39 protein-coding genes and 1 pseudogene are annotated in these 42,560 nt (G+C 66.3%); 20 read left to right on the forward strand and 20 right to left on the reverse strand.

Annotation, left to right across the window (positions count from 1 at the left end):
• Positions 1–828: 828 nt before the first annotated feature.
• From ABZO33_RS25825 to ABZO33_RS25840, 4 genes are read right to left on the reverse strand one after another with little or no spacing between them, the layout of a single operon-like run.
• Positions 829–2,274 (reverse strand): curlin, encoded by a 1,446-nt coding sequence (locus ABZO33_RS25825; protein WP_414538356.1) that lies wholly within the window; start codon positions 2,272–2,274, stop codon positions 829–831.
• A gap of 30 nt (positions 2,275–2,304) precedes the next feature.
• Complete coding sequence (locus tag ABZO33_RS25830; protein ID WP_414538357.1) at positions 2,305–2,775, reverse strand: curlin; 471 nt, start codon at positions 2,773–2,775, stop codon at positions 2,305–2,307.
• Positions 2,776–2,790: 15 nt separating this feature from the next.
• The gene (locus ABZO33_RS25835) at positions 2,791–5,025 is read right to left on the reverse strand and encodes an Ig-like domain-containing protein (protein WP_414538358.1); all 2,235 of its coding nucleotides are present in this window, start codon (positions 5,023–5,025) and stop codon (positions 2,791–2,793) included.
• A 26-nt stretch (positions 5,026–5,051) separates the two neighbouring features.
• Positions 5,052–6,398: a hypothetical protein gene (locus tag ABZO33_RS25840; RefSeq protein WP_414538359.1), complete on the reverse strand. Its 1,347-nt coding sequence runs from the start codon at positions 6,396–6,398 to the stop codon at positions 5,052–5,054.
• A 221-nt stretch (positions 6,399–6,619) separates the two neighbouring features.
• Between ABZO33_RS25840 and ABZO33_RS25845 the strand changes: the two genes are divergently transcribed.
• Positions 6,620–6,742 carry a hypothetical protein gene (locus ABZO33_RS25845; RefSeq protein WP_414538360.1) on the forward strand — a complete coding sequence of 41 codons (123 nt, stop codon included), beginning with the start codon at positions 6,620–6,622 and terminating at the stop codon, positions 6,740–6,742.
• A 12-nt stretch (positions 6,743–6,754) separates the two neighbouring features.
• On the opposite strand, the gene ABZO33_RS25850 is transcribed toward ABZO33_RS25845, so the two are convergent.
• From ABZO33_RS25850 to ABZO33_RS25860, 3 genes are all read right to left on the reverse strand, one after another.
• The gene (locus ABZO33_RS25850; protein WP_414538361.1) at positions 6,755–7,312 is read right to left on the reverse strand and encodes a TetR/AcrR family transcriptional regulator; all 558 of its coding nucleotides are present in this window, start codon (positions 7,310–7,312) and stop codon (positions 6,755–6,757) included.
• A 156-nt stretch (positions 7,313–7,468) separates the two neighbouring features.
• The gene (locus ABZO33_RS25855; protein WP_414538362.1) at positions 7,469–8,620 is read right to left on the reverse strand and encodes an acyl-CoA dehydrogenase family protein; all 1,152 of its coding nucleotides are present in this window, start codon (positions 8,618–8,620) and stop codon (positions 7,469–7,471) included.
• A gap of 16 nt (positions 8,621–8,636) precedes the next feature.
• Entirely contained in the window at positions 8,637–9,707 is a 1,071-nt protein-coding gene (locus tag ABZO33_RS25860; protein WP_414538363.1) for an enoyl-CoA hydratase/isomerase family protein, read from the reverse strand.
• A 318-nt stretch (positions 9,708–10,025) separates the two neighbouring features.
• Between ABZO33_RS25860 and ABZO33_RS25865 the strand changes: the two genes are divergently transcribed.
• The 3 genes from ABZO33_RS25865 (at position 10,026) to ABZO33_RS25875 (ending at position 13,846) form a co-directional block, all read left to right on the forward strand.
• The gene (locus ABZO33_RS25865) at positions 10,026–10,874 is read left to right on the forward strand and encodes a helix-turn-helix transcriptional regulator (RefSeq protein ID WP_414538364.1); all 849 of its coding nucleotides are present in this window, start codon (positions 10,026–10,028) and stop codon (positions 10,872–10,874) included.
• 67 nt (positions 10,875–10,941) lie between these two features.
• Complete coding sequence (locus tag ABZO33_RS25870) at positions 10,942–12,432, forward strand: aldehyde dehydrogenase (RefSeq protein WP_414538365.1); 1,491 nt, start codon at positions 10,942–10,944, stop codon at positions 12,430–12,432.
• Between the two features lie 22 nt (positions 12,433–12,454).
• Positions 12,455–13,846, forward strand: a complete 1,392-nt coding sequence (locus ABZO33_RS25875; protein WP_414538366.1) for an aspartate aminotransferase family protein — start codon at positions 12,455–12,457, stop codon at positions 13,844–13,846.
• Between the two features lie 38 nt (positions 13,847–13,884).
• Here ABZO33_RS25875 and ABZO33_RS25880 read toward each other — a convergent pair whose 3' ends face one another.
• Both ABZO33_RS25880 and ABZO33_RS25885 read right to left on the reverse strand, forming a co-directional pair.
• Entirely contained in the window at positions 13,885–14,091 is a 207-nt protein-coding gene (locus tag ABZO33_RS25880) for a tautomerase family protein (protein ID WP_046855364.1), read from the reverse strand.
• 16 nt (positions 14,092–14,107) lie between these two features.
• Entirely contained in the window at positions 14,108–14,842 is a 735-nt protein-coding gene (locus ABZO33_RS25885) for an SDR family NAD(P)-dependent oxidoreductase (protein ID WP_414538367.1), read from the reverse strand.
• A gap of 125 nt (positions 14,843–14,967) precedes the next feature.
• On the opposite strand from ABZO33_RS25885, the gene ABZO33_RS25890 reads away from it, so the two are divergent.
• From ABZO33_RS25890 to ABZO33_RS25905, 4 genes are all read left to right on the forward strand, one after another.
• A complete protein-coding gene (locus ABZO33_RS25890) occupies positions 14,968–15,888 on the forward strand; it encodes a LysR family transcriptional regulator (protein ID WP_414538368.1) in 921 nt (306 codons plus the stop codon).
• 101 nt (positions 15,889–15,989) lie between these two features.
• Entirely contained in the window at positions 15,990–16,259 is a 270-nt protein-coding gene (locus ABZO33_RS25895) for a hypothetical protein (protein ID WP_414538369.1), read from the forward strand.
• A 135-nt stretch (positions 16,260–16,394) separates the two neighbouring features.
• Complete coding sequence (locus ABZO33_RS25900; RefSeq protein WP_414538370.1) at positions 16,395–17,093, forward strand: MOSC domain-containing protein; 699 nt, start codon at positions 16,395–16,397, stop codon at positions 17,091–17,093.
• Between the two features lie 41 nt (positions 17,094–17,134).
• On the forward strand, positions 17,135–18,070 hold the full coding sequence (locus ABZO33_RS25905; protein WP_414538371.1) for a 5'-nucleotidase: 936 nt from the start codon (positions 17,135–17,137) through the stop codon (positions 18,068–18,070).
• Positions 18,071–18,111: 41 nt separating this feature from the next.
• Here ABZO33_RS25905 and ABZO33_RS25910 read toward each other — a convergent pair whose 3' ends face one another.
• Positions 18,112–18,429 (reverse strand): DUF2388 domain-containing protein, encoded by a 318-nt coding sequence (locus ABZO33_RS25910; RefSeq protein ID WP_111533246.1) that lies wholly within the window; start codon positions 18,427–18,429, stop codon positions 18,112–18,114.
• Between the two features lie 211 nt (positions 18,430–18,640).
• On the opposite strand from ABZO33_RS25910, the gene ABZO33_RS25915 reads away from it, so the two are divergent.
• Together ABZO33_RS25915 and ABZO33_RS25920 are read left to right on the forward strand one after the other, a co-directional pair.
• Positions 18,641–19,093: a hypothetical protein gene (locus ABZO33_RS25915; RefSeq protein WP_414538372.1), complete on the forward strand. Its 453-nt coding sequence runs from the start codon at positions 18,641–18,643 to the stop codon at positions 19,091–19,093.
• Between the two features lie 96 nt (positions 19,094–19,189).
• Positions 19,190–19,354: pseudogene (locus ABZO33_RS25920) on the forward strand (glutathione S-transferase); the annotation flags it as partial.
• A gap of 32 nt (positions 19,355–19,386) precedes the next feature.
• Here the strand turns inward: ABZO33_RS25920 and mrdA are convergent.
• Both mrdA and ABZO33_RS25930 read right to left on the reverse strand, forming a co-directional pair.
• The gene (mrdA, locus tag ABZO33_RS25925) at positions 19,387–21,273 is read right to left on the reverse strand and encodes a penicillin-binding protein 2 (RefSeq protein WP_414538373.1); all 1,887 of its coding nucleotides are present in this window, start codon (positions 21,271–21,273) and stop codon (positions 19,387–19,389) included.
• A gap of 143 nt (positions 21,274–21,416) precedes the next feature.
• The gene (locus tag ABZO33_RS25930) at positions 21,417–21,587 is read right to left on the reverse strand and encodes a hypothetical protein (RefSeq protein ID WP_414538374.1); all 171 of its coding nucleotides are present in this window, start codon (positions 21,585–21,587) and stop codon (positions 21,417–21,419) included.
• A 217-nt stretch (positions 21,588–21,804) separates the two neighbouring features.
• Between ABZO33_RS25930 and ABZO33_RS25935 the strand changes: the two genes are divergently transcribed.
• The 8 genes from ABZO33_RS25935 to ABZO33_RS25970 all read left to right on the forward strand — a co-directional run bounded on the left by ABZO33_RS25935 (position 21,805) and on the right by ABZO33_RS25970 (position 31,005).
• A complete protein-coding gene (locus ABZO33_RS25935) occupies positions 21,805–22,812 on the forward strand; it encodes a LacI family DNA-binding transcriptional regulator (protein WP_414538375.1) in 1,008 nt (335 codons plus the stop codon).
• A gap of 72 nt (positions 22,813–22,884) precedes the next feature.
• A complete protein-coding gene (locus ABZO33_RS25940; protein WP_414538376.1) occupies positions 22,885–23,655 on the forward strand; it encodes a sugar phosphate isomerase/epimerase family protein in 771 nt (256 codons plus the stop codon).
• A complete protein-coding gene (locus ABZO33_RS25945; protein WP_414538377.1) occupies positions 23,648–24,607 on the forward strand; it encodes a sugar kinase in 960 nt (319 codons plus the stop codon). The genes ABZO33_RS25940 and ABZO33_RS25945 overlap by 8 nt, the downstream gene beginning before the upstream one ends.
• 57 nt (positions 24,608–24,664) lie before the next feature.
• A complete protein-coding gene (locus ABZO33_RS25950; RefSeq protein WP_414538378.1) occupies positions 24,665–25,942 on the forward strand; it encodes an MFS transporter in 1,278 nt (425 codons plus the stop codon).
• A gap of 10 nt (positions 25,943–25,952) precedes the next feature.
• Positions 25,953–26,939, forward strand: coding sequence for a 2-hydroxyacid dehydrogenase (locus ABZO33_RS25955; protein ID WP_414538379.1), 987 nt, complete (start codon positions 25,953–25,955; stop codon positions 26,937–26,939).
• Positions 26,940–27,139: 200 nt separating this feature from the next.
• Positions 27,140–27,886, forward strand: coding sequence for a gluconate 2-dehydrogenase subunit 3 family protein (locus tag ABZO33_RS25960; RefSeq protein WP_414538380.1), 747 nt, complete (start codon positions 27,140–27,142; stop codon positions 27,884–27,886).
• A gap of 12 nt (positions 27,887–27,898) precedes the next feature.
• Positions 27,899–29,674 (forward strand): GMC family oxidoreductase, encoded by a 1,776-nt coding sequence (locus tag ABZO33_RS25965; RefSeq protein ID WP_414538381.1) that lies wholly within the window; start codon positions 27,899–27,901, stop codon positions 29,672–29,674.
• Between the two features lie 11 nt (positions 29,675–29,685).
• A complete protein-coding gene (locus ABZO33_RS25970) occupies positions 29,686–31,005 on the forward strand; it encodes a c-type cytochrome (protein WP_414538382.1) in 1,320 nt (439 codons plus the stop codon).
• A gap of 187 nt (positions 31,006–31,192) precedes the next feature.
• Here ABZO33_RS25970 and ABZO33_RS25975 read toward each other — a convergent pair whose 3' ends face one another.
• The 3 genes from ABZO33_RS25975 to ABZO33_RS25985 form a co-directional block, all read right to left on the reverse strand.
• Positions 31,193–31,522, reverse strand: a complete 330-nt coding sequence (locus ABZO33_RS25975) for a hypothetical protein (protein WP_414538383.1) — start codon at positions 31,520–31,522, stop codon at positions 31,193–31,195.
• A 74-nt stretch (positions 31,523–31,596) separates the two neighbouring features.
• On the reverse strand, positions 31,597–32,247 hold the full coding sequence (locus ABZO33_RS25980) for a DUF998 domain-containing protein (protein ID WP_414538384.1): 651 nt from the start codon (positions 32,245–32,247) through the stop codon (positions 31,597–31,599).
• Positions 32,248–32,311: 64 nt separating this feature from the next.
• Entirely contained in the window at positions 32,312–33,127 is an 816-nt protein-coding gene (locus ABZO33_RS25985) for a sulfite exporter TauE/SafE family protein (protein ID WP_414538385.1), read from the reverse strand.
• A gap of 109 nt (positions 33,128–33,236) precedes the next feature.
• Here ABZO33_RS25985 and ABZO33_RS25990 point away from each other — a divergent pair, with 109 nt between their 5' ends.
• Positions 33,237–34,004 (forward strand): AraC family transcriptional regulator, encoded by a 768-nt coding sequence (locus ABZO33_RS25990; RefSeq protein WP_414538386.1) that lies wholly within the window; start codon positions 33,237–33,239, stop codon positions 34,002–34,004.
• A gap of 79 nt (positions 34,005–34,083) precedes the next feature.
• Complete coding sequence (locus ABZO33_RS25995) at positions 34,084–34,833, forward strand: FadR/GntR family transcriptional regulator (RefSeq protein WP_414538387.1); 750 nt, start codon at positions 34,084–34,086, stop codon at positions 34,831–34,833.
• A 50-nt stretch (positions 34,834–34,883) separates the two neighbouring features.
• On the opposite strand, the gene ABZO33_RS26000 is transcribed toward ABZO33_RS25995, so the two are convergent.
• The 5 genes from ABZO33_RS26000 to ABZO33_RS26020 all read right to left on the reverse strand — a co-directional run bounded on the left by ABZO33_RS26000 (position 34,884) and on the right by ABZO33_RS26020 (position 41,685).
• The gene (locus tag ABZO33_RS26000) at positions 34,884–36,464 is read right to left on the reverse strand and encodes an aldehyde dehydrogenase (NADP(+)) (protein WP_414538388.1); all 1,581 of its coding nucleotides are present in this window, start codon (positions 36,462–36,464) and stop codon (positions 34,884–34,886) included.
• Positions 36,465–36,563: 99 nt separating this feature from the next.
• Positions 36,564–38,117: a galactarate dehydratase gene (garD, locus tag ABZO33_RS26005; protein ID WP_414538389.1), complete on the reverse strand. Its 1,554-nt coding sequence runs from the start codon at positions 38,115–38,117 to the stop codon at positions 36,564–36,566.
• Positions 38,118–38,190: 73 nt separating this feature from the next.
• Entirely contained in the window at positions 38,191–39,540 is a 1,350-nt protein-coding gene (locus ABZO33_RS26010) for an MFS transporter (protein ID WP_414538390.1), read from the reverse strand.
• 102 nt (positions 39,541–39,642) lie between these two features.
• Complete coding sequence (kdgD, locus tag ABZO33_RS26015) at positions 39,643–40,554, reverse strand: 5-dehydro-4-deoxyglucarate dehydratase (protein ID WP_414538391.1); 912 nt, start codon at positions 40,552–40,554, stop codon at positions 39,643–39,645.
• Between the two features lie 321 nt (positions 40,555–40,875).
• Positions 40,876–41,685, reverse strand: coding sequence for a gamma-glutamyl-gamma-aminobutyrate hydrolase family protein (locus ABZO33_RS26020; protein ID WP_414538392.1), 810 nt, complete (start codon positions 41,683–41,685; stop codon positions 40,876–40,878).
• Positions 41,686–42,560: the final 875 nt, after the last annotated feature.

Here is a 42,560-nt window from a genome sequence, read left to right on the forward strand (position 1 = left end):
CGCTTCGCTCCGGGTCCCCTCACTCCGGCCTTGCTCCCGGGAGGACCGCGCTGAACGCCCCATCCTGGGGCGCAGCGCTTGACGGGCATCCATGCCCGTCACCTCCCTCCGCAAGACCTGCGTTCGGCCTCCTGAAGTCGCGAAGTTACGGGCGGTGCCTGCACTAACGCAGCTAGTCGCTAGTTGCCATCGTGGGAACTCTAGACCAACATCGCGGGGCAAGCCCGCTCCCACGATAGTTTGACTATGTGATTCAACGTGGGAGCGGGCTTGCCCCGCGATGACGTAATGAAGAACAACATAACATCCACTAACAAAACCAACATATCTGCTCTTGATCTGTTCTTGATCTGTTCTTGATCTGTTCTTGATCTGTTCTTGATCTTGCTTCTAAGTGCGCGGTAGTTCAGGCGACACAAATTGCGACTTCAGGAGGCCGAGTGGAGTTCTTGCGTAGTGGGGCGACGGCCATGGATGGCCGTCGAGCGCTGCGCCCCAGGATGGGGCGTACAGCGCGGTACCCACGGGAGCAAGAACGGAGCGAGGGAACCCCGTAGCGAAGCGTAGGGGCCGTATGAACGGAGCCGAACGGTTTTGCCTACTTTTGTCAAGACAAAAGTAGGTCGCCGTAAAGGCGAAAGGGTGACTAAATGTCGACATCTTCTACGAATGCGCTCACAAAAAACAAAACTATCGCCCCGAACCCGAACCCGAACCCGAACCCGAACCCGAACCCGAACCCGAACCCGAACCAAACCCCAACCCAAAGAAAAAAAGGAACCGCAGCGCCAGGGGAGAACCAACGCCACGGTCCAAGGGGAAACCCCGTCACTGCTGGGTAACAGTCGCCATATTGGCATTCCCGAACTGCGTAATGGTGGCCGTCTGACTAGCCCCACTCTGGTCGACAAACGCCTGGTTCCCATTCCCCCCCTGGGTCACGTAGGCGAGGTTGACCCCATCGGTCTGCTTGATGGTCGCCTCGTTGCCACTGCCATACAGCTGATAGGTGTAGCTCTGGTTGCCACTGCCCGACTGCTCGAGGGTGATGCTGCCGCCATTGCCGGCGGCCAGGCCCTCGGCGTAGTTGGCGGTGCCGCGCTGGTCGGCGATGAGCAGGTTGTCGCTGCCGTTCTGCTCGAAGTACAGCTCGTTGTTGCTGTCGGCCTGGCGGGTCTCCATCTGGTTGCGGTTGCCATCCTGGTTCAGCCGGGCGATCTGGCTGTTGCCTTCCTGGGTGAGGTTGACCCCGTTGCCATTACCGGCCTGGTTGATCTGCGCCTGCTGGCCGACACCGAACTGCCCGCCGGACTTCTCGCCCTTCCAGTTGCTGGCCATGATCTTGTTGGCGTTGCCCACCGTGCTGATGGTCAGGCTGTGGTTGTCACCGGTCTGGTAGGTGAAGTGCAGGTTGTTGTTGCCCACCTGGGAAATACTGGTCACCGCCTGGTTGGTCTCGTACTGGTCCGACCAGCTGGCGTTGCCACGGCCGGTCTGGCTCAGGCCTGCGCTGTTGGCCTGGCCGAAACTCTGGTCGATGTAGCCTTCGTTGCTCTGGCCGTTCTGGTAGACACTGGCCTGGCTCGCGGCCTGGTTGTCCTGCCACACCTCCACCGAGTTGCCGGTGCCGTACTGGTTGATGCCGATGGTGCCGCCCAGGCCGTCGCGCTGGTCGCCGTAGGCCCAGTTCTGCCGGCCCTCCTGGTAGATGGCGATATCGCCGTCCTGGTGGGTCATGTGTTCGGCGGCGGCCTGGTTGTCGCTGCCACCCTGCATGATCACGCTCTTGTTGTTGCTGCCGCCGAACAGTTGCTCGACCGTGGCGTCGTTGCCATGACCGGACTGCAAGGTGGTGGCCTGGCTGCCGTACTGGGTGTCCTGCCAGATGACCGAACGGTTGCCGCTGCCTTGCTGGACCTGCAGGGCTTCGTTGTTCTCGCCCACCGACTGGCTGGCGAAGGCGTCGTTGAGGCTGCCGCCGGCCTGCTGGGTGATCTGGCTGCCGTTCTCGAACAACTGCTCGGCGTAGCCGGCGTTGAACGAGCCGGTGGCGCTCTGCTGGATATGGCTGGTGCTGCTGTCCTGCAGGGCCATGTGGTTGTGGTCGTGGCCAGCCTGGTTCTGCGTGGCCGAGGCGAACGGCGCCTGGGTCTGCTTGACCTCGGCGATGTTCTGGTTGCCCTGTTGGGACTGGGTCGAAGTGCTGTCGTCGGCCATGGCCTGGCCGGCAAGGGCCAGGACGATGGCAGCACTCAGGGGGGCGAGCTTGTGCATGGTATTGCCTCCAGATCTGACGATGAGGGCCTAGCGGTACTGGGTGATGTGGACCTGCTGGCCGTTGCCGGCCTGGGTCACGGCGCTGTTGAGCCCCGTGCCGCGCTGGTCGATGGTGGCGCTGTTGTGGTTGCCGATCTGCTCGATGGCGGCGCTGTTGCCGCTGCCGCTCTGGCGGATCGTCGCGTCGTTGCCCTGGCCCTGCTGGCTGATCGCGGCCGTCAGGTCGCTGCCTTCCTGCAGGATGTAAGCCTCCTGCGCGCCCCCGGCCTGGACGATCCGGCCCAGCAGGGCCTGGCCGTTCTGGTCGAGGGCGGCGCGGTTGCCGGTGCCCAGTTGCTCGATCACCACGACCTGGCCGGCGCCGCTTGGCAGCAGGCGCAGCACCAGGGGCTCGCCCAGGTCGCTGCCGGCGGCGAGGTCGGCGTTGTCCATCAGGTCGTCGGCCCAGGCCTGGCCCCCGAGGGCCAGGCACAGCAGCAATGCAAACAGGGCGTTCATGGCATCCTCCCGGCGCTACTGCACGACCACGTTGGTGGTGCGCGTGGTGCCCTGGCTGCTGGTCACGGTCGCGGTTGGGGCGGCGGTCGGGATCAGCGTGGTGCTGTTGCTCACCGTCAGGCGCCAGCGGCCGGTGACCGGCACGGTGGTGGTGCCCAGGGTCTGCACGCCGCTGGTGGTGGTCACCCGTACCGTGATGGTGTTGCCGGTGGTCACTGACGACGTGCCGCTGATGTCCCAGTTGAAGCGGTTGTTGGAGCGCGCCGTGACCGTCGCCGCGGTGACCGCGAAGGTCTCCTGGGCCGGTCGTGGCGATACCTGCACCGTGACCGTGCCGGGCGTCGAGGTGGCGCCAATCGCGTCACGGGCGACATAGGTGAAGCTGGTGGTGAACGCTGCGGTGACCGTGGCCGGTGGCGTGTAGGTGATCACGTTGCCGTCGGTGCTCACCGTGCCGCGCCCGGCCGGGGTCGGCTGGGTGACGCTGGCGATGGTCAGTGGCAGGTTGCCTTCCGGGTCGGTGTCGTTGGCCAGGGCGTTGATGGTCAGTGGCACGCCGAGGGTGGCACCGCTATCGGCCACTGCGGTCGGTGCACGGTTCGGCGCGACGTTGACGGTCACGGTGGTGACTGGCGACTTCAGGCCCTTGGCGTCTTGCGCGCGGTAGCTGAAGGTCGCCACCAGCGGCGAGGTGGCCCCGGCCGGTGGGGTGTAGGTCACTGCCGTGGTGCCGTTCATCACCACGCCGCCCAGGCCGGTGCCCGGTTGGGTGAGGTCGCTGATGCTCAGCGGCACGTTGCCGTCAGGGTCGCTGTCGTTGGCCAACAGGTTGAGGGTAATCGGTATGCCGACGCTGGTATTGCCGTTGTCAGCCTGGGCCACGGGCGGCTGGTTCTCGGCCTGCACCGGAGCGCTGCCGACCACCACCACCGGTTCCACGTCGACACCGCCATGTGCCGACTTGACCGTGATGCTGGCAGGCGGCTGGGCCAGGTCGTTGACCGTGAGGCTTTGCTGGACACCGGACTTGGACATCCGTCCGAAGCCCTGGACCAGCAAGTCCGGCACCACGACTTCGTCGCTGGAACGGGCCTCGATCAGCAACCGCTTGGCGCTCCAGTCATAGCGTGCCGTGCCCACCTTGACCACATCGCTGAGCTTGCTCGACAGCGATGTCGGGCGCGTGGTGCCGGCCGGGCTGCTGGCGGTGACCACCACCACCGACGGTGGCACTGCCTGGCTCAGTTGCTGGTTGAAGAACAACCCGTTGTTGTCGGCGAGCATGCTGAACTGGCATGGAGAAGGCGGCGAGCCGACCAGCGCCAGGCCGTTGCGCAGGCACAGGCTGGCGCTGTTCGGCGCCTTGGCGAAGACTTCGACGCGGGTGCCCGCGGCGTTGCGCTGGTAGGTGGCGCGTTCCAGCGTCGCCGGGGTTTGCTGGCGTTGGTCGAGGACCTTGCCGGAGACGGTGAAAACGTTGGTCTGGATGGTGCCCGCCGGGCCCTGGATGCGCACGAAGTTGGTGTTGTTCGGGCTGCCGGTCACCGCCTCGGTGATGTTAGGGTCGCCGACGAAGGTCTCGGTGGCGCCGGTGTCCGGGTTGACTTCGCTGTAGGGGCCGCCGACACCGCGCAGGAACGGGCCGAGGTTGCCGTTCAGCGCACCGCTGAAGTTGCCGGGGGCGCCGATGCCGATGTCGCGGGTGATGTTGATCGCCCGCCGGCCCGCCGTGGTCACGTTGACCGTCTCGACCCCATACGGGTGGGTGATGGTGTAGGTGCCGGTGCGCGGCACCGAGGCGCGGATGCGGATGCGGGCGAAGCTCTGCTGGTCGCCATTGACCGGATTCTCGGCGGCGAAGGCTGCCTCAAGGCCCGCGACGTAGACTTCCAGCTCGTAACCACTGTTGCCTACCTGGGGGATCTCGGTCTCGGCCAGGAACCAGAACATCTCTGGTGGCCAGTTGTCCGGGAACACCAGCGGCAGGGCATCGTCATAGACCCCGGGCTCGGGCAGCAGGGTGCACATGTAGGCCGGAGCGCCCGGGCCGCCCGGTGACCGGGTGCTGGTGGCACGCGACTGGCACAGCTCCAGGGCGAGGTTGTTGGCGTCCTTGTACCACATGGGGTAGCCCCCGGTGGCGAAGGTGTAGGGGCCGGGGTCGACCTCCGACAGCGCGGCCCAGGCCGCGCTGCTGAGGGTGAGGGTGAAACCGGCGGCGCAGAGTGCGCGACGCGACCAAGTATTCATGCTGCCTCCTTGAAGGCGTGTCCTGTTCATGGCACCAGCACCACGTCTTCGCTGTCGCTGCCGCCATGGGCGCTGGTGACCTGCACCGTCGCTGGCGGGATCGGCGAGAGCCCGGTGGTCAGGGTCTTGACCGCGCCGTTGCCGCTCAGGCCGCCGATCAACGCACCATTGCCGGTGCGGGCGGTGAGGGCCGGCGGGTTGGTCTCGTCGCTGCTGCTGGCCACCAGGGTCAGCTGGCCGCTGCCCAGGCTGTATTCGGCGCGGCTGATGGTCACCAGGTCGGTCAGCGGCATCGGTGCGCTGGTCGGGGTGCTGGTGGCGATGGCCAGGCTGTTGTCGGCGGTCACCTGCAAGGTCAGCGGCAGGGTCGGGTTGAGTGGCGACTGGGCGTACCAGGCACCGGTGCCGTTGGCCTCGCCGAGGGGCAGGGTGGGTGTCTGGCTGGTCAGGGTGACCGTGGCGGGCGCCGGCGGGGCCATCACGAACACATCCTGCTGGGCGCGCAGGTCGCCATTCACGGTGTGCCGCGAATAGGTGCTGCGCAGCGGGATCAGCGGTGTCGGGCGGTTGACCGTGGACAGCTTGCCGGAGATGGCGAACAGCTCGGTACGCAGGTCGATGCCGTTGGGCCCTTCGATGCGCACGAAGTTGGTGTTGAACGGGCTGCCGGTGACCGGCTCTTCCAGGTTCGGGTCGCCGATGAAGCGTTCGCTGGCGCCGGTGCCCGGGTTGGTCTCGGTGTAGGGGCCGTTGACGCTGCGCAGGAACGGCCCGACATCGCCCCTGAGCGCGCCGCTGTAGTCGCCTGGCGAGCCTATGCCGATGTCGCGGGTCATGTTGATCGCCCGGCGTCCGCCGGCCGCCACCTCGAACACATCGACACCATAAGGGTGGGTGATGGTGTAGGTACCGGCCACCGGCACATCGACGCGGATGCGCACCCGGGCGAAGCTGACCTGGTCGCCATCCACCGGTTCCTCGGCACTGAACGCGGCTTCGATGGCCGAACCGTAGCTCAGGTCGATACCGCGGGCGGCATCGACGATGGCGGCGTCGGCGGTGAACCAGAACGCTTCGTCAGGGAAGTTGCTGGGGAAGACGACTGGCTGGGTGTCGTCGAACACGCCGGGCGTCGGCAGCAGCGTGCACATGTACGAGGGCGCGCCGGGAGCACCGGCGACCCGCGAACTCACCGCCTTGGACAGGCACAGGTCGAGCACGCGGCCGTGGCTGTCCTGGTACCAGGCAGGGAACTTGCCGGTGGGCAGGGTATAGGGGCCGGTGTCGACCGCATACAGCGCAGCCTGGGCCGGGAGCTGGAGCAGGCCGGCGAAGATCGCCACGGCCAGCGGGTGGGGTGTCGGTCGGTGCATGAGTTGCTTCCTCCTGCAAACGGGCCCATGGGTTGGGGCGTCTGGGGAGGGATCGGCAACTGTTGTGCCAGGTTTCGCAGGGGCAGGTGAAATGGCTCTGGGGTAGGGGTTTCAGCGCCTCTGGCAACTGTCCGGCGAGGTCATGCGGGTGGGCAGGTGGACCCAGCATTGGGGAATGGGGGCAGGGCTGTGAAGTGTTTGTCGCGAAGGTTTCTGCTGCCATGCACCCGATGACCCCACGCCATTTCCGCCTGGTCGATGCGTTCCCGGTGACCGGCAAGGTACAGACGTTCAGGCGGGGTGAGATCAGTATCGAGGAACTGGCAGGCGCGGCCGATCGATAGCCACCCTGTTCGTCAGGCTTGTGGTCGGGCGCCGTTGAGGAACAGCTGTTCGACCGTCTGCGCAGTGTTGGCACTGGCGGCGCGGCCACGGTGCTCGGCATCGACCATGCCGTAGATCATGGTCATGAACATCTCGGTGAACACCGCCGCGCTGATGTCGATGCGCAGCACGCCCAACTGCTGGGCGCGCAGGAAGAACGCGTCCATGGCCTGGATATACGCCTGCCAGCGCAGATCCTCGGTGTCGTTGAGCAAGGTGTCGGGGCGGTACTGGAACATCAGGAACATCAGTAGTTCGCGGTGTTTGAGGTGTTCGGCGATCAGGTGACGAATGCCGGCCAGCGGCTCGGTGCGGTCCAGGTCGGCTTCGAGGATGACCTGGTTGAGCACTTGCTCGCCATGGTCTTCCAGCAGCTTCACCAGGTTGTCGCGGGTGCCGCAGAAGCGGTGCAGGGTGGCCTTGCTGACCCCGGCGGTTTCCGCCAGCTCCTTGAGGGTGGCGCGGGGGTGGACGACAATGGCCTGGGCCAACGCCTTGAGCAGGCGTTCTTCTTGGAGGGATCTACGCATTAGGACCTCAGTCGGGGTTCGGCTGTCGGGCAGGCGAAAAGAGACGAAAGATCCATAACTGTATCATATGAGACTAATAAATCTCATGGATTGAACAATTCATCGCGGGTCAAGGCTGCTCCACTGTGGGAGCGGGCTTGACCCGCGATGGCAACGTCAGATCGGATAATGCTTCAGCTCACGGGCGATCAGCATCCGCTGGATCTCGCTGGAGCCCTCGTAGATCTGGGTGATCCGCGCATCCCGGTAGTACTTCTCCACCGGGTAGTCTTCCAGGTAGCCGTAGCCGCCGTGCACCTGGATCGCCATCGAGCAGACCCGTTCGGCCATTTCGGAGGCGAACAGCTTGGCCTGGGAGGCCTCCGACAGGCAAGGCTTGCCCGCGCTGCGCAGACGCGCGGCGTGCAGGATCAGCAGGCGGCTGGCGTTGATCTGCACTTGCATGTCGGCCAGCAGGTTGGCGATGCTCTGGTGCTCGTTGATCGGCTTGCCGAACTGGATGCGCTCGCGGGAGTAGGTCAGTGCCGCCTCGAATGCCGCGCGGGCGATGCCCAGGGCCTGGGCGGCGATGCCGATGCGCCCGCCTTCGAGGTTGGACAGGGCGATGGCCAGGCCCTTGCCACGCTCGCCGAGCAGGTTGGCGGCCGGGATGCGGCAGTTGTCCAGGGTCACCGCGCAGGTGTCGGAGGCGCGGATGCCCATCTTGTGTTCGCTGCGGTCGACCTTGAACCCGGGGTTGTCGGTGGGCACCAGGAACGCCGAGAGGCCTTTCTTGCCCAGGTCCGGGTCGGTCACGGCGAAGACGATGGCCAGCTTGGCGCGGCGGGCATTGCTGACGAACTGTTTGGCGCCATTGATCACCCACTGGCCATCGACCAGTTCGGCACGCGTGCGCAGGTTGTGGGCCTCGGAGCCGGCCTGGGGCTCGGTCAGGCAGAAGCAGCCGATCACCTCGCCGCTGGCCAGTTTCGGCAGCCAGGCCTGCTGTTGTTCAGGTGTGCCGTAGGCCAGCAGCGGGCCACAGCCCACCGAGTTGTGGATGCTCATCAGCGCCCCGATGGCGCCGTCGCCGGCGGATATTTCCTCCACCGCCAGGGCATAGGCGACGTAGTCGGTGTAACTGCCGCCGAACTGTTCCGGGGCGACCATGCCGAGCAGGCCCAGTTCGCCCATCTTGCGCACCACGTCATCGTCGATCCAGCCGGCCTTTTCCCAGGCCTGGGCATGGGGGGCGATCTCGCCGCGGGCGAAGTCGCGGGCCATGTCGCGGATCATGATCTGTTCTTCGCTCAGTTCCAGGTCTTGCATCTGTGTACTCCCGGGCTCACAGGCCTTCGAAGAATTGGTCGACGCGCTGCGCGGTGAGTTCGCCCAGGGTCGGCGGGTTCCAGCGTGGCTGCTTGTCCTTGTCGATGATCAGGGCGCGCACGCCCTCGATGATGTCGCCGTGGGCGAACCACTGGCGGTCGATGTGCAGTTCCATGGCGAAACAGTCTTCCAGGCTCAGGTGGCGGCCACGGCGCAGCAGTTCCAGGGTCACGGCCATGGCCAGCGGCGAGCGGGTCTCCAGCAGGGCGGCGGTATCCAGCGCCCACGGGTGGCTGTCGCCGATGGTCACGGCGCGCAGCTGTTCGATGATGCTGGGCAGGTCGGGCAGGGCGAAGAAGTGGTCGATCACCGGGCGCAGGCGCGCCAGTGGGGCGTCTTCGAGCACCTGGGTGCCGAGCTTGGCCAGCAGGCCCTGCAGGTCCTTGAGCGGATGCTCGCCGAACACCAGGCGGTTCAGGCCTTCATCCAGCGCGGCCAGCTTGGCGCTGTCCAGGTGCCAGTCGGCGAGGCCGCAGTACAGGGCGTCGGCGGCCTTGACCTGGGTGCCGCTGACGCCCAGGTAGATGCCCAGCTCGCCGGGCACGCGGGACAGGAAGTAGCTACCGCCGACATCCGGGAAGTAGCCGATGCCCACCTCGGGCATGCCCAGGCGGCTGCGCTCGGTGACGATGCGCAGGTCGCAGCCCTGGGCCAGGCCCATGCCGCCGCCCAGGGTGAAACCGTCCATCAGCACCAGCACCGGCTTGCGGTAGCGGTGCAGGCACAGGTCCAGGGCGTACTCCTCGACGAAGAAGTCTTCGTGCAGTTTCTCGCCGGCCTTGTAGCTGTCGTGCAGCGAACGGATATCGCCGCCGGCGCAGAAGCCCTTGGGGCCCTCGCCACGCAGCATAACGGCGTGCACCTGCGGGTCCTGCGCCCATTGGTCGAGGTGGTGCTGCAGGCTGCGCACCATGTCCAGGGTCAGGGCGTTGAGGCCGGCGGGGCGATTGAGGGTGAGGTGGCCAATGTGGTTGCGGACCTCGGCCAGTACCTGATCCGTTGCCGAGGGTTGAGCGTGCGCGGTCATCGCGGTCTCCCTGCTTTGTTATTGATTTTCCAAGTGAAGTCCTGGAGTGCGCGAGCGGATCGGTCGATCCTGTCATGCAAAATTACCTTGCACAATTGGCAAATCTGCAGGGCGCCCCTGCATTTTTGTCCTCACGCGCGCTCTTGGCCGAGGCAGCCACTGTAGCAACTACCGGTTACCTGTAGCAGCGGAGCTTGCCCCGCGATAGCGTCGCTACAGGCAGAACGACGGTCGCCTCTCACCCCGAAGGGTGATAGCCGCCCCGTCCCCCCCATGAAACAATCCCGGCCAGCACTCACCCTGGCGGGGAAGACAATAATGAGCAATGCCCAGCTGAATTCGCCCGACTGGTATGCGCAGATGGCCCGCGTGGTCGACGCCATCGGCACTCCAGGCTTCGTCGAGGCACTGTTCGCCGCGCTCAACCAACTGGCGGCGTGCCAGGCCATCACTGTGTTCCTGTACCCGCGCAAGGGCCTGCCGTCGGCGCTGTTCGCCAAGGACGACGAGGGGCCTTGGCTGCCCGAGGGCAACGTGCAGAAGTACCTCGAAGGCTACTACCTGCTGTGCCCGTTCTACCGTGCCTGCATGGACGGCGTGCCCGCCGGTTGCTATCGCCTGAGCGACGTCGCTCCCGACCACTTCAAACGGAGCGAGTACTACACCTCGTTCTACCAGCACGCGCACCTGGAGGACGAACTCAACTACCTGGTGTCGCTGGACGCCCAGCTGACCATCGCCGTGGCCTTGGGCAGCACCCGGCGCCTGGGCAGCCGTCAGGTGGCCGAGCTCAAGTGTGTCGCCGCCTGGGTGGTGGCGGTGGTGCGCCGTCACTGGGGGCAGCTGGATGCGGAGGCACTGGGCGGGCGTTTCGAAAGCGCGCTGGGGCGGCAAATCAACGCCGCGCTGAACAACTTCGGCTCGTCCTTGCTCACCGAGCGTGAGTGCCACATTGCCCAGTACCTGCTGCGCGGCCATTCCACGCGTTCGCTGGCCGAGCGCCTGGGCATCAGCGAAGACACGGTCAAGACCCACCGCAAGAACCTCTACGCCAAGCTCGATATCGCCACCCAGGCCGAGCTGTTCTCGCTGTTCATCGCTTCGCTGGCCCAGGCCCAGGAAGGCTTGAGCAAGGACCCGCTGGAAAGCTACCTGCGACGGCGCTGACACACCGCTTCACCTCATCCAGACAACGACAATCACCGGCCCGCGTGTGGCCGGAGGGGAGACCTGCGTGCATACGAAAAGCGATTGGCTGCAGCGCGCCGCGCGGCAAAGCTTCATCACCACCGCGTTGATCGACGGACGCCCGGTAGCGGCCCGCGACGGCGCCACCTTCGCCGCCATCAACCCGGCGACCGAGCAGTGCCTGGCCCAGGTCGCCGCCTGCGCCGACAGCGAGATCGACCAGGCGGTGCGCGCCGCCCGCCGTGCCTTCGAGCATGGCCCCTGGGCGCGCATGGCGCCGGCCGAGCGCAAGCGCGTGCTGCTGCATCTGGCCGAGTTGATGCTGGCCCACCGCGAGGAGCTGGCGCTGCTCGATTCGCTGAACATGGGCAAACCGGTGATGGATGCCTACAGCATCGACGTACCCGGCGCGGCCCAGGTGTTCGCCTGGTATGGCGAGGCGCTGGACAAGCTCTATGACCAGGTCGCCCCGACCGCCGCCAGTGCCGTGGCGATGATCAGCCGCGAGGCGTTGGGTGTGGTCGGCGCGGTGGTGCCCTGGAACTTCCCGCTGGACATGGCCGCCTGGAAGGTCGCTCCGGCGCTGGCGGCAGGCAACAGCGTGGTGCTCAAGCCCGCCGAGCAGTCGCCGTTCTCGGCCCTGCGCCTGGCCGAACTGGCCCTGGAGGCCGGGTTGCCGGAGGGCGTGCTCAACGTGGTCCCGGGCCTGGGCGAAACCGCTGGTCGTGCCCTGGGCCTGCACCCGGACGTGGACTGCCTGGTGTTCACCGGCTCCACCCAGGTGGGCAAGTACTTCATGCAGTATTCGGCGCAGTCGAACCTCAAGCAGGTGTGGCTCGAATGCGGCGGCAAGAGCCCGAACCTGGTGTTCGACGACTGCCGCGACCTCGACCTGGCGGCGCAGAAGGCCGCGTTCGGCATCTTCTTCAACCAGGGCGAGGTGTGCTCGGCCAATTCGCGGCTGTATGTGCAGCGCTCGATCCACGACGAGTTCGTCGAGCGCCTGCTGCGCCAGGCCCGCGAATGGCTGCCGGGCGACCCGCTGGACCCGGCCAGCCGTGCCGGCGCCATCGTCGATGCCACGCAGACCGCGCGTATCGAGGCTGCCATCGGCCAGGCCCGGGAGCAGGGCGCGCGTCTGCGTTGCGGCGGTGAGCGCCTGAGCGTGAACGGCTCGCGCAACTTCATCACGCCGACGATCTTCACCGACGTCCGCCAGGACATGGCCCTGGCCCGCGACGAGATCTTCGGCCCGGTGCTGGCGGTCAGCACCTTCGACGACGAGGAGCAGGCCATCGCCCTGGCCAACGACAGCGTCTATGGCCTGGCTGCGTCGGTGTGGAGCGACGATCTCAACCGCGCCCACCGCGTGGCCAGGCGGCTCAGGGCCGGCACGGTGTCGGTCAACACCGTCGACGCCCTGGACGTGACCGTGCCGTTCGGCGGCGGGCGCCAGTCCGGATTCGGCCGCGACCTCTCGCTGCATTCGTTGGACAAGTACACCCAACTCAAGACCACCTGGATCCAGCTGCGCTGACATTCACCCGAGGAGAACAACAATGAACGCACCCATCACCCCGGCGACCGGCAAACGCGATACCCGCGACTACCAGGCTGGCGACGCCGCCCACCACATCCATGCCTTCCTCGACCAGAAGGCGCTCAACGCCGAAGGGCCGCGGGTCATCACCCGCGGCGAGGGCCTGTACCTGTGGGACAACGACGGCCGCCGCTACCTGGACGGCATGTCCGGCCTGTGGTGCACCCAGCTCGGTTATGGCCGCAAGGACCTGACCGCCGCCGCGGCCGCCCAGATGGACCAGCTGCCGTACTACAACATGTTCTTCCACACCACCCACCCGGCGGTGATCGAGCTGTCCGAGCTGCTGTTCAGCCTGCTGCCCGGCCACTACAGCCACGCCATCTACACCAACTCCGGCTCCGAGGCCAACGAGGTGCTGATCCGCACCGTGCGCCGCTACTGGCAGGTGGTCGGCCAGCCGCGCAAGAAGATCATGATCGGCCGCTGGAACGGCTACCACGGCTCGACCCTGGCGGCCACGGCGCTGGGCGGCATGCAGTTCATGCACGAGATGGGCGGGTTGATCCCGGATGTGGCGCATATCGACGAACCTTATTGGTTCGCCGCAGGTGGCGAGCTGACCCCGGCGGAGTTCGGCCGCCGTTGTGCCCTGCAACTGGAGGAGAAGATTCTCGAACTGGGCGCCGAGAACGTCGCCGGTTTCATCGCCGAGCCGTTCCAGGGCGCCGGCGGCATGATCTTCCCGCCCGAGAGCTACTGGCCCGAGATCCAGCGCATCTGCCGCCAGTACGACGTGCTGCTGTGCGCCGACGAGGTGATCGGTGGTTTCGGCCGCACCGGCGAATGGTTCGCCCACCAGCACTTCGGCTTCGAGCCGGACACCCTGTCCATCGCCAAGGGCCTGACCAGCGGTTACGTGCCCATGGGCGGCCTGGTGCTGAGCAAGCGTATCGCCGAGGCGCTGGTGGAGCGGGGCGGGGTGTTCGCCCACGGGCTGACCTATTCTGGCCACCCGGTGGCGGCGGCGGTGGCCATCGCCAACCTCAAGGCCCTGCGCGACGAGGGCATCGTGCGCCGGGTCAAGGACGACACCGGCCCGTACCTGCAGCGCATCCTGCGCGAGGTGTTCGCCGATCACCCGTTGATCGGTGAAGTGCAGGGCACCGGCCTGGTGGCAGCCTTGCAGTTCGCCGAGGACAAGGCCACACGCAAGCGCTTTGCCAACGAGAACGACCTGGCCTGGCAGTGCCGCACCTTTGGTTTCGAGGAAGGGGTGATCATCCGCTCGACCCTGGGGCGGATGATCATGGCGCCGGCCCTGGTGGCCAGCCGTGGCGAGCTGGATGAACTGGTGGAGAAGACGCGTATCGCGGTGGACCGTGTGGCGCAATCGGTGGGCCGAGGCTGAAACCCGGGGCGCGCAGGCGCCCCTTCGACGGTAAGGCGTCAGCGCCGTTCGCGCTGGCGCAGCGCCGTCACCGTCTCGCCGGCCACCCCCCAGTTGTCGGTGGGCACCTCCTCGATGACCACGAAGGTGCTCGCCGGTGGCTTGTTCAGCACCTGTTCAAGCAAACGCGTGGTGCCTTCGATCAGCTGGCGTTTGTGTTCGGCGGTGACGCCTTCTTCGGTGACGCGGATATGGACATAAGGCATGTGCGTGGCTCCCGTTTCAGTGCCAGGTGCCGGCGGTGCTGCCACCGTCGATGGGCAGGACGGCGCCGCTGACGAAGCGCGCGTCGGTCAGGTACAGCACGGCGTTCACCACGTCCTCGGGCTGGCCGGTGCGTCCGCTCGGCGACAGTGCGCCGAGGCCTTCGGTGTTGCCGTTGTGCAGCGGGGTGTCGATGATCCCCGGGGCCACGGCGTTGACCTGCACGCCGCTGGCAGCGAGTTCCAGCGCCAGGCCCTTGACCGCCTGGTTCAGCCCGCCCTTGACCAGCACCGGCAACAGTGCAGGCACACGGGTGTCCGGTTGCAGCGCCACCGAAGCGGTGATGGCCACGATATGCCCGTGCCCTTGCGCCTTCATCAGCCGGGCGGCGGCCTGGGCGGGGTAGAAAAAGCCCTTGAGGTTGGTACCGACCAGCGCGTCGACATCGGCCTCGGTGTAGTCGGTCACCGGTTTTGGGATGAAGATGCCGGCGTTGTTGACCAGGATGTCGACCCGGCCAAAAGCTTCCTGGGCGGCGGCGAACAGCCGCTCGGCGGTGGCTTTCTCGGCGATGTCGCCGGCCACGCCGACAAAGCCAGGCGGGTTGCCCAGGCGGGCGGCGGCCTGGTCCAGGCGAGCCTGGGTGCGGGCATTGCCGACCACGTTGTCGCCACGCCCGAGGAAGGCCTGCGCGAGGGCGAAGCCCAGGCCGCTGGAGGCGCCGGTGATGATGACGGTTCTTGCGGTGCTCATGGGGAAAGTCTCCGGTAGTTCGAGCCAGTGCTCGGGTGTGCAGTCACTCTAGGCTGTGAGGCTGACTTGAAAAATGAGGCGCGGGGCATTTCAATCGATACATCATGTAATCAATCGAGCCACCCATGACCCGCCACTTCGATGACCTGCAACTGGGCAGCCTGGAGCTGTTCTGCCTTGCCGCCGATGCCGGCAGCTTTACCGAGGCCGCGACCCTCGCCAGTGTCACCCCCGCAGCGGTGAGCCGCTCGGTGGCGCGCCTGGAGGAACGCCTGGGCGTGCGCCTGTTCGTGCGCACCACCCGGCAGATGCGCTTGAGCGAGGCCGGCCAGGCCTACTACCAGCATTGCCGCCAGGCATTGGGTCAGCTGGTCGAGGCCGAGCGCCAGGTCACCGGTGGCCAGCTCGAGCCCGCAGGCTGCCTGCGCATCAGCGCGCCGACGCCTTACGCCCATCACCGCCTGTTGCCGCTGCTGCCGCGCTTTCGCCAACGCTATCCGCGAGTACAGGTGGACGTGCATGTGAGCAACCGCAACGTCGATTTCGCCGAAGAGCATTTCGACCTGGCGATCCGTGGCCGCGCACCGGCCGACTCGCGGCTGGTGGCCCGGCGCCTGGAAAATGCCGAACTGGTGGTGGTCGCCACCCCGGACTACCTGGCCCGGGCGGGTGTGCCACAGGCCCTTGAGGACCTGGCCGGGCACCAGTGCATCCAGTTCGAACTGCCCAGCAATGGCCGGCGCCCCCCTTGGAGTTTTCGTCGCGAGGGGCAATGGGTCGAGCTGCAAACCCAGGGTGACTTCACCTGCCTGGGCGACTTTCTCGCCACCACCACCCTGGTGCGTCACGGCGGCGGCCTGATGCAGGCCTACCGGTTCACCGTGCAGGACGCCCTGGACAGCGGCGAGCTGGTGGAGGTGCTGGCCGGGCATGGCGGCACGTCGCGGCCGTTCATGCTGGTCTACCCCCAGGCCCGGCACATGCCGCTGAAGGTCCGCGTGTTCATCGACTTCCTGGTGGCCGAGGTGGGTGTACCGTTGGGCTGAAGCCCTGTGGCGGCGACCTTGGCGGACTATGCTCTGAGCTGCGTCGGTGAGCTGGCCGACGAATATTCCGGCAGTCAGGTTGTTTCCCAGGAGAACACTCCATGAAATCCATGACACTGCTAGTGATAACTTGCGTACTGAGCCTCGCCGCCCATGCCGAGGATGGCCCGGCGACCAACTGCGATGCCAAGATCAAGGACCTGGAGTACATCAGCAAGAGCGATGGCCAGGCCTTGCATGGCGGCATGGCCGCGGACTACCACAAGCTGCTCGAGCAGGCCAAGGCCGCCCAGGCCAAAGGCGACATGACCACCTGCCAGGCCTCGGCCGACCGTGCCAAGACGATCTACAACAAGGCGCGGGGCAAGTAGGCGCCGTTCGAAACTTCTCGGGGGACAAGTCCGCTCCAGCAGGAGCGGGCTTGGAGGCAGCCCCGGCAAACGACCGGTTGGGCCTCTCGCGGGCTCTGGTGTAAGCTCTTCCAGTCCTTCCCACGAGACCGCCGCATGACCTCGCCCAGCCCGCGCCTGGACAGCCTGCTCACCGGCAGCGCCCGGCCATTCACCCGCCCAGGTTCCCTCAGCGCCATCGACAAGCAACCCCACCAAGGCCCCTTGCAGGTGACCTTGCTCGGTATCGCCGGTGACGAACAGGGCGATCTGCGCGTGCACGGCGGCGTCGAGAAGGCCATCCACCATTATCCCCGTGATCACTACCCCGACTGGGCCGCAGAACTCGGAGAACACCCCTTGCTGACCCGGCCCGGTGCCTTCGGCGAGAACTTCAGCAGCAGCGGCTGGCGCGAGGCCGATGTGTGCCTGGGTGACCGTATCCGCGTTGGCACGGTGTTGCTGGAAATCTCCCAGGGGCGCATGCCGTGCTGGAAGCTCAACGACCGCTTCGACGTGGCGCAGATGGCCCTGCGCGTGCAGCAAAGCGGACGCACCGGCTGGTACTACCGGGTGCTGGAGGAGGGTGAGGTACAGGCGGGCGATACCCTGCAACTGGTCGAGCGGCCCTATGGCCAGTGGTCGGTGGCACGGCTTTCGGCGGTGCTGTTCGACAAGCAGCTGGAGCCCGGCCTGTTACGTGAATGCCTGGAGTTGCCGCTGGTGCCGAACTGGCGTCGCACCCTGGAAAAGCGCCTGGAGCAACGCCAGGTCGAGGACTGGACTTCGCGCCTGCAAGGTCGCAGCGAAGGCTGAGCGGCATCGCGCACAACATTTACCCACACAAGGAATGCCCCATGGCCTTCGAACTGGATGATCGCCTGGTCATCGGTGTCGCTTCCAGCGCCGTGTTCGACCTGAGCGAGTCGGACGCCGTGTTCCGCCGCGACGGCGAGGCGCAATACCGCAGGTACCAGGAGCAGCACCTGGATGTGCCGCTGGGCAAGGGCATCGCCTATCCGTTCATCAAGCGCCTGCTCGCGCTCAATGACCTGCGCGGCGATCCAGAAGACCCGCTGGTGGAGGTGGTGTTGCTGTCGCAGAACGACCCGGACACCGGCATGCGGGTGATGAAGACCATCGGTCACTACGGCCTGAACATGACCCGGGCGATCTTCACCCAAGGCCGCTCGCCGTATGAGTACATCCCGGCGTTGAACATCGCGCTGTTCCTGTCCGCCGACAAGCAGCACGTGGACGCCGCGATAAAGGCCGGTTACCCGGCGGGGCAGGTGTTGGATTCGAAGTTCGACGACGATGAAAGCGACGACAACCTGCGCATCGCCTTCGACTTCGACGGCGTGCTGGCCGGCGATGAGTCGGAAGCGGTGATGCAGTCGGGCGGCCTGGGCAGCTTCCACGCCCATGAAGTGATCAATGTCACCCAGCCGCACAACCCCGGCCCGCTCAAAGAGTTCTTCGTGCGCGTTGCCCGCATCCAGGCGGCCGAGGAACAGCACAAGCTGGCCAATCCCAGTTACGAGAACCGCCTGCGGGTGTCGATCGTCACGGCGCGCAACGCACCTTCACACGAGCGGGCGCTCAATACCCTGAAAAGCTGGGGGGTGATGGCCAACGACGCGTTCTTCCTGGGCGGTATCGAGAAGCGCAGGGTATTGCAGGTGCTCAAGCCGCATATCTTCTTCGATGACCAGTCCGGGCATCTGAAGAGCACCAGCACGGTGGTGCCGTCGGTGCATATCCCGTTTGGCGTGACCAACCGGGCAGGCTGACTGCTGGCGCCGCACCTGCGGCGCCAGGTCGCCCAGGGCCGTCAGTGATCTGCCAACCTGTCATCCTGTGACAGCAACGCCTGGGCCAGCTCTTCGTCACTGGCCTGCAGCCCCGGATTAGCCTGGCGCACCTGCGCCAGCGCCGCTTCCAGATAGGCCCCGCGAATGGCCCCGCCGCTGGCGACGAAGGCCGACAGCTCGTCGCGGGCCGGGATGATCCGTTTGTCGTCCTTGAAGGTCGAGTACAGCGAGGCGGAGACCCCCGCCGAGGTGGCGACGTCCCCGGCATCGACGCGGGCCAGGGCGGCACCGGCAGGGAGCAGGAGCAGCAGCGAGGGAACGAGCAGTAAGTGGCGCATGGCGAGTCCTCCGGAAAGGTGATGCCCAAGGGTGTTACTGCATGTTCATAAGAGCGGCGCCGGGTGTCAGGAGTTCCTTGCCACGCATTGTCCTCTGTTTGAACGTAAGGCCTCGCATGGCGCACACAGCGCCGCCCGGCGATTTGTCTTAAGATGGCATCCCCGATGCGACCGCTGGTCGTGCGTTTGACCGTTGAAAGGATTCCTCTTCGTGCTAGTTCGTACTCTTGCTGTATCCAGCCTGTTGTTTTTGGCCGGCTGTGCCCAATCACCCTCGACCCCTGACGCTGCCGCTCAACCTCACGCCAAGGCCATCGAGGCATTCGCCGCTGTCTGCCTGAAGACCGCGCCAAGCTTCGACGGCGCGGCCGAGGCCGCTACCCGCGCCGGCATCGTCGAGTTGCAGGACATGGGCTTCATGCGCATGGGCTTCAGCGCCGACAAGAGCCTGGCGGTGCAGCTGTCTGCCAAGGAATGCGTGATCACCACCCCGAATCAGCAGGACGACAGCCTCACCGGGCAGCTGCTGGCTGCGGCCAAGCCCTATTCGCAATCGCCGCTGGCCGCCAGCGTGCCGACCAAACTGCGCATTCAAGGCGAGACGTTCATCCTGCACCATGACCGCAAGGGCGGGGAGGCGTATGTGCTGATGCGGTCGAACTGAGCAGTTGCGTTCGCTCAGTTTGCCCAAATTGACCTCGGCCTTTGCCCATGATTTGCTCGCTGTCCTGCAGCCTGCCAATCAAAGGAACCGGATGCCATGGCCGAATATACGCTGCACTGCTTTGCCGAGTCGGGAAACGCCTACAAGGCCGCGCTGATGCTGGAACTCACCGGCCAGGACTGGGCGCCGGTGTTCGTCGATTTCTTCCATGGCCAAACCCGCGGGCAAGACTGGCGTGACGGGGTCAACGAGCAAGGGGAGAAGTGGGTTCCTCCGCTGATCTTGGACTAGTCCTACGTATGCGGTACAGCCTTGGCCAACCCCGCATACTGCCCCTTCAAATGCCCCTGCTCATCCAGCAGATACGCATCCATCACCTCGCGCACCACCGGCCCCGCCACGCGGCCACCGGCCTCGCCGTTCTCGATCATCACCGCCACCACCAGCGCCGGGTGATCGGCCGGGGCAAAACCGACGAACAGGGCGTTATCGCGGTGGCGCTCGAGGGTCTTGTTGCGGTTGTAGCGCTCACCCTGCTTGATCGCCACCACCTGCGCGGTGCCGCTCTTGCCGGCGATGCGGTACTGGGCGCCGGCGGCGGATGCGCGGGCGATGCCGCGCGGGTCGTGCATGACCATCTGCATGCCCTGGCTGACCTGGTCCCAGGCATGCTTGTCGTGCAGCACGATATCCGCCATCGGATGCGGGTCGACCGGCGCCTGGCCACCGATGGTCAGGGCCAGGTGCGGGCGGTGCCACACGCCCTTGCTGGCCAGCAGGCTGGTGGCCTGGGCCAACTGCAGCGGGGTCACCTGCATGTAGCCTTGGCCAATGCCGAGAATCAGCGTTTCGCCGGGGAACCAGGCCTGGCGCCGGGTGGCGCGCTTCCACGCCTGCGACGGCATCAGCCCGGGGGCCTCCTCGAACATGTCCAGCGAGACCTTCTGGCCGAGGCCGAACTCGGCCATGTAGTCGTGCAGGCGGTCGATGCCGAGCTTGTGCGCCAGGTCGTAGAAGTAGGTGTCGTTGGAGCGCATGATCGCGCTGTACATGTCCACCCAGCCATCGCCCGTACGGTTCCAGTTGCGGTACTTGTGCTCGTAGTTGGGCAGCTCGTAGTAGCCCGGGTCGAACACCCGGCTGCCGGGGGTGATCACACCGCTGTCGAGGCCGGCGATGGCCACCTCGGGCTTGACCGTGGAGCCTGGGGCGTACAGCCCGCGCAGCACGCGGTTGAACAGTGGCCGGTCGATGGAATCGCGCAGGGCGGCGTACTGTTTGAAGCTGATGCCCTTGACGAACAGGTTGGGGTCGAACGCCGGGTTGCTGACCATCGCCAGCACGTCGCCGTTGGCCGGGTCGAGCACCACCACTGCGCCGCGCCGCTCGCCCAGGGCCTTCTCGGCGGCTTGCTGCAGGTGGGCGTCGAGGCTCAGCACAATGTCCTTGCCCGGCACCGGGTCGTGATGATTGAGCACGCGCATCACCCGGCCCTGGGCGTTGGTCTCGACTTCCTCGTAGCCCACCTGGCCGTGCAACTGGTCCTCGTAGAAACGCTCGATACCGGTCTTGCCGATGGACTGGGTGCCGCGGTAGGCGGTGCTGTCGAGGCTCTTGGCTTCCTTCTCGTTGATGCGTCCGACGTAGCCGACCGAATGGGCGAAGTGTTCGGCCAAGGGGTACTCGCGAATGAACTGCGGCTCCACCTCCAGCCCCGGCAGGCGGAACTGGTTGACCGCGATCAGGGCGATCTGCTCTTCGCTCAGGCCGACCAGCAGGGTCACCGGCTCGAACGGCTTGCGGCCACGGCGCAGGTCCTTGTCGAACTGCTGGCGGTCGTCCTCGGACAGTCCCAGGACCTGCGTCAGGTTGTCGAGCACCTTCTTCGAATCGCCGGCTCGCTCGCGGGTCATGGTCAGGTTGAAGCTGGGCTTGTTGTCGGCCAGCACCACGCCATTGCGATCGTAGATCAGGCCGCGTTCGGGCGGGATCGGCAGCACGTGCACGCGGTTGTTTTCCGATACCGCCGACTGCTGGTCGTGCTGCAGCACCTGGAGCACGTAGAGCCGGCCTATCAGCACCGCCACCAAACTGAGCACCAGCAGGGCACAGACCAGCAGCCGGCGGTTGACCAGGTGCTTTTCCTTTTCGTGGTCCTTGAGCGGAATGGGTTGTGGCATGGGGGCAGGAGAGCGGCGGGTGGGGCGGCGATGCTACGCGGGCAGGCGGTGAGGCTCAAGGCGCAGCGCCCCGCGCCGCGCTGACCAGGTATTGCTCTGGCCCGCAGGCAAGGGCTCTGCGCCAATCATGAAGCTTCTTTCATCTAGGCAATGAACTCCGATTCTCCTGCCGGCTGAACAACTGCGTCCTGGCGAATGCTGAGCACCACGGCACCCGCGCACAAGCCCAGCAGCCCGACACTGGCCACCACGATATTGCCCATTCCCATGCCGGCGAGCATTAGCACCAGGCTGATACGAAACAGTGCGGTCATGGCGATCTCCAGGGCAGGGCGAACGAAGTCCGAAGTGTCACCATACCGTTCCGAACGCCGGGGTACAGGGCAAAGGGAGGGTTTGGCAGTGTATGCGCCTGCTTTGGCACAAAGCTCGCCACTTGACGGCATGGGCCATCCCTGATTTCATTGAAACCGGTTTCATCAACCCTGCACAAACATCTACAAGAAGGGCTCAGGGGTGGATAAAGACGCAATGCCCGTCCGCGGGCGGGTCACTATCAGCGAGGTCGCCAAGGCGGCCGGCGTCTCCAAGGCGACCGTCTCGCGCTATATGGGCGAGGACCGGCAACTGCTCGCCGAGGCCACCGCGCAGCGGATCGAAGCTGTCGTCGAGCGCCTGGGCTATCGCCCCAACCGCATGGCCAGTGCCCTCAAGCGCGGCCGCACCGGGCTGGTCGGCATGCTTCTGGCGGATATCCGCAACCCCTATTCCGTGGCGGTGATGCACGCTGTCGAGACGGCCTGTCGCCAGCACGGCTACAGCCTGGTGGTGTGCAACACCGGCTGTGACGACGCCCAGGAGCGCAGCCAGCTGCGGGCCCTGCAGGCGTACAACGTCGACGGCCTGATCGTGAACACCCTGGGCCACCGCGCCGGGGAACTGGCCAGCCTGGCGCGTGAGCTGCCCATGGTGCTGGTCGACCGGCAACTGGCGGGCGTGCCGGTCGATCTGGTGGGGCTGGACAACAGCGACGCCGTCGAGCAGGCGCTCGATCACCTTGAACACAACGGTTATCGCGACATCCTCGCCGTTACCGAGCCACTCGATGGCACCAGCTCACGGCAGGAGCGCGTGGAGGCCTTCCAGGCCTCCATCGCCAGGCGCCATGGATTGCGCGGGCAGGTGCTGGAGGTAGGCCCGGGCCTCGCCGAGCAGCTGGGCGCGTTCATTGCCGGGGCAGGGCACGGCCCGCAGGCGCTGTTCAGTTGCAATGGTGTCGCCACCCTGGAACTGGTGCGGGTGCTGCACGCCAGGGGCGGGCCGCTGTTTCAGGACCTGGGCCTGCTGGCGCTGGACGACCTGGACTGGTACCCGCTTGTGGGCGATGGCATCAGCGCATTGGCGCAACCCACCGGGCGCATCGGTGCGGCGGCGTTCCAGTGCCTGCTGGAGCGCCTGCAAGGCAGTCCTCTGCCGGCCCGCCGCCTGGATTTGCGCGCGCAGCTCATCGTGCGAGGCTCTACCCGCTCACAACACTGACGGCGTCCCGGACGCCGTTGTTGCCGGGGAAAAATGAAACCGGTTTCATCCACAACAACAAGGACTACCACGATGCGCACGCACACTGTCTCCATCAGCTTGTCGAGTTTTGGTGCCGATGCCGTGAGGCGGTTGGGCCAGGCCAGCTACCTGCCGTTGCTCGCTGCGGCGGGGGCGCGGCGGGTGGAGTGGCGCGAGGAGCTTTTCGACACCGCGCCAGACGCCGTAAGTCTGGCCAACCAGGCTGCCGAACATGGCCTGCAGAGTCTCTACTCCACGCCACTGGAACTGTGGCGCGAGGATGGCAGCCTGGAACCCGCGATTGCCCAGCGCCTGCAGCTGGCGAGCGAGATCGGCGCGGTGGCGCTCAAGGTGTCGCTGGGTCATTACCAGGATGGCTGCGATCTGCAGGCGCTGGCGCCCCTGTTGCAACACAAGACGGCGCTGTATGTGGAAAACGACCAGACGCCCTACGGTGGGCGGCTGCAGACCTTGCTGAAGTTTTTTCGCGAGGCCCAGGCGCAAGGCGTGGCGCCGGGCATGACCTTCGACATCGGCAACTGGTACTGGCACGACGAGTCGCCGCTGCTGGCCGCGCAGTTACTGGGGCGTTGGGTGCGCTACGTGCACTGCAAGGCGGTGGCGCGCCGCGCCGACGGGCGCCTGGTGGCCGTGGTGCCCGAGGACCTCGACCTGGCCCAGTGGCGCGAATTGATGACGCATTTCGCCCCAGGTCTGCCGCGTGCCATCGAGTACCCCCTGACCGGCGAGAACCTGCTGGCACTGACGGCGCGCCAGGTCGCGCAACTGGCCGAGCTGGAAGGGCAGGTGTGCCATGGCTGAGCATGACGTGCTGTGCTTCGGTGAAACCATGGCCATGTTCGTGGCGGCGCAGGCGGGCGACCTGGCCCGGGTCGAGGGCTTCGGCAAGCGCATCGCCGGTGCCGACAGCAACGTGGCCATCGGCCTGTCACGCCTGGGCCTGCGGGTGCAATGGCTGAGCCGGGTCGGCGACGACTCGCTCGGTGCCTTCGTGCTCGACAGCCTGCGCCGGGAAGGCCTGGACTGTTCCAGCGTCGAGATCGATGCCGAGCACCCCACGGGGTTCCAGCTCAAGGAGCGCTGCGACGATGGTCGCGACCCCAGGGTCGAGTACTTCCGCCGTGGCTCGGCAGCCAGCCGGCTGTCGCCCGCCCTGGTGCGGCCGGCGTTGTTGCAGGCCCGGCACGTGCATGCCACGGGCATTCCGGCGGCACTTTCAGGCAGTTGCCGCGAACTGTGCCACCTGCTGCTGGACGGCATGCGAGCCAATGGCCGCAGCATCTCCTTCGACCCCAACCTGCGTCCGTCGCTGTGGCCCGACCGCCAGACCATGGTGCGCGAGGTCAACGCCCTGGCGGCCAAGGCCGACTGGGTGCTGCCAGGGTTGGAGGAGGGGCGCCTGCTCAGCGGCCGGCAGTCGCCGCAGGCCATCGCCGAGTTCTACCTTGAGCAGGGCGCGCAATACGTGGCCATCAAGCTGGGAGCCGAAGGCGCCTACTGGCGCGATGCCCAGGGCGCCCATGGCGTGGTGCCTGGCCAGCCGGTCGCCCGGGTGGTGGACACCGTGGGCGCGGGCGATGCCTTCGCCGTCGGGGTGATCAGCGCCTTGCTCGAAGGCTTGCCGCTGCGCCGAGCCGTAGCCCGCGGCAACTGGTGTGGCAGCCGCGCGGTGCAGAGCCGCGGCGACATGGAAGGCCTGCCGCAACGTCATGAACTGGACCACCACGAAAGCCCTGCGCGCGAAGCACGCTGAAGCGCCGGCCTGTGCGCAACCTGATGTGACAAGAACAACAAGACCAGGAGAACACCCATGCAGATCGATCGACTCGCACCCAGACGCTGGTGGTACATCATGCCCATCGTCTTCATCACCTACAGCCTGGCCTACCTCGACCGGGCCAACTACGGCTTTGCCGCGGCCTCGGGCATGGCCGACGACCTGAAGATCACCCCGGCGCTGTCGTCGCTGCTCGGCGCGCTGTTCTTCCTCGGCTACTTCTTCTTCCAGGTGCCCGGCGCCCTGTACGCGCAGAAGCGCAGCGTGAAGAATCTGATCTTCGCCAGCCTGATCCTCTGGGGCGGGCTGGCCACGCTGACCGGGATCGTCCACGATGTCTATTGGCTGATCGCCATCCGCTTCCTCCTGGGCGTGGTCGAGGCGGCGGTGATGCCAGCCATGCTCATCTACCTGTGCCACTGGTTCACCCGCGCCGAGCGCTCGCGGGCCAACACCTTCCTGATCCTCGGCAACCCGGTGACCATCCTGTGGATGTCGGTGGTCTCGGGCTACCTGGTGCAACAGTTCGACTGGCGCTGGATGTTCATCATCGAGGGCGCGCCGGCCATTCTCTGGGCGTTCATCTGGTGGCGCCTGGTCGATGACCGCCCGGAGCAGGCCAAGTGGCTCGATGTCCGGGAGAAGGCCGCGCTGCGCGAAGCGCTGGACGCCGAGCAGCAGGGCATCAAGCCGGTGAAGAACTATGCCGAGGCGTTCCGTTCGCCCACGGTGATCATCCTGTCGCTGCAGTACTTCTGCTGGAGCATCGGCGTGTACGGCTTCGTCCTCTGGCTACCGTCGATCCTCAAGCAGGCCGCCGCGCTGGACATCGTCACCGCCGGTTGGCTGTCGGCGGTGCCCTACCTGGGGGCGGTGTTGGCCATGCTCGGGGTGTCGTGGGCCTCGGACCGCCTGCAGAAGCGCAAGCGCTTCGTCTGGCCGCCGCTCTTGATCGCCGCGCTGGCGTTCTATGGCTCCTATGCCCTGGGCACCGAGCACTTCTGGTGGTCATACGCCTTGCTGGTGATCGCCGGCGCCTGCATGTACGCACCCTACGGGCCGTTTTTCGCGATCGTTCCCGAACTGTTGCCGGCCAACGTCGCCGGGGGCGCCATGGCGCTGATCAACAGCATGGGCGCGCTGGGCTCGTTCTCGGGCTCGTACCTGGTCGGCTACCTCAATGGTGTCACCGGCGGCCCCGGCGCCTCGTACCTGTTCATGTGCGGTGCACTGCTGCTGGCCGTGGCCCTGACCGCCGTCCTCAACCCTTTGCAACAGGCGCGCCGGCACAGCCTGGCGCCGAGCCGATAGGAGCCGCACCATGAAAAAGCGCATCGTCGCCTACAAACGCCTGTCCGATGAACTGATGGCGCGCCTGCACGCGCAGGCCGAGGTGACCCTGGTGGAAGCGCCGGCCGCCGATGGCCTGGCGCGCTTGCGCGCGGCGCTGCCGGGCGCCCATGGCCTGCTGGGCGCCAGCCTGCGCCTGGACCGCGCGCTGCTTGACCTGGCGCCGCAGCTGGAGGTGATCTCCAGCGTGTCGGTGGGCGTGGACAACTACGATGTCGCGGCGCTGGATCAGCGCGGGGTGCTGCTGACCAACACCCCCGACGTGCTCACCGAAACCACCGCCGACACCGGTTTCGCGCTGATCCTGGCCTGTGCCCGGCGCGTGGTCGAGCTCGATGGCTGGATTCGCGCCGGCCACTGGCGAGCCGGGATCGGCCCCGCGCAGTTCGGCTGCGACGTGCAGGGCAAGACCCTGGGCATCGTCGGCATGGGCCGTATCGGCGAGGCCCTGGCCCGACGCGCGCATGCCGGTTTCGGCATGCGTGTGCTGTACCACACCCGCAGCCCGCGGCCGGCGGTGGAGGCGCGGTTCGGCGCCGGCTATCGCAGCCTTGACGCGTTGCTGGCCGAGTCCGATTTTGTCTGCCTGTGCCTGCCGCTGACCGGCGCTACGCAAAACCTGATCGGCGCGCGCGAACTGGCCCTGATGAAACCCTCGGCGATTTTGGTGAACATTTCCCGCGGCCGCGTGCTCGACGAGGCGGCACTGTTGCAAGCGCTGGCCGCGCGGCGCATTCGTGGCGCCGGGCTGGACGTGTTCGTGCAGGAGCCGCTGGCGCTGGATTCGCCGCTGCTGCAACTGGACAACCTGGTGGTCACCCCGCATATCGGCTCGGCCACGCTGGAGACCCGCGAAGCCATGGCCCGCTGCGCCGTGGACAACCTGCTGGCCGCGCTGGCTGGCGAGCGGCCGGCGAACCTGGTCAATCCTGTGGCCTGGGAGCGGCGAAACAACTGAACCTGGTGAGCGTCGCGCTTGCCTCATGCCTACCAAAACAACAGCCTTTGTCTGGTTCGAGATCCCGGGGTCGCACTGCGACCCCTTGGCAATTCAAGGCCGGCCGCGCAAGACAGCGCTGTCTTGCGCGGCCGGCGGGATCTTCATCGGCGAAAAGGGCGACGATTTCCGTATGACCTGATCAATAGAGAGACATCCTCATGTCCAAGGACCAACCCGCCTCCGTGCAACCGGCGCGCCGGGCGTTCCTGCGCCAATCCCTGACCCTGATCCCGGTGGCGACCCTCGCCAGCACGGGGTTGGGCGGTGCAGTGCTCGCCGACAGCGCCACCCCGGCAGCCGCCGAACCGGCCCGGTCGGTTACCGCGCGCGCCTACCAGCCGACCTTCTTCACCCAGGAAGAGTGGGCCTTCGTCAGCGCCGCCGTGGCCGTGCTCATCCCCACGGATGCCCTGGGTGCTGGCGCGGCCGATGCCGGCGTGCCCGAGTTCATCGACCGCCAGCTCAACACCCGCTACGGCAGTGGCGGGCTGTGGTACATGCAGGGGCCATTCCACCCCGACGCCCCCAGCGAGCTGGGCTACCAGCTCAAGCTCAACCCCCAGGAGATTTACCGGCTGGGCATCGCCGAGACCGACGCCTGGTGCAAGGCGCAGTTCGGCAAGGCGTTCTCCCAGCTCGGTCTTGCGCGCCAGCAGCAGGTACTGGAGGCCCTGGACGGAGGTACGGCGACGTTTGCCTCGTTGCCGGCGGCTACCTTCTTCAACATGCTCTGGCTCAACACCCGCGAAGGCTTTTTCAGTGATCCGCTGCACGGCGGCAACCAGGGGTTGGTCGGCTGGAAGCTGGTGGGCTTCCCCGGCGCCCGCGCCGATTTCATGGACTGGGTGGAGCGCGACGAGCGTTATCCGTTCCCGCCGGTCTCCATCAGCGGCGAGCGGGGTTGAAGCATGTGCCAGATGAAAAAAGTCGATGCAGTCATCGTCGGGTTCGGCTGGGCCGGCGCGATCATGGCCAAGGAACTCACCGAGGCCGGCCTGCAGGTGGTCGCCCTGGAGCGTGGCCCGGCCCGTGATACCTACCCGGACGGCGTCTACCCGCAGACCATGGACGAGCTGACCTACAACTCGCGCAAGAAGCTGTTCATGGACATCTCCCGCGAGACCGTGACCCTGCGCCACAGCGTCAACGACGTGGCCGTGCCGTATCGCCAGTTCGGCGCCTTCCTGCCCGGCACCGGCACGGGTGGGGCGGGGCTGCACTGGTCCGGCGTGCATTTTCGCGTCGACCCGGTGGAGCTGCGCCTGCGCAGCCACTACGAGGAGCGCTACGGCAAGCGGTTCATTCCCGAGGGCATGACCATCCAGGACTTCGGCGTGAGCTACGAGGAGCTGGAGCCGTACTTCGACTTTGCCGAGAAGGTGTTCGGCACCTCCGGCACGGCGTGGTCGATCAAGGGCCAGGTGGTGGGCCGCGACAAGGGCGGCAACCCGTTCGCCGCCGACCGCTCCAGCGACTTCCCGCTGGTGGCGCAGAAGAACACCGTGTCGGCGCAATTGTTCGAGAAGGCCGCCCGTGAAGTCGGCTATCACCCCTACAACCTGCCGTCTGCCAACACCTCCGGGCCTTACACCAACCCCTACGGCGCGCAGATGGGACCGTGCAACTTCTGTGGCTACTGCAGCGGCTATGCCTGCTACATGTACTCCAAGGCCTCGCCCAACGTGAACATCCTGCCGGCCCTGCGCCAGGTGCCCAACTTCGAGTTGCGCAACAACGCCCATGTGCTGCGGGTCAACCTGACCGAGGACAAACGCCTGGCCACCGGCGTGACCTACGTCGACAGCCAGGGGCGTGAGGTCGAGCAACCGGCCGACCTGGTGATCCTCGGCGCCTTCCAGTACAACAACGTGCGCCTGATGCTGCTCTCGGGCATCGGCAAGCCTTACGATCCGGTCAGCAACCAAGGGGTGGTGGGGCGCAACTTCGCCTACCAGAACATCTCCACGGTGACCGCGTTCTTTGACCGCGACAGCCACCATACCAACCCCTTCATCGGTGCCGGCGGCAACGGTGTGGCGGTGGACGATTTCAACGCCGACAACTTCGACCATGGCCCCCACGGTTTCGTCGGCGGCTCGCCGTTCTGGGTCAACCAGGCCGGCGCCAAGCCGATCTCCGGCACCAAGGTGCCGCCGGGCACGCCGAAATGGGGCAGTGGCTGGAAGGCTGCGGTGGCCGACAGCTACCGGCACATGCTGTCGATGGACGCCCACGGCGCGCACCAGTCCTACCGCGACAACTACCTCGACCTGGACCCGGTGTACAAGGACGCCTACGGCCAGCCGTTGCTGCGCATGACCTTCGACTGGAAGGACAACGACGTGAAGATGAACCGCTTCATGGTCGAGCGCATGGGCAAGATCGCCGAAGCCATGGGGCCCAAGTCGATCAGCGCGGGGAAAAAGGCCTTCGGCCAGCACTTCGATGCCTCCAGCTACCAGACCACCCACCTCAACGGCGGCGCGATCATGGGCACCGACCCGAAGACCAGCGCGCTCAATCGCTACCTGCAATGCTGGGATGTGCACAACGTGTTCGTGCCTGGCGCTTCGGCCTTCCCCCAGGGCCTGGGCTACAACCCCACCGGGCTGGTGGCGGCGTTGACCTACTGGTCGGCGCGGGCGATCCGCGAACGCTACCTGAAGAACCCCGGCCCATTGGTGCAGGCATGAGGAGGCCGGTCATGAAACTCAAGACACTGTTCATCGCCATGCTCGGCCTGGGCGCGAGCACCTTGCTGCACGCCGCCGACGGCGTTGATCCAGCTTTGGTCAAGCAGGGCGAGTACCTGGCCCGTGCCGGCGACTGCGTGGCCTGCCACACCGCCAAGGGCGGCAAACCCTTCGCCGGTGGGCTGCCCATGGAAACGCCTATCGGCACCCTGTACTCGACCAATATCACGCCCCATTCGAGCGGTATCGGCCAGTACAGCTACGAGGACTTCGAGCGCGCTGTGCGCCAGGGCATCGGCAAGGATGGCAGCACGCTGTACCCGGCCATGCCATACCCGTCCTATGCCCGGGTCAGCGATAAGGACATGCAGGCGCTATATGCCTACTTCATGCATGGCGTGCAGCCGGTGGCGCAACAGAACAAGGCCAGCGACATCCTTTGGCCATTGAGCATGCGCTGGCCGCTGGCATTCTGGCGTGGGTTGTTCGCGCCGCCGGTCAAGCCGTTCGAAGCCGCCGGGCGTGACCCGGTGGTGGCGCGTGGCGCCTACCTGGTCGAAGGACTGGGACACTGTGGCGCCTGCCACACGCCCCGGGCGATCACCATGCAGGAAAAGGCATTGGATACCAGCGACGGCGATGCCTTCCTGGCCGGCAGCGCACCGCTCGAGGGCTGGATCGCCAAGAGCCTGCGCGGCGACCACAAGGACGGCCTGGGCAGTTGGAACGAGGCGCAGATCGTCGCCTTCCTCAAGACCGGGCGCAACGAGCGCACGGCGGTGTTCGGCGGCATGAGCGACGTGGTCGAGCACAGCATGCAGTACATGAGCGATGCCGACCTGACGGCCATTGCCCGCTACCTGAAGACCTTGCCGCCGACCAACCCGCACGACCAGCCGTTCCAGGCGGACCCCAGCGTGGCCCAGGCGCTGTGGCAAGGCAATGACGGCAAGACGGGCGCGGCGTTGTACGTGGACAACTGCGGGGCTTGCCACCGTACCGACGGCCAGGGCTATGCCCGGGTGTTCCCGGCGCTGGCGGGCAATCCGGTGGTGCAGGGGCAGGATGCCACCTCGCTGATCCATATCGTGCTGGAAGGCGCGACCCTGCCGGCCACGGCGAGCGCGCCGTCGACGTTCAGCATGCCCGGCTTCGGCTGGCGGCTGTCGGACCAGCAGGTGGCCGATGTGGTCAACTTCATTCGCAGCAGCTGGGGCAACCAGGCCGCGGCGGTGACTGCGGGGCAGGTGGCGGTGCTGCGCAAGGCGGCACCGGTGCCGCTCAAGGCGCAGTCGCTGATCGGCGATACCACGGGGATTGCGGAGCCTTGATCGACAAGCCTGATTGACTGGGAGGTGTTGTGGGAGCGGGCTTGCCCCGCGCTGGCCGCTTGGCCAGATCGCGGGGCAAGCCCGCTCCCACCGGGTGCCGATTACGCCGCCGAATACCTCGAAACCACTTCAATACATGTTCATAAATCACATTACAAATGAATCATAAATATATGATTTATAAAGTCTATTTTTTAGCGATCGCATGCTGGGCACATTGCTCGTAATACGTCTGCTTGATCGCCGCCGGCTTCAGCCGCGAGCGGCTGTTGTACGTCTGCTCGGTGATCCCGAACGCCGTCATGCGCATCCATGGCTTGGCGAACTTGCGTACCTGCAACTTCTTGCGCGTGGCATACAGGGTCACCCCGGAAAGCTTGGCCTGTTGTGCCTCGGCGGCGATCTGCGCGCCCCAGCCACACACCTGGCGATCGTTCTGGCTCAGGGCCCGGGCCTGGGCGCCGAAGGCGGTTGTGGCCAGCAGGCAGCCAGCCACGGTTGCTAGAATTACGCGCATGTTGCTGTCCTAAGCATCTGAAGGAAAACGAAGTTTGCCCGCGCTTTCGACGCCTGGGGGCCAGCAGTTTGCCGTCAGGCGATGGCCATTTGCAGGCCATCGCGGGAACGCCAGCGCAGCGACTGCAGGGCCAGGGCGGCAACCCACAACACGCTGATGCCATAGTTGAGGCGTTGGTACAGGCCGAACAGTTCACCGTCTTGCGCGGCTTTGGCCATCAGCACCACGGTGATCACCGCCAGCACCGAGCACAGCAGCGACCACCTTCCCAGCCAGGGGGAGCCTGCCACGCGTTTGCCCAGCCAGATCCACAACACACTGGCCAGGGTCAGCGAGAGGAACATCAGCAGGCCGCTGAGGTTGTGCATCTGTTGCGAGAACGACGGATCCTGCGGCGCGCAGCCCTGGTCGCAGGGAAACCAGCCGGTACCCAGGCTGCCGACAGCGTGCAACAGCACCAGCCCTGCGCCCAACCGAGCCAGCCCTGAGTACCGCCAGCGCCGCGCCAGGCCCCAGGCGAACAGGCCGAAGAGCAGCGCCAGGGGGAAGTTGTTGACCCAGGGCGAGAAGCCATGGGTAGGCGCGCCGACCGCCCCCAGTTGGCTCATGGCCTGTTGCAGGTGGTCGTAGCCGGGATAGGCCAGGGCGGTCAGGCCAACGCCCGACAGCAGCCAGAGCGGGATGAGCAGGCCAGTGGCGAGCAGCAGGCGATCGAACGTCTTCATGCGGTTTCCTTCCTTGGAGAGAGCAGGTCGCAGCCTACAGCGCGGGCATCACCGATGGCCAGGCTCAATCGCCAACGAGCAGCATCACCAACAGCACGCAAGCCAGCAGCGCCAGGTAGGCGCGGGCATGCACGTGGTCGGGGATGCGCCCCAGCAAGGGGGCGGCCAGGTGCATGCCCAGCCAGGCGCCGACTGTCATTACCAAGGCGGCGCGCAGGTCGATCAACCCGAGCAGGCCGGCGCCCAGGTCAGTCTGGTTGCTCGGCACCAGGGCATAGACCAGCGTCGCCGCCAGGGCCATGGGCAGCGACAGCGGATTGGCCATGGCGGTGGCGGTGCGCATGCTGGCGCCGCGGCGGCGCATCAGCGGCACGGTCATCACGCTGCCGCCCACGCCGAGCAGCGCCGCCAGCGCGCCGATGGGCAGGCCGGCCAGGGTCGCGTCGGTACGGCTCATTTCAGCCCGTGCCTGCCCGCCTGTGCGGACGAAGCCCGGGCGCAGCCAGGCATCGAGCAGGCTGAGCAGCAGGTAGGCGATGAACAGCCAGCGGAGCCAGGCGCTGGTCACGTACAGGGCGGCCCAGGCGCCTAGCAGCGCTCCCACGGCAATGGCCGGCGCCAGGGGGCGCACCAGGTCCCAGCGCAGGCTGCCGGCGCGGTGGTGGCGCCAGGTGGCCAGGGCGCTGCTGAAGATCATCAGCGTGGCCGAGGTGGCCACGGCGATCTGCATGGCATGCTCGGCCACGGCCGTGCCGGCGCCGTGACTGGTCAGCAGCAGGGCATAGAGCAGCGGCACGGCGAAGAACCCGCCGCCAAAGCCGAACAGCAAGGTGGTGACGCCGGCACACAGGCCGAACAGGCCAAGCAGGGGGTAGAGCATGGCAGCAGCCTCAGGGCCAGGACAGGGGCTCTCAGGGTAGGCGCCTGCCCCTTGGCTGGCTTGCGTCAGTTGGCCAATAATCATCGTGTTACGGCCAGAGCCCGCTATCATGCGCAATGTTCCCCTGTCCCAGATCGATGCCACCCCCCGCGCGGTTTTGGCCATCGCCACCGATTACCCGCCCGACACCCTGTTGCCCAGGCATGTCCATCGCCGGGCGCAATTTCTATATGGGATGAGCGGGCTGATGGAGGTGCTGACCGACGATGGCGCCTGGGTGATTCCGCCCGGTAGCGGCGTGTGGATTCCTCCCGGCAAGCCGCACCAGGTGCGCATGCGCGGCGTGAGTACCCGCAGCCTGTACATCGAGCCGACAGCGCTGCCCCGCGCGGGCCCGCTATGCGAGGCACTGCGCGTCGAACCACTGCTGCACCAGCTGTTGCTGGCCAGCGCCGAGGTGCCGGCGCTGCATGACGAGGCAGGGCGCGACGGCCTGCTGCTGGGGCTGCTGCTGCACGAGCTGGGCAAGGCCCAGCGCCTGCCGCTGTTCGCGCCGATGCCGACGGAGCCACGTTTGGCGGCCCTGTGCCAGGCATTCCTCGCGCAGCCGTTGATCCATGCCCGCGCCGAGGCCTGGGCCCGTCAACTCAACTGCAGCCCGCGCACCTTCAGCCGGCGTTTTCGCGAGCAGACCGGGCTGTCGTTCGGCCAATGGCGCCAGCAGGCCTGCCTGATGGCGGCGGTGACACGCCTGGCGGCGGGCGAGGCGGTGACGGCCATCGCCCTGGACCTGGGTTACGAGAGCCCCAGCGCATTTTCCAGCCTGTACCGCAAAGTCATGGGTCACACGCCTTCGGCGGCGCGGCAGGGCGCATGAAAACTCGCGCGGATGTATGTGATCGTACAACTGCTTGCGCTATCATCCCGCCTGTCTTCCACAACCAGACAGACAGGGCATGACAGAGCAGCAGGTACAGGCACGGGCCCGGCGCAAGCCACGCAGCCTGGCCCAGGAACTGGTCACGGTGCTGACCGAGCGCATTCGCAGCGGTCAGCTCAAGCGCGGCGACAAGCTGCCCACCGAATCGCAGATCATGGCCGAGGAAGGGGTCAGCCGCACCGTGGTGCGCGAGGCGATATCGCGGCTGCAGGCCGCAGGCCAGGTCGAGACCCGCCACGGTATCGGCACTTTTGTGCTGGACGCCCCAAGCACCGGGGGTTTTCGTATCGACCCGGCGACCATCGTCACCCTGCGCGAGGTGCTGGCGGTGCTGGAGTTGCGCATTGCCCTGGAGATCGAGTCGGCGGGCCTGGCGGCCGAGCGTCGCAGCGACGAGCAACTGGCCGGCATGCGCGCCGCGCTGGACGAGCTCAACGAGGGCGCGGCGCATGCCTCGGATGCGGTGTCGGCGGACTTCCAGTTCCACCTGCGCATCGCCCAGGCCAGCGGCAATCACTACTTTGCCGACATCATCAATCACCTGGGCACCAGCATCATCCCGCGTACCCGGCTCAACTCGGCGCGCCTTGCCCATGACGACCAGGCGCATTACATGAGCCGGTTGATGCACGAGCACGAGGCGATCTACGAGGCTATCGCCCGACGCGACAGCGAAGGCGCCAAGATGGCCATGCGCATGCACCTGAGCAACAGCCGCGAACGCCTGCGCCAGGCCCATGAAGAGGCCGAGGCGCAAAGAGGCTGATCACCTTGGCAGGGGCCGCAAAGCGGCCCCAAGTGACGCTTTCAGGGCGCTCAAATCGCCTGATCGGACCACTGCCCATTCACCAGCCGCCGCAGCCCCAACGGGTTGCCATCGCGCAACGCCTCCGGCAGCAAAGCCTGCGGGTAGTTCTGGTAGCACACCGGCCGCAGGAAGCGATCGATCGCCAGCGTGCCCACCGAAGTGCCACGGGCATCCGAGGTCGCCGGGTATGGCCCGCCATGGACCATGGCGTCGCACACCTCGACCCCGGTCGGGTAGCCATTGACCAGGATGCGCCCGACCTTCTCTTCGAGCAGCGGCACCAGCCAGGCAAAGGCCTCGAGGTCGTCCGGCTCGCCGATCAGGGTGGCGGTGAGCTGGCCGCGCAGGCCGAGCAGGGCGGCGCGCAACTGCGCCTCATCGGCGACCTCCACAGCCACCGTGGCCGGGCCGAACACCTCCTCTTGCAGCAGCGGGTCGGCCTCTGCCAGCAGGCGGGCATCGGCCTTGAACAGCTGGGCGCGGGCCTGATCGCCTTGCTGCGGCTGGCCCGCCAGATGCTGGATGCCAGCGTGGGCCAGCAGATGTTGCAGGCCACCGACATAACTGCGCAGGCCGCCGGCATTGAGCAACGTCTGGCCGGCCTGCTGATCCAGGTGTCGGCCCAGCTCGTCCAGCAGTTGGCTGAAACCAGGGGACTGCAAGCCGATCAGCATGCCGGGGTTGGTGCAGAACTGGCCGGCGCCCAGGCACACCGAGCCTGCCAGCTCGCGGGCGATGGCCTCGCCACGCTTGGCCAGGGCGCCGGGCAGGACGATCACCGGGTTGATGCTGGACATCTCGGCGAACACCGGGATCGGTTGCGGCCGCTCGGCGGCCATGCGACACAGCGCGTCGCCGCCCTTCAGCGAGCCGGTGAAGCCGACGGCCTGGATGGCCGGGTGCTTGACCAGCCATTCGCCGACACCGCCGCCGAACACCATGTTGAACACGCCCTTGGGCATGCCGGTGCGGTCGGCGGCGCGCAGGATGGCGCAGGCCACCAGGTCGGCGGTGGCCATATGGCCGCTGTGGGCCTTGAACACCACCGGGCAGCCGGCGGCCAGGGCCGCAGCGGTGTCGCCACCGGCGGTGGAGAAGGCCAGCGGGAAGTTACTGGCACCGAACACCGCCACCGGGCCGACGCCGATGCGCATCTGGCGGATGTCCACCCGTGGCAGCGGCTGACGCTCGGGCAGCGCCAGGTCGATGCGCGCACCGAGGTAGTCGCCGCGCCGCAGCACTTGGGCGAACAGGCGCATCTGCCCGCTGGTACGGCCGCGCTCGCCCTGGATGCGCGCGGCGGGCAGGGCGGTTTCGCGGCAGACGATGGCGACGAAGTGGTCGTCGAGTTCGTCCAGCTCGGCGGCGATGGCTTCGAGGAACTCGGCGCGGCGGGCCGGGGGCAGTTGGCGGAACACGCTGAAGGCGTCGGCGGCGGCGCGGGCGGCACGGTCGACTTCGCCCTCGGTGGCCTGGGCAAAGCTGTAGGGCAGGGCCTCGCCGCTGGTGGCGTCGAGGCTGTGCAGGCGTTGCGGGCCAAGGGCGCTGCGCTGGCCGGCGATGAAGTTGTGGCCGAGGATATTAGGCATTGAAACTCCTGGATGGGTGATGAGCCAGTGCGTGGGAGCGGGCTTGTCCCGCGATTGCATCATCGCGGGGCAAGCCCGCTCCCACGCCCCCTGTATCGTTCAGGTGATCGGTGCTGGATTGAACAAAGTGATGTCGTTGTGCAGCCGGTGCTGTTCGGCCCAGGTCTGCCTGCGGCCGCTGGCCACGTCCAGGTAGTAATGGAACAGCTCCCAGCCCAGCTCCTCGATGCTCGCCCGGCCGCTGGCGATGCGCCCGGCGTCGATGTCGATGAGATCCGGCCAGCGCTGGGCCAGCTCGCTGCGCGTGCACACCTTGACCACCGGCGCCATGGCCAGGCCGTAGGGCGTGCCGCGGCCAGTGGTGAACACATGCAGGTTCATCCCGGCCGCCAGCTGCAAGGTGCCGCAGACGAAGTCGCTGGCCGGAGTGGCGCAGAAGATCAGGCCCTTGCGCGTTACCCGCTCGCCGGGCCCGAGCACGCCCTGGATCGCGCCGCTGCCGGACTTGACGATCGAGCCCAGGGCTTTTTCGACGATGTTGGACAAGCCGCCTTTCTTGTTGCCCGGCGTGGTATTGGCGCTGCGATCGGCAGCGCCCTGCTGCAGGTAGCGGTCGTACCAGTCCATCTCGCGCACCAATGCTTCGGCGACCTCCGGCGTTTCGGCGCGGGAGGTGAGCATGTAGATGGCATCGCGTACCTCGGTGACTTCCGAGAACAGCACCGTCGCGCCGGCGCGCACCAGCAGGTCGGCGGCATAGCCCAGCGCCGGGTTGGCGGTGATGCCGGAGAAGGCGTCGCTGCCGCCGCACTGCATGCCGAGGATCAGTTCGCTGGCCGGCACGCTCTCGCGGCGGCGCTGGTCGAGCTTTTTCAGGCGGGTCTCGGCCAGGGCCATGATCTGCTCGATCATCTCGCCGAAGCCCAACGTCGCATCCTGCAGGCGGTACAGCCACGGTTCGCTGAGGTCCACAGACGGATCGCCGTCGTGCATCACCTGGCCGGCCTGCAGCTTTTCGCAGCCCAGGCTGATGACCAGCGCCTCGCCGCCAAGGTTGGGGTTGCGCGCCAGGTTGCGCACGGTGCGGATCGGGATGTAGGCGTCGCGGGCGTTGATCGCCACGCCGCAGCCGTAGCTGTGGGTGAGGGCGACCACGTCGTCGACATTGGGGTATTTGGGCAGCAGTTCGCTGCGGATGCGTTTCACCGCGTGATCGAGCACACCAGTCACGCACTGCACGGTGGTGGTGATGCCGAGGATGTTGCGGGTGCCGACGCTGCCGTCGGCGTTGCGGTAGCCCTCGAAGGTGAAGCCCTCCAGTGGCGGCAGGGCCGCGGGCACGGCGTCGCAGCGCGGCAGGCTGGCAAGCTCGGGCGCGGCCGGCATCGCCAGTTGATCTTCCTTGACCCAACTGCCCTGGCGCAGGTCTGCCAGGGCATGGCCGATGACCTGGCCATAGCGACGCACCGCCTCGCCCTTGCGGATGTCCATGGTGGCGACCTTGTGGCTCTGCGGCACGCCCTCGACCAGGGTCAGGCCATCGGCAAAGCGCGCGCCTTCGCCCAGGCCGCCGTCGTTGACCACCACCACGACGTTGTCGTCGGGGTGCAGGCGCACGTAGCGGGGCGACTCGGAATGTTCGATCAACTGCATGGTCAGGCCCTTCTTGTCTTGTCTCTCAGGCGTGGTGCTTGCGCCGGCGCCGTTGGGCGCCGACGTGTCCGGCTTACTGGCGGGCCAGTTCGGCGTCGGGCGCAGGTTCCCGCTTGGGCGGCTCCTTGAGCTCGATGCGCTTGATCGGGCCGACGATCACCAGGTAGCTGAACACCGCCACCAGGGCGTTGGCGCCCACATACACCAGGGCCCATTTGAACGAACCGGTGGCGCTGATGATGTAGCCGATGACGATCGGCGTGGTGATCGAGGCGATGTTGCCGAAGGTGTTGAACAGCCCGCCCGACAGGCCGGCGATCTGCTTGGGCGAGGTGTCGGCGACCACCGCCCAGCCCAGGGCGCCGATGCCCTTGCCGAAGAACGCCAGGGTCATGAAGCCGACCACCATCCACTCGGCCTCGACGTAGTTGCAGAAGACCATGGTGGTCGACAGCAGCAGGCCGCAGACGATCGGCAGCTTGCGCGAGAAGGTCAGCGAGTTGCCGCGGCGCAGCAGCCAGTCCGACAGCACACCGCCCAGCACCCCGCCGATGAAGCCGCACACCGCCGGCAGCGAGGCGATGAAGCCGGCCTTGAGGATGGTCATGCCGCGCTCCTGCACCAGGTACACCGGGAACCAGGTGAGGAAGAAGTAGGTGATGGCGTTGATGCAGTATTGGCCCAGGTAGACGCCCAGCAGCATGCGGCTGGTCAGCAGTTGCTTGATGTAGCCCCATTTCGGGCCGTCGCCGCCGCGCTTCTGGTCCATGTCCACCAGGCCGCCGTTCTGTTCGATGTGCTCGAGCTCACTGCTGCTGATGCGGGGGTGCTGGCGCGGGTTGTAGATGGTCTTCAGCCACACCGCCGAGAACACGATGCCCAGCGCGCCCATCACCACGAACACGTGTTCCCAGCCGAAGGTGAAGACGATCCAGCCCATGATCGGGGCGAACAGCGCGGTGGCGAAGTACTGCGCCGAGTTGAAGATCGCCGAGGCGGTGCCGCGCTCCTGAGTGGGGAACCAGGCCGCGACGATCCGCGCGTTGCCGGGGAACGACGGCGCTTCGGCAAAGCCGACCAGGAAGCGCAGGGTGAACAGCGTGACCACCGCCCAGGCCACCGGCAGCCCGCCGACGAAGCCCTGCAGCAGGGTGAACAGCGACCAGGTGAAGATGCTGAAGGCGTAGACGTTCTTCGAGCCGAAGCGGTCGAGCAGCCAGCCGCCGGGGATCTGCCCGGCCACGTAGGCCCAGCCGAAGGCGGAGAAGATGTAGCCGAGGGTGACCGCGTCGATGCCCAGGTCTTTCTGCAGGCTAGAGCCGGCGATGGCGATGGTGGCGCGGTCGGCGTAGTTGATGGTGGTCACCAGGAACAGCATCAACAGGATCAGGTAGCGTACATGCGTCTTTTGCGTCGCTTGCATGCTGGTTACTCCCACTCGTTATTTTTATACGGGGATTGGTTGTAGGCCGGAGCGGGGCGTCCCTGCTCCGGCGGCGGCTTTGGCAGGCCGCGGGGTGCTCGCTTATTGCGGGCCCATCTTGTCCATCAGCGCGGCGAGCATCTCGTACTCCTGCGCGGTGAGGTCGGTCAGCGGCGTGCGCACGGGGCCCGCGTCAAAGCCGGCGAGCTTCGCCCCGGCCTTGACGATGCTCACGGCGTAACCGGCCTTGCGGTTGCGGATGTCCAGGTACGGCAGGAAGAAGTCGTCGATCAGCTTGGCCACGGTGGCGTGATCGTCGCGGGCGACGGCGTGGTAGAAGTCCATCGCGGTCTTGGGCACGAAGTTGAACACCGCCGACGAATACACCGGCACGCCGAGCGCCTTGTACGCCGCAGCATACACCTCGGCGGTGGGCAGGCCACCCAGGTAGCTGAAACGATCGCCCAGGCGGCGACGAATCGACACCATCAGCTCGATGTCGCCCAGGCCGTCCTTGTAGCCGATCAGGTTCGGGCAGCGCTCGGCCAGGCGTTCCAGCAGGTCGGCGTTCAGCCGGCAGACGTTGCGGTTGTACACCACCACGCCGATGTTCACCGCCTTGCATACCGCCTCGACATGGGCGGCGACGCCGTCCTGGCTGGCTTCGGTGAGGTAGTGGGGCAGCAGCAGCAGGCCCTTGGCGCCCAGGCGTTCAGCTTCTTTGGCGTATTCGATGGCCTGGCGGGTCGAGCCGCCGACACCGGCGAGGATCGGTACCGAGGTGGCGCAGGTGTCGACGGCGGTCTTGATCACCTGGCTGTATTCGCTGGCGGCCAGGGAGAAGAACTCGCCGGTGCCGCCGGCAGCGAACAGTGCGCTGGCGCCATAGGGGGCGAGCCATTCCAGGCGTTTGACGTAGCCTGCGGGGTTGAAGTCGCCGGCCGCGTCGAAGTCGGTGACGGGGAACGACAGCAGGCCGTGGGAGAGGATGGATTGCAGTTCTTGTGGAGTCATTGTTGTAGGCATCCTGTGGCGCTTGGAAGGAGGAGGTACCAAGGTGAGAGGTAAGTTATCGTACAACTATCTAGATGACTAGACCCTGGGCCCAGAATTTTTGGATGCACGGGACGGGCGGCCTTATCGCGGATGCAGGCGAGATGACTTTTGTAAGTCATCGTATCTCTTGAGGGGTGGAGGGAAAAAAGATCGCGGAGACAGGCACAAGCCCGCCGCCCGCTTCCACGGGAGGTGTTCTGGGACCAGCAGAGGGTGACCGTGGGAAACGGGGGCGACCTTGCGCCGCCCCGCGATCAAAGCTAACGAAGCTTGAGAGGGTCAGGCGGCCTGGTTGCGCTTGACCTGGGACTTGCGGACCTGCGTGCGGCAGGCGTCGCCGAAGGCCTGGAACATCTTGATCGAGTCGGGGTTCTTCGCCGCCTGCCACTCCGGGTGCCACTGCACCGCGAACAGGAAGGGCGAGATGCTCGGGGCGTGGATCGCCTCGACCAGGCCATCCTCGGCGTGGGCGATCGGCTCGAGGCCGGCGCCCAGGTTGCGCAGGCCCTGGCCGTGCAGCGAGTTGACGCGAATTTCGTCGCTGCCCAGGGTGTCACGCAGCCAGCTGCCCGGCTTGATCTTCACGCCGTGCACCTGGGCGTACTGGACCTCGACCGGATCTTCCGGGTTTTCCCGGTGGTCGTTGAAGCCTGGCTCGGCGTAGACCTTCTGGTAGATGTCGCCACCGAGGGCCACGTTGATTTCCTGCATGCCGCGGCAGATGCCGAAGATCGGCAGGCCACGCTTGATCGCCGCCTTGACCAGCGGGATGTCGAACAGGTCGCGGTCCTTGTCCTGGCCCTTGCCGGGGGTCTGGTTGTCCTGGCCGTAGAGGGCCGGGTCGATGTTGCTGCCGGCACCGGTCAGGTACACGCCGTCGGCCATGTCCAGGTAGGTTTCGAGGTCTTCGACGCCGCAGCAGGTGGGCACCAGGACCGGGACGCAACCGGCGAACTCGACCAGCGGGGAGATATATTTGTGGGTCATGACCTGATAGTCATGGCCTTTGCGCTCTTGGCTGCCCATGGTCATCAGGACGACGGGTTTGCGCAGGGAAGGTTGCTTGTTGCCAATGTTGCTGTTGGACATATGTCACCTTGAGACAGGTCATGCCTGTCGTTGTTGTGCAGGCGCACGGCCGGGGCCTTGAGTGCTGCCTGAAGCCCCGAGCACTGCCGGCTCGCCCTGCAGGCGATGTCGGTCGGGGCCTGACTCATAGCTTGCCAGAGCCGTTCGATATGTCAAACGAGTGACGAAGCCTCAAGCCGCCATTTTTCGGGGGCTGTAGGCCGTCGAAGCCTTGAGCGACAAGGGTTTGGCGCAAGCCAGGTCAATAATATTTAACGACGCAGTCGGCTCTTTGCACCAATGCAATGTCATGCAGGCATGCTCCGCAAGATACGCCCAGCCCAGCCCAGCCCAGCGCTTGCTCTTGCTCTTGCTTCTAAGCGCGCGGTAGTTCAGGCGACACAAATTGCGACTTCAGGAGGCCGAACGGAGGGCTTGCGCAGGGAGGTGACGGGCATGGATGCCCGTCAAGCGCCGATCAGGCCATGGATGGCCCGTCGGCGCGTCCTCCCGGAGCGAGCCCGGAGTGAGGGGACCCCGGAGCGAAGCGTAGGGGCCGGATGATGGAGCGAGGATTTTTTGGTTCYTTTTTGATCCTTCAAAAAGGGMCCCGCCGTAAGGGCGGAAAGGTGACTATGCGTCGGCATCGTCAATGAATGCGCGTATAACTTTCAAAACTCACGCTCTGAAAGTCAAAGTCAAAGTCAAAGTCAAAGTCAAAGTCAAAGTCAATCGGCATCGGTTTTTATAGTTGTAAGCGCATTCATTTACGATGTCGACGCGCACTCACCTTTTCGCCCTTACGGCGAGTCACTTTTTGTCAAACGCGACAAAAAGTAACCAAAAAACGCTGCGCTCCATTCATCCGGCCCTCCGCTTCGCTCCGGGTCCCCTCA

Source organism: Pseudomonas sp. CAM1A (assembly GCF_047501685.1).
GTDB lineage: Bacteria > Pseudomonadota > Gammaproteobacteria > Pseudomonadales > Pseudomonadaceae > Aquipseudomonas.

What these genes read in the sequence shown, in the direction of transcription:
- ABZO33_RS25825 (WP_414538356.1), bottom strand. Translation starts at nt 2,274, where the DNA reads ATGCACAAGCTCGCCCCCCTGAGTGCTGCCATCGTCCTGGCCCTTGCC.
- ABZO33_RS25830 (WP_414538357.1), bottom strand. Translation starts at nt 2,775, where the DNA reads ATGAACGCCCTGTTTGCATTGCTGCTGTGCCTGGCCCTCGGGGGCCAG.
- ABZO33_RS25835 (WP_414538358.1), bottom strand. Translation starts at nt 5,025, where the DNA reads ATGAATACTTGGTCGCGTCGCGCACTCTGCGCCGCCGGTTTCACCCTC.
- ABZO33_RS25840 (WP_414538359.1), bottom strand. Translation starts at nt 6,398, where the DNA reads ATGCACCGACCGACACCCCACCCGCTGGCCGTGGCGATCTTCGCCGGC.
- ABZO33_RS25845 (WP_414538360.1), top strand. Translation starts at nt 6,620, where the DNA reads ATGCACCCGATGACCCCACGCCATTTCCGCCTGGTCGATGCGTTCCCG.
- ABZO33_RS25850 (WP_414538361.1), bottom strand. Translation starts at nt 7,312, where the DNA reads ATGCGTAGATCCCTCCAAGAAGAACGCCTGCTCAAGGCGTTGGCCCAG.
- ABZO33_RS25855 (WP_414538362.1), bottom strand. Translation starts at nt 8,620, where the DNA reads ATGCAAGACCTGGAACTGAGCGAAGAACAGATCATGATCCGCGACATG.
- ABZO33_RS25860 (WP_414538363.1), bottom strand. Translation starts at nt 9,707, where the DNA reads ATGACCGCGCACGCTCAACCCTCGGCAACGGATCAGGTACTGGCCGAG.
- ABZO33_RS25865 (WP_414538364.1), top strand. Translation starts at nt 10,026, where the DNA reads ATGAGCAATGCCCAGCTGAATTCGCCCGACTGGTATGCGCAGATGGCC.
- ABZO33_RS25875 (WP_414538366.1), top strand. Translation starts at nt 12,455, where the DNA reads ATGAACGCACCCATCACCCCGGCGACCGGCAAACGCGATACCCGCGAC.
- ABZO33_RS25880 (WP_046855364.1), bottom strand. Translation starts at nt 14,091, where the DNA reads ATGCCTTATGTCCATATCCGCGTCACCGAAGAAGGCGTCACCGCCGAA.
- ABZO33_RS25885 (WP_414538367.1), bottom strand. Translation starts at nt 14,842, where the DNA reads ATGAGCACCGCAAGAACCGTCATCATCACCGGCGCCTCCAGCGGCCTG.
- ABZO33_RS25890 (WP_414538368.1), top strand. Translation starts at nt 14,968, where the DNA reads ATGACCCGCCACTTCGATGACCTGCAACTGGGCAGCCTGGAGCTGTTC.
- ABZO33_RS25895 (WP_414538369.1), top strand. Translation starts at nt 15,990, where the DNA reads ATGAAATCCATGACACTGCTAGTGATAACTTGCGTACTGAGCCTCGCC.
- ABZO33_RS25900 (WP_414538370.1), top strand. Translation starts at nt 16,395, where the DNA reads ATGACCTCGCCCAGCCCGCGCCTGGACAGCCTGCTCACCGGCAGCGCC.
- ABZO33_RS25905 (WP_414538371.1), top strand. Translation starts at nt 17,135, where the DNA reads ATGGCCTTCGAACTGGATGATCGCCTGGTCATCGGTGTCGCTTCCAGC.
- ABZO33_RS25910 (WP_111533246.1), bottom strand. Translation starts at nt 18,429, where the DNA reads ATGCGCCACTTACTGCTCGTTCCCTCGCTGCTGCTCCTGCTCCCTGCC.
- mrdA (WP_414538373.1), bottom strand. Translation starts at nt 21,273, where the DNA reads ATGCCACAACCCATTCCGCTCAAGGACCACGAAAAGGAAAAGCACCTG.
- ABZO33_RS25930 (WP_414538374.1), bottom strand. Translation starts at nt 21,587, where the DNA reads ATGACCGCACTGTTTCGTATCAGCCTGGTGCTAATGCTCGCCGGCATG.
- ABZO33_RS25935 (WP_414538375.1), top strand. Translation starts at nt 21,805, where the DNA reads ATGCCCGTCCGCGGGCGGGTCACTATCAGCGAGGTCGCCAAGGCGGCC.
- ABZO33_RS25940 (WP_414538376.1), top strand. Translation starts at nt 22,885, where the DNA reads ATGCGCACGCACACTGTCTCCATCAGCTTGTCGAGTTTTGGTGCCGAT.
- ABZO33_RS25945 (WP_414538377.1), top strand. Translation starts at nt 23,648, where the DNA reads ATGGCTGAGCATGACGTGCTGTGCTTCGGTGAAACCATGGCCATGTTC.
- ABZO33_RS25950 (WP_414538378.1), top strand. Translation starts at nt 24,665, where the DNA reads ATGCAGATCGATCGACTCGCACCCAGACGCTGGTGGTACATCATGCCC.
- ABZO33_RS25955 (WP_414538379.1), top strand. Translation starts at nt 25,953, where the DNA reads ATGAAAAAGCGCATCGTCGCCTACAAACGCCTGTCCGATGAACTGATG.
- ABZO33_RS25960 (WP_414538380.1), top strand. Translation starts at nt 27,140, where the DNA reads ATGTCCAAGGACCAACCCGCCTCCGTGCAACCGGCGCGCCGGGCGTTC.
- ABZO33_RS25965 (WP_414538381.1), top strand. Translation starts at nt 27,899, where the DNA reads ATGAAAAAAGTCGATGCAGTCATCGTCGGGTTCGGCTGGGCCGGCGCG.
- ABZO33_RS25970 (WP_414538382.1), top strand. Translation starts at nt 29,686, where the DNA reads ATGAAACTCAAGACACTGTTCATCGCCATGCTCGGCCTGGGCGCGAGC.
- ABZO33_RS25975 (WP_414538383.1), bottom strand. Translation starts at nt 31,522, where the DNA reads ATGCGCGTAATTCTAGCAACCGTGGCTGGCTGCCTGCTGGCCACAACC.
- ABZO33_RS25980 (WP_414538384.1), bottom strand. Translation starts at nt 32,247, where the DNA reads ATGAAGACGTTCGATCGCCTGCTGCTCGCCACTGGCCTGCTCATCCCG.
- ABZO33_RS25985 (WP_414538385.1), bottom strand. Translation starts at nt 33,127, where the DNA reads ATGCTCTACCCCCTGCTTGGCCTGTTCGGCCTGTGTGCCGGCGTCACC.
- ABZO33_RS25990 (WP_414538386.1), top strand. Translation starts at nt 33,237, where the DNA reads ATGCGCAATGTTCCCCTGTCCCAGATCGATGCCACCCCCCGCGCGGTT.
- ABZO33_RS25995 (WP_414538387.1), top strand. Translation starts at nt 34,084, where the DNA reads ATGACAGAGCAGCAGGTACAGGCACGGGCCCGGCGCAAGCCACGCAGC.
- ABZO33_RS26000 (WP_414538388.1), bottom strand. Translation starts at nt 36,464, where the DNA reads ATGCCTAATATCCTCGGCCACAACTTCATCGCCGGCCAGCGCAGCGCC.
- garD (WP_414538389.1), bottom strand. Translation starts at nt 38,117, where the DNA reads ATGCAGTTGATCGAACATTCCGAGTCGCCCCGCTACGTGCGCCTGCAC.
- ABZO33_RS26010 (WP_414538390.1), bottom strand. Translation starts at nt 39,540, where the DNA reads ATGCAAGCGACGCAAAAGACGCATGTACGCTACCTGATCCTGTTGATG.
- kdgD (WP_414538391.1), bottom strand. Translation starts at nt 40,554, where the DNA reads ATGACTCCACAAGAACTGCAATCCATCCTCTCCCACGGCCTGCTGTCG.
- ABZO33_RS26020 (WP_414538392.1), bottom strand. Translation starts at nt 41,685, where the DNA reads ATGTCCAACAGCAACATTGGCAACAAGCAACCTTCCCTGCGCAAACCC.